21 protein-coding genes and 1 pseudogene (2 of these 22 only partly in view) are annotated in these 57,671 nt (G+C 56.4%); 6 read left to right on the top strand and 16 right to left on the bottom strand.

The genetic code is table 11. The features are described from left to right. The 3 genes in view from ET33_RS05655 to ET33_RS05645 are tightly spaced (at most 58 nt apart) and all read left to right on the top strand, a layout consistent with a single transcriptional unit that may run on beyond the window. Nucleotides 1-471: the 3' portion of an ABC transporter ATP-binding protein gene (locus tag ET33_RS05655; protein WP_036677598.1), read on the top strand. It extends 369 nt beyond the left edge of the window; only the last 471 of its 840 coding nucleotides appear in the window; the start codon falls outside the window, past its left edge; it ends in the stop codon at nucleotides 469-471. After that, a complete protein-coding gene (locus tag ET33_RS05650) occupies nucleotides 404-1,168 on the top strand; it encodes an ABC transporter permease (protein ID WP_036677595.1) in 765 nt (254 codons plus the stop codon). Before ET33_RS05655 ends, ET33_RS05650 begins: the two co-directional genes overlap by 68 nt. A 58-nt stretch (nucleotides 1,169-1,226) precedes the next feature. Continuing rightward, nucleotides 1,227-2,288 (top strand): ABC transporter substrate-binding protein, encoded by a 1,062-nt coding sequence (locus tag ET33_RS05645; protein WP_036677592.1) that lies wholly within the window; start codon nucleotides 1,227-1,229, stop codon nucleotides 2,286-2,288. A gap of 129 nt (nucleotides 2,289-2,417) precedes the next feature. Here the strand turns inward: ET33_RS05645 and ET33_RS05640 are convergent, their stop codons facing one another. From ET33_RS05640 to ET33_RS05555, 16 genes and pseudogenes are all read right to left on the bottom strand, one after another. Beyond that, entirely contained in the window at nucleotides 2,418-4,151 is a 1,734-nt protein-coding gene (locus ET33_RS05640; RefSeq protein ID WP_407668080.1) for an ABC transporter ATP-binding protein, read from the bottom strand. Continuing rightward, complete coding sequence (locus tag ET33_RS05635; RefSeq protein ID WP_063761619.1) at nucleotides 4,148-5,932, bottom strand: ABC transporter ATP-binding protein; 1,785 nt, start codon at nucleotides 5,930-5,932, stop codon at nucleotides 4,148-4,150. Before ET33_RS05635 ends, ET33_RS05640 begins: the two co-directional genes overlap by 4 nt. A gap of 41 nt (nucleotides 5,933-5,973) precedes the next feature. Beyond that, nucleotides 5,974-9,291, bottom strand: coding sequence for a non-ribosomal peptide synthetase (locus tag ET33_RS05630; RefSeq protein ID WP_036677589.1), 3,318 nt, complete (start codon nucleotides 9,289-9,291; stop codon nucleotides 5,974-5,976). A gap of 106 nt (nucleotides 9,292-9,397) precedes the next feature. Then, nucleotides 9,398-34,855: pseudogene (locus ET33_RS36240) on the bottom strand (non-ribosomal peptide synthase/polyketide synthase); the annotation flags it as partial. Between the two features lie 52 nt (nucleotides 34,856-34,907). Further along, a complete protein-coding gene (locus ET33_RS36235; protein ID WP_051775117.1) occupies nucleotides 34,908-39,434 on the bottom strand; it encodes a non-ribosomal peptide synthetase in 4,527 nt (1,508 codons plus the stop codon). A 170-nt stretch (nucleotides 39,435-39,604) separates the two neighbouring features. Further along, a complete protein-coding gene (locus ET33_RS05610) occupies nucleotides 39,605-40,339 on the bottom strand; it encodes a 4'-phosphopantetheinyl transferase family protein (protein WP_051775116.1) in 735 nt (244 codons plus the stop codon). A gap of 9 nt (nucleotides 40,340-40,348) precedes the next feature. Continuing rightward, the gene (locus tag ET33_RS05605) at nucleotides 40,349-41,911 is read right to left on the bottom strand and encodes an esterase/lipase family protein (protein WP_036677587.1); all 1,563 of its coding nucleotides are present in this window, start codon (nucleotides 41,909-41,911) and stop codon (nucleotides 40,349-40,351) included. Nucleotides 41,912-41,985: 74 nt separating this feature from the next. Then, nucleotides 41,986-43,266, bottom strand: coding sequence for a diaminobutyrate--2-oxoglutarate transaminase (gene ectB / locus ET33_RS05600; RefSeq protein WP_036677805.1), 1,281 nt, complete (start codon nucleotides 43,264-43,266; stop codon nucleotides 41,986-41,988). 892 nt (nucleotides 43,267-44,158) lie between these two features. Beyond that, complete coding sequence (locus ET33_RS05590; RefSeq protein ID WP_036677580.1) at nucleotides 44,159-46,468, bottom strand: DUF4962 domain-containing protein; 2,310 nt, start codon at nucleotides 46,466-46,468, stop codon at nucleotides 44,159-44,161. Beyond that, a complete protein-coding gene (locus ET33_RS05585) occupies nucleotides 46,461-48,590 on the bottom strand; it encodes a heparinase II/III domain-containing protein (RefSeq protein ID WP_036677577.1) in 2,130 nt (709 codons plus the stop codon). Before ET33_RS05585 ends, ET33_RS05590 begins: the two co-directional genes overlap by 8 nt. Further along, nucleotides 48,587-49,354 carry an SDR family NAD(P)-dependent oxidoreductase gene (locus ET33_RS05580; protein WP_036677574.1) on the bottom strand — a complete coding sequence of 256 codons (768 nt, stop codon included), beginning with the start codon at nucleotides 49,352-49,354 and terminating at the stop codon, nucleotides 48,587-48,589. The genes ET33_RS05585 and ET33_RS05580 overlap by 4 nt, the downstream gene beginning before the upstream one ends. A gap of 38 nt (nucleotides 49,355-49,392) precedes the next feature. After that, nucleotides 49,393-51,258 carry a sensor histidine kinase gene (locus tag ET33_RS05575; protein ID WP_036677571.1) on the bottom strand — a complete coding sequence of 622 codons (1,866 nt, stop codon included), beginning with the start codon at nucleotides 51,256-51,258 and terminating at the stop codon, nucleotides 49,393-49,395. Beyond that, complete coding sequence (locus tag ET33_RS05570; RefSeq protein ID WP_036677568.1) at nucleotides 51,258-52,295, bottom strand: response regulator; 1,038 nt, start codon at nucleotides 52,293-52,295, stop codon at nucleotides 51,258-51,260. Before ET33_RS05570 ends, ET33_RS05575 begins: the two co-directional genes overlap by 1 nt. A 305-nt stretch (nucleotides 52,296-52,600) precedes the next feature. After that, entirely contained in the window at nucleotides 52,601-54,166 is a 1,566-nt protein-coding gene (locus ET33_RS05565; protein WP_036677565.1) for an extracellular solute-binding protein, read from the bottom strand. A 159-nt stretch (nucleotides 54,167-54,325) separates the two neighbouring features. Further along, the gene (locus tag ET33_RS05560) at nucleotides 54,326-55,204 is read right to left on the bottom strand and encodes a carbohydrate ABC transporter permease (protein ID WP_036677562.1); all 879 of its coding nucleotides are present in this window, start codon (nucleotides 55,202-55,204) and stop codon (nucleotides 54,326-54,328) included. A gap of 30 nt (nucleotides 55,205-55,234) precedes the next feature. Next, nucleotides 55,235-56,191 carry an ABC transporter permease gene (locus ET33_RS05555; protein ID WP_036677803.1) on the bottom strand — a complete coding sequence of 319 codons (957 nt, stop codon included), beginning with the start codon at nucleotides 56,189-56,191 and terminating at the stop codon, nucleotides 55,235-55,237. Between the two features lie 198 nt (nucleotides 56,192-56,389). On the opposite strand from ET33_RS05555, the gene ET33_RS05550 reads away from it, so the two are divergent. The 3 genes from ET33_RS05550 to ET33_RS05540 all read left to right on the top strand — a co-directional run. Then, nucleotides 56,390-57,016 carry a DUF1054 domain-containing protein gene (locus ET33_RS05550; RefSeq protein ID WP_036677559.1) on the top strand — a complete coding sequence of 209 codons (627 nt, stop codon included), beginning with the start codon at nucleotides 56,390-56,392 and terminating at the stop codon, nucleotides 57,014-57,016. Nucleotides 57,017-57,207: 191 nt separating this feature from the next. Then, a complete protein-coding gene (locus tag ET33_RS05545) occupies nucleotides 57,208-57,534 on the top strand; it encodes an SPW repeat protein (protein ID WP_036677556.1) in 327 nt (108 codons plus the stop codon). Nucleotides 57,535-57,630: 96 nt separating this feature from the next. Continuing rightward, on the top strand, nucleotides 57,631-57,671 hold the start of the coding sequence (locus ET33_RS05540) for a universal stress protein (protein ID WP_036677552.1). 385 nt of this gene lie beyond the right edge of the window; 41 of the gene's 426 nt are visible here — the first part of the coding sequence; it begins with the start codon at nucleotides 57,631-57,633; its stop codon lies off the right edge, out of view.

Here is a 57,671-nt window from a genome sequence, read left to right as displayed (position 1 = left end):
AGCAAATTCGCAGACCGCTACCCGCACGAGCTGTCGGGCGGGATGAAGCAGCGGGCGGCCATTGCCCGGGCGCTGGCGATGGATCCGGAAATTTTGCTGATGGATGAGCCTTTTGCGGCACTGGACGAACAGACCCGGCTCATTTTGCACAAGGAGCTTGAAGAAATTTGGATGCGGACGCGCAAAACGATCCTCTTCATTACGCATAACATCCGTGAAGCCGTCATCTTGTCGGACCGCGTGCTGGTCATGTCGACCCGCCCCGGGAAGATCAAGAAGGAATTCGCCGTCCAGGCGGCGCGTCCGCGTGATTACGCCGACTCCGTCCTGCACCACGTGGAAGCCAGCATTATGGATGCGCTGGCTGACGAGCTGGAAAAAGTGGTAAAGGAGGAGATGGGCGATGAGTACAGCATTAAGAAGGGGCCTCTTCCTGGTTCTGCTCTTGATAGCGTGGGAAGCGGGATTTAGAATATTCGACTGGGGTTGGAAGTTCCCTTCCGTCACCCAGACGTTTCAAGCGTTCTACGACGGATTCGTCCACGGCCAACTGCTTGAAGCGACGTTTCAAAGCCTGAAGCGGCTTCTGCTCGCTTTTGCCATCTCGATTCTGGTCGGCACGGTACTCGGCTTCCTGTTCGCCCGGTATCGCTTAATCGACGACACGATCGGCTTTCTGGTCGTGGCGCTGCAGACGATTCCGAGTATCGCCTGGCTGCCTTTTGCCATCATCTGGTTCGGTATGAACGATTTCTCGGTTATATTCATCACGACGCTGGGCGCGACATGGACGATGGCGATGGCCAGCCGGACGGGGATCAAAAATATCCCTTCCATTTATATCAAGGCGGCGCAAACGATGGGAACCGGCGACGGCATGCGCATGTTTTACCAAATCATGGTCCCCGCCGCGTTCCCGCACATGATTACCGGCGTTCGCGTCGCCTGGGCTTTTGCCTGGCGGGCGCTTGTCGCGGGCGAGCTGATTGCCAAGGGCGTCGGCCTTGGACAGCTGCTGCAGGACGGCCGTAATCTGGCGGATACGGCGCTCATGCTCTGCATCGTGATCATCATCGCCGTGCTCGGCACGGTATCCGACCATTTTTGCTTCAAGCGGCTTGAGGATAAACTATTGCTGCGCTACGGCTTGATCAGCAGCAAAAAATAACCAATCGGGGGCAACACGGCCGAACGGCCGGTGTTAAACAAAGGAGAGAAACGGCACTATGAAAAAGTGGTCTGCACTATTGGCGGTCGTTCTGACCGCATCGCTTGCGCTTTCCGCCTGCGGAAGCAAAACGGAAGCGCCGAAGGACGGAGCCGGGAGCGCGGGAGCGAACAAACCGGCCGCTGCGAAAACGGTACGGCTCGGCATCTTTAAGAACGTTACCCATGCGCCGGGCTATGTCGCTCTGGAGCAGGGCTTATTCAAGAAATATTGGGGCGAGAACGTCAAGATCGAGGTCACGCCGTTCGACAACGGGTCCGACTTCTCCACCGCGCTGGCTACGGATCAGATCGATCTGGGCTTCGTCGGTCCCGGACCTTCGACGAACCAGTTCCTGAAAAGCAAAAACTTCCGCGTCATTTCCGGTTCGAATAACGGAGGCGCAGTACTTGTGGCCGGCAAAGATTCCGGCATCAACGGCGTCAAGGATTTGGTCGGCAAAACCGTCGCCATCCCGACGAAAGGCAGCACGAACGAAATTTCGCTCCGCCTGCTGCTGAAGCAGAACAATCTGAACGTGACGACCGACAAGAGCGGCGTGCAGTTGATCGCCCGGGCTCCGGCGGATACGCTCGTGGCGATGCGCCAGAAAGAAATCGACGCGACGCTGGTTCCGGAGCCTTGGGGCACGCAGATGGAACAAGAAGGCATCGGCAAAGTGATCGTGCCGTGGGATCAAATTCCGCCGAACAACGGCAATTATCCGCTCACGATTCTCGTTGCCAGCGACAAGTTCTTGAAAGACAACCGCGAGCTGGCGAAGGGAGCCATTCAAGCCAACACGGACGCGATCGACTTTATCAAGAAAAATCCGGACAAAGCGTATGAACTGATCAACAACCAATTGAAGGCGCTCAGCGGAAAAGGAATGGATGTCGCTTTGATTAAAGCGGCGATCTCCCACTTGAATCTGACGACGGACGTCAGCAAGGAAGCGATCGAGGAAATGGCCCGCGTCTCCATCGAGGCCGGCTACATCAAGGACGTGAAGAAAGAGGAGCTAGACCTGAGCAAATTCCTCGACCTCTCGCTCTTGAACGAAGTGAAGCAGAGTAAGTAAAACGCATCATCGCATACAAAAACAGGCAGAAGCGCGTTATCGGCTTCTGCCTGTTTTTTCGCTATGCGGCGGCTATCGGAATTGGCCCGCGGGGTTCACTTCGTCATGGGTTAGCGCCAATCCCGTCAGCTATCCGTAAAGCTTCGCGTAATAGCCTCCGCGGTCAAGCAAATGCTGATGAGTGCCCTGCTCTACCACCATGCCCTGGTTCATCACTGCAATGAAATCGGCTTTCTCCACCGTGCTTAAACGATGGGCGATCATAATCGTCGTGCGCCCTTTCATCAAGCGGTTCAACGCCTCCTGCACCCAATACTCCGATTCGGTATCGAGCGCGGAGGTGGCTTCATCCAGCAGCAAAATCGGCGCATTTTTCAGGATGGCTCTCGCAATCGCAATGCGCTGTCTTTGTCCGCCCGATAGCGACGCTCCCCGCTCCCCTACTTGCGTTTTGTACTGCTCAGGTAGCTCCTGAATAAAATGGTGGGCATAAGCGGCTTTGGCGGCCTCGATCACCTCGTCTGTCGTCGCCTGCGGATTACCGTAACGAATGTTGTCTTCGATCGTTCCGCTAAACAAAAAGGCGTCCTGCGGCACGTAAGCGATTTGCCCGCGAATTTCCTCCAAGGTATAGTGACCGAATGGCTTACCCTGCAGCATAATTTCTCCGCCATCGACCGGGTAGAAGCCTAACAGCAATTTGATCAGTGTGCTCTTGCCGCTGCCGCTTGCCCCGACGATCGCCGCGACTTGGCCCGGATACACCTGCATGGACATTCCGCGCAGCACCTTTTTATCCGCTTGATAGGAAAATTCGACGTCTCGGAATTCCACCATGGCGGGCGATACCTGGTCCTTCCCGCTGAGACCGATTCGCTCGGGCTCTTCCTGCTCCTCCAGAACCTCTTTAATGCGAAGGGCACCGGCTAGCGAATTTTGCGCTTGAGACAAAAACGTGCCGAAATTCAAAATCGCATGCGTCAGACTGATCTGAAGAACGGCCAACGCCACTACCGTTCCCATGGCGATAAGGCCATGGGCATACAGCAATCCGCCTACGACAATCATTCCGCAGAACGTTATGTAGCTGACGAAATGATTGACCGCAGCCAGCATGCCATTTTTGGTGGCGGTTTGCTCGGCTACCCCCGTTACCTGCTCGTTCAGATCGCGGTACTGGGCAAAGATCGGACGAATATGGAACAATTTTACAAGCTGAATCCCTCCGATAAAGTCGGAAAACTTCTCCGTCATTTTCCCCAGCAAGGCAAGCGACTGCTCGTACAGCGTTCGGATTTGCCGGACAAACCAGATGCTGATCGCAAAGGAAATGAGCAAAACCACAAACGAAGCGCTCGCCAATTGCCAATGCATGACGAACATCGTCACGACGGCTCCTACACTGAGCGTGAGCTGCAGCAGGATCGCGAAAAAAACGCCCGTGTACGTCATTTCCAGAGTGGATACATCGTTGGTCATTCTCGAAACTAGATCCCCGTTGTGCGTCTGCTCCAGATATCCGACGCGCAGCCGGCACAGCTTGCGGTATATACGCTCCCGGATATCGACCATCGTATATTCCACGCTGCGCTGATACATATAGGTGAACCCGGGAGCGACCAGGTTGACGATCAACAGCGAGCCTCCTAATATGTAAAAGGCTTGATACATCAGAGAGGAATCCTGGGTCTGAGCAAAATTGACCAAACGCTGAATCACCAGGCTGAAAGCTACGAAGAACAAGGTGTGGACGATCGTGCTGACGATGAGCCCCACGAAATATTGGACCCTGCGCCGCGGATTCATGAAGCTCATCATGTAGCCGAGCTCTTTCATATAAGTGAGCATGACGCCGCCATTCACGTATAAGCCACCTCCTTGCTCTTGCCGACATCTGTTGTGAAATCCTGGTGATACGATTGGGCGTACAGCCCTTTCTTGGCCAGCAGTTGAGCGTGACTCCCCGCTTCGGCAATCGTCCCGTGGTCCATAACCCAGATTTCGTCCGCATTCTCGATGGTAGACAGCCGATGGGCAACGACGATCGTCGTCCTTTCTTTCATCAGAACGCTCAGCGCTTCCTGGACGAACATTTCCGACTCCGTGTCCAAGGCGGAGGTCGGCTCGTCCAGCAGCAGGATGGGCGCATCCTTCAGAAAGGCGCGCGCAATGGCTATACGCTGGCGCTGGCCTCCGGATAGAAATCCGCCTCGCTCGCCCACCTCGGTTTGATAGCCTTCCGGAAGCTCCATAATAAAAGAGTGCGCGTTCGCCAGCTTGGCGGCCTCGATCACCTCATCCATCGAAGCTTTCGCCCGACCGTAGCCTATATTCTCGGCGACGGTGCCGCCGAACAAATACGAATCCTGCGTCATCACGGAAAAATGAGAACGCAGGTCGTTCAAATTGCTGTTCATGATCGGCTGACCGAATACTTTAATCGTCCCTTGGCCCTCTTGCAAAGAGTAGAAGCCGCATAAAAGCTTAAATACGGTGCTTTTTCCCCCGCCGCTCGCCCCCACCAAAGCGATCGTCTTCCCTTTCGGCACCGTGAAGCTCAAGTTCCGAAGGATCGGAGAATCCGGCTCGTAAGCGAAGCTGACGTTATCGAACTCAATCGGCGGCTGATCCGTTCTTGCAATGGTATGCCCCTCCTGGTTTTCGACAGGCTGATCCCCAATGTCAACCACTCTTTTTAACGCTCCGCTCATTTCAAACGTATTCGTAATGAGTGCCGGAATGTGGTCAAGCGGGTCCAGGCACAAATTCAGCAGGTATAGAAAAGCAACCAGCTCCCCTGTGCTGAACAAGCCTTTGGAAATCAAATAGCTTCCATAGATCACCGAGAAGACGATCGGACTGATCATCAGCGTAAACAGAACGGGAGTAATCCAGGCCTCCCTTTTTTTCAGGGCCAATTTTTTTTGCAGCGTCAGCTGGAGCAGGGATTGATACGAACGGAACATAATTCCGGACAGCAAATAGCTTTTAACGATCGGCATGCCGCCAAGCGTATCCTGCAGATTGGAATTCATCCGTCCCATATTTTCCTGGGCTTCTTCCGTAAGCTGGCGCAATTGGTTCCCTATCCACTGGGAAGCCAGCAGGGAAAAGGGAAGCAGCAGCAAGCTGAACACCACGAGCTGCCACTGAATCCAAATCAGGCATACAAAGCAGCCGATGAACAGCAGCGGGTGATAAAACCATTGGGCCAAGTCCCGGGTCAAAAATTGCTGGATTAGCCGCAAATCGCTGTTTAGCCTCGAAAGAACATCGCCGGAGTGCTGTTTCTCCAGATAGTGAACAGGTAATTTTCCTATATGGTTCATCAGATGGTTGCGGATATCTCTCACGATCAGGGCGCTGCTTTTTTCCACACCGTAGACCATAAAATATTTGGCAGGGACACCGATCAGGATAATCGTAAACACCGCATAAACGATTTGGATTACCGATTGCGCCGCCCCTTTCTCCGCACTGGTCGTCAGCTGCTGGGTCAAACTGCCCGTCCACACCTCGATGATGGCCGCCGCCATGGCCGCGATGATGCCAACGAGCATCCATCCCCTGTAAGGCTTCGTGAATTTCCACAGCCAGGAGACGGCCTTCCATAAGGTCAACCTGGATTTACGTTCTTGTGCCACCCACTTGTCCCCTTTCAAGGCGGGCAAAAGGCTGCTCCGTTTTAGAGCAACACCTTTTGGACTTCGCCCGTCGGTCCGGCAATTTGGCGGACGATCTGTTGAATTGTTTGTGCGTTCACGGCAATGGACTCGGGATGAAGCACTTTGGCATGAACCCCGGCAAGCCGGTACTCTGAATAGCTTTGGCGGGTAGCGGTGCTCCATGTCGGCACATGGTGGTCCCGGATAAGGGCTTCGGTTTCTTCCGTATACAGCCCGTGAATGTTCGCTTCCACCATGCCGGTATTAACCAACTGATCACCATAAGTCAAATAGGCTCTCACTTTTTGTTGAACCCGGTCGCGGATGAGCGGATTTCTCGTCGCTCCTTCTTTCATGCCTTCGACCAGATCGAGAATTTCGACAATATCGTCTTCCAATTCTTCGTCCGGCATGGCGTCGGTGACGAGTTGTCTGACCAAGGAATCGACCATGATCATATCCGAGACGCGGCATCCTCTTTTTTCCAGAGCTTTGGCTACTTCAAACATCAAATTGCCGCCTACGGAATAGCCGAGCAATACGTAAGGCGACTGACCCTGAATGCGGATTGCCTCGTCGGCATACCGCTCCACCATGTCGCCGTAATCTTCAATTTCGTCGATGAAGTCTATAGCGTACAACGCGCAGTGGCCTTCCAGCGCCTTCGCCAATTCCAGATAGCTGAAGCCGTAGCCGCTTCCCGGCGGGAAGCAGAATACGTTCACCGGTCCGTCGCTATTCAGCTTCACGAAATGACAGCTGTCCCCGTCGGACCCGGATTCCCAGATTTCGTACGCCATCGATTCCACGGAAGGATTTTGAAACACTTTATGAATGGGAAGCTCGGTCCCCGTGTCGGCATATACGCGCTGAACGAGCTGCATCAGGTTCAAGGAATGTCCGCCGAGGGCAAAGAAATTGTCCTTCACGCCAACCTTCTCCAACCCGAGCACCTCTTGCCAAATTTGGGCGAGCTGCGCCTCCTGCGCCGTCCGCGGCGCCACATATTCCAATCCGGTCTGCAGCTTTCCTTCCATGGCAATCAGCGTCTTGCGGTCGATCTTGCCGTTGGGAGTTAACGGCATCCGCTCGACCTGCGCAAAGTACGACGGAATCATATAAGCCGGCATGCCTTGCGCCAGCGTCCCCCGCAGCTCGCTGACCGTTAACGGCCGGTTCGCCACGAAGTAGGCATACAATTGCTTGCCTCCGCTTTCGCTGTCCCGCGCGATGACGATAGCTTCCTGAATCGCCTCCACTTTCAGAAGCCGCGCTTCCACTTCGCCAAGCTCAATACGGTAGCCGCGGATTTTTACTTGGTGATCCATACGGCCCAGGTACTCGATATTACCGTCCGGCAGCCAGCGGGCCAAGTCGCCTGTACGGTACATCCGCTCCTCCGCCGATGCTCCGAACGGGTTCCTTACAAATTTCTCCGCCGTCAGCTCCGGACGGTTCAAGTAGCCTCGGGCAACGCCAACGCCCGCGATGCACAGCTCTCCGGCCACGCCGATCGGCTGCAATTGACCCGTTCCTTCCTTGATGATGTACAGCTGCGTATTGTCTATTGGTTTGCCGATTGGAATTATCGGATATTCCTCGTTCGGCTCGCAATCGAAATACGACACGTCTACCGTCGCTTCCGTCGGCCCGTACAGGTTGATCAGCTTCGCCCCGTTCACGGCCGAGATTGCCTTCTGGAACCGGGCGACATGCTGCGGAGGCAGCGCTTCGCCGCTCGCAAACACCTGGCGCAGCGACCTCAGCTTGTCCAAGACCGCTGCGGTCGGCAGCGACTCGACGTATTCCAGGAAGACGTGCAGCATCGCCGGCACGAAATGCATCGTGGTAATGCCATAGCGCGCGATCGTCTCTACGATACGCTCCGGATTTTTTTCTCCGCCTACCGACAGCATGCACACCTTCGAGCCGACCATGGACCACCAGAACAGCTCCCACACCGAGACGTCAAAGGTGAAGGCGGTTTTTTGCAGGATCGTATCCGCCGCACCGATCGGATATCGCTTATGCATCCACAGAATCCGGTTGACGACCGAATGATGCTCGACCATAACCCCTTTCGGGTTGCCCGTCGAACCCGAAGTGTAGATCACATACGCCATATGGCGCGGGCCGGAAACCGGCTCCGGATTCGAGCCGTCCTCACGGTAAGCCGCAGCGTCTTCCAGCTCCAAAATGTCTCCGTCAAAGGCCGCTTTTTCCCGCAAATGACGCTGTAGCAGCAGGACCTGCGCTCCCGAATCCTCCAGCATGTAACGAATCCGCTCCTCGGGGTATTCCGGGTCAATCGGCACATAAGCTCCCCCGGCCTTCAAAATCGCCATAATGCCGACAATCATTTCAAGAGAACGCTCGGCCATGATCCCTACCAGCCGATCCGCTTGAACCCCTTTTGCCCGCAACGTGCGCGCCAGCCGGTTCGCCCGTTCGTTTAATTCCCCGTACGTCAACCGCTCATTTTCAAAAAGAACCGCCACGGCTTCCGGGTCCCTCTCCACCTGCTCTTCGAACAGCCCGTAAAGCGTCTTCTCCCGTGGATAATCCGCCGCCGTATCGTTGAATTCATGGAGAAGCTGCCGTTTCTCGGAGTCGGACAAAAGCTCCACCTTGCCAAGCTCAAGCTCCGGTTGAAACAAAATAACCGAAGACAAACGAAAGAGATGGTCGATCATTCGGTCCATCAAGGCTGGATCGTACCGGTGTGAGTCGTAGCCTAGGCTTAACGTGATTACGCCGTTATCGGCATGAAACCGGAACACGGTATCGGCCGATACGCTTTGCTCGTAAGCCGCGGTATGAATGTTACTCAACGAAACGACCGTATTGATCACGGGAACGCCATGGGCGGTGTATTGAAGATTCAATTGGCCGACCATTTTTCTAAACGGAAGATTCTGGTGCGCGACGGCTTCGCTGATCGACGTTTTGATCTGACCCAGCAGCGATTTCAATGTACTGTTGGCGCTCACGCAATTTTTAAGAATCAGCACTTCATGAACGGGCGGATTGTCTTTGTCAAGCGATGCGATAGCCGGCATCCCGACCAAAATATTTTCCCGGTTCACGTAAATATGCAGGATACTTTTGACCACGGCCAGCAAAATCATATACACAGCCATGTCCGACCCGTTGCCAAGGGCCAGAATTCTTGCCGAAAGCTCCGGCGGCAGCGGGCGTTCGATGACGCTCAGATTGGCTGCAAGATCCGATCGAACGACTTTATTGGAGGAAATGCTAAAGGGCAGGCAGCATAGGCTGTCTTCGGCATCAAATTTTTCGGTCCAATAAGCCTCTTCCTTCTCAAATACCGATTTCATTCGTAGACCTCCCCTAAAGTGATGTGACAAAACACCTTGAGTGTGTGTCTAAAAATACAGACACACACTCTGTCAGGTGCTAACGAATTTATGGTTTGGCCATCCGCTAGAATGCGAATTCGATGCTGCTTAACGAATCATTGCTGTCGTTTTCAGGCTCATTCAATTGGATCTGGCTTAACCGGATATCAGGATTCTCGCAGATTTGTTCCAGGACAGCCAACAAATCCTTCGACATTTTGCGAATCATGGTCGCTTTGAACAATTTGGCGGCATACTGGAAGCTTCCTCGAATTGCGCCATCGTCTTCGGCCACCGACAAGGTCAGGTCGAACTGTACGGCGACCGTCTGATCGAAGACAAACGGAGTCAGGCTGAATGCATCGGCTTCAATTCCGCGATCCTCGGTATTTTGCAAGACGAACATCGTATCGAACACCGGATTGCGGCTCGCATCCCGCTTCACATTCAATCGCTCGACAAGCTCTTCGAAAGGATAATCCTGATGCTCGAAGGCTCCCAGCGTCGACTCTTTGACCTCCTCCAGATAGGAGAGGAAGGTCTTCTCGCCCGCCGGATAATTGCGGATCGCCAGCGTGTTGACAAACATTCCGATGACCGGCTCGACGTCCGCATGCGTTCTCCCGGCAACCGGTGTTCCGACGATGATGTCTTCCTGCCCGCTGTATTTGGACAGCAGTACCGTGTACGCGGACAGCAGAACCATATACAGCGTGCTTTCGTGTCGGCCCGCCAGCTCGTTCAGCTGCTGCGTAAGAGCTTCGTCCGCTTCAAACTCGAGCTCCGCCCCTTCGAAGCTTCGGGTAGAAGTTCTTTCGTAGTCGGTCGGCAGCTCGATAACCGGCAGCTCTCCCGCCAGCGCTTGCAGCCAGTAGCCTTCCTGCTGCTTCACCCGTTTGGCATACGCTTCGGACCGCTGCCATGCCGCGTAATCCTTATATTGAATCCGCAGAGGCGACAATTCCTCGCCCGCATACAGCCTGGAGAACTCTTCCTGCAAAATCCCCACGGAAGCGCCGTCCGAAATGATGTGATGCATATCCAGCATCAGAATGTGGCGTTCCGGCTCCACTTCGATCAACCCTACGCGAAGCAGAGGCGGCTTCCTCAAATCAAACGGGCGGACGAAACGCTGCGCAATCTCCACCGCTTCTTCCCGGCCGGCTTTGCTGTACTCCACGGCAAACTCGACCTCGCTGTATACGCGTTGAACAGGTTCGCCGTTCGCCATCTCGAAACCGGTACGCAGCGTCTCATGACGCTCGATCAGTTGACGGAAAACCGCTTCGAAGCGGTCGCGGTCCAGCGGCCCTTCGATTGTAGCAAAGCCCGGAATGTTGTAGCTTTGCTGCGCTCCTTCCAGCTGATGCAGAATGAAGAGCCGCTTCTGTGCGGAAGAAACCGGATAGTACTCCCGCTCACCGATCACCGGAATGGCGCTGTGCTCCTGCCGCTCCAGCCCGTCGATGACTTGAGCCAGCGCTTCAACCGTCGGGAACCGGAAAATATCCCGCAGCGGCACATTGACGTTCAGCTCCTTATTCACCTTGCTTGACAGTACCGTTGCCCGCAAGGAGTGGCCTCCAAGCTCAAAGAAGTTGTCCTTTACGCTAATCGGCCCGATTCCGAGCACTTCCTGCCAGATGCGTGCCAACTCGGCTTCCACCGTAGTACGCGGCGCGACGAAATCGGCGCCTGTCTGCATGCTTCCTTCCGGGGCAGGCAGCGCATTGCGGTCGATCTTCCCGTTCGGCGTCAGCGGCATTTGCTCCATCTGCACGAAGTACGACGGAATCATGTAGCCCGGCAGCTCTTGCGACAACGCCCCTCTCAGCTCGCTCACCGTCAGCTCCCGTTCGGCCACGAAGTAGGCACAAAGCTGCTGCTGCCCGTTTGCGTCGCCGCGGGCAATGACAATCGTTTCTTGAACGGAAGCGATTTTCAAAAGCTGCTCTTCGATCTCGCCTAATTCGATCCGGTAACCGCGGATCTTCACCTGATGGTCGATCCGGCCCAAATACTCGATGTTGCCGTCCGGCAACCAACGGGCCAAATCTCCCGTACGGTACATCCGCTCACCCGCCAGGAACGGGTTGTCCACAAATTTCTCCGCCGTCAGCTCGGGACGGTTCAAATAACCCCGCGCCAGTCCTGCGCCCGAGATGCACAGCTCTCCGGCCACACCGACCGGCAGCATGTGATTTTGCGAATCCACAATAAAGATTTGGTGATTCGCAATCGGACGACCGATCGGAACCGATCTCAGATCGATGCCGTTCGGGGAAGCCACCCATACGGATGTCACAATCGAAGCTTCCGTCGGCCCGTAGGCGTTGAAATAGCGTACTTTATCTTTCCACTGCTGAACGAATTCGACCGAAGCGGCGGAGCCTCCCGTAATGAGCTTCTTCAAGCTCGGCAAGCGCTCCGGGCTCAAATAGATCGCATAGGTCGGCGGCAGGATCGCTGCTGTAATGCCGTTCTCGTTCATGTAGCTTTCGAACAGCGGATAATCCAGAATCGTATCCTTGGCCGGGATATACAAGGTTGCGCCAAAGAACAACGCTTTGAAAATTTCCCAGCACGAAGCATCGAACGACAAGCTTGCAAATTGGACGACCCGGTCCTCCTCGGTGATCCGCAGCGTTTCTGCAAACATCAGCTTCAAGCTGCACAGCCCGTGATGCTCGACCATAACCCCTTTCGGCTTGCCCGTCGTGCCCGACGTATAGATCACGTACGCCAGATGATTCGGCCCGACGACCGGCTCCAGATTCGAGCCGTCCGCATGATAGGCCTGCTCGTCATCCGCTGCGACCACTTTCCCGGCAAACGATACGAGTTCCCGCGAATGCTGCTGCGTCAACAACACTTGCGCACCCGAGTCTTCCAGCATGTACCGGATACGGTCTTCCGGATATTCCGGATCGATCGGCACATAGGCGCCTCCGGCTTTCATGATCGCAAACGCGCCGACGATCATTTCCAGCGACCGCTCGATCATCAATCCGACCGGCTGGTCCGCTTGCACGCCTTCCGCTCTCAGCGTTCGCGCAAGCCGGTTTGCCCGCTCGTTCAGCTCCCGGTAGGTAAGCTGCATATTTTCAAAGACGACCGCCGCTTTATCCGGCATCCGTTCCGCCTGCTCCTCGAACAGCCCGTGAATCGTCTGCTCCCGTGCATACTCCGCTGCGGTATCGTTGAACACGTGGATAATTTCCGCTTTCTCCGCTGCGGTAGCCAGCTCCAAGTCGCCTACGGAAGCTTGCGGGTCGGCCACGATTTGCTCAAGCACATGCAGCAGGTGCCCTTTCAACCGCTCCATATCGGCCTGTTCGAAGACTAGCGCGTTGTAATCGAAGCGCACGACGATTTCGTCTCCCGGGAAGACCGTTACCGTGAAGTTATAGTTCGTATGCTCCGCCACATCGACGCCCGTAATCGAGAGCGTACCGCTATCGTCGCCGCCGGCCTGCTCCACCTGTTCATCCATCGGGTAGTTTTCGAATACCAGCAGATGGTTGATCAGCTCTTGCTTTTGAGCGCTTTGGGCCTGAATTTCATACAGCGGATGGAAGTCGTAACGTCCGGATTCCAGCGCCGCCTCCTGCATCCTTCCCATCACGTCGGCAAAGCTCTCCTCCGTTTGGCAGGAGACACGGACCGGGATTGTGTTAATAAAGAGCCCGATCATTTCTTCGATGCCCGGAACTTCCGCCGGTCTGCCCGAAACGACGCTGCCGTATAGCACATCGTCGGTTGCGTTATACTTCTGCAGAATGACGCCCCATGCCGCTTGCATCAGCGTATTCACCGTCACTCGGCACTGCTTCGCGACCCGGTTCATCCGATCGCTTAACTCTTTGTCCAGCTCGCAAACGACATGCTCGGACTCGTAGCCTTCGCTTCGTTTTTGCGCCTTCTCCTGAGGCAGCGCCGTCTGACCTTCGTAGCCTGCCAAGTACTCCGACCAATAGGCGGATGCTGCTGCGCCGTCCTGATTCTCAAGCCATTCGATATATTGGCTGTACGCCGGCGCCGCCTTATGTTCGGGACGATCACCCTGAACGTAAGCCTCATACGTTTCAAACAATTCCTTGACGACCAGAGGCAAGCACCAGCCATCCATCAGGATGTGGTGGAAGCTCCAGAGCACCCGGTAGCTTGCTTCCTGCGTGCGGATGACCGCAACGCGCACCAGCGAATCCTGCTCCAGATCGAATCCGCGAGCAATGTCTTCTTGCTCCAGCCTTTCGACGGACGCTTGCCGCTCGTCTTCCGGCAAATGGCTCAGATCTTCATAGACGAATCCGATCCGTTTGTCGCGGTAGACGATTTGCAGAGGCTCCCCTCGTGGCCCGCTGAAGAAATTCGTGCGCAGAATCGCGTGACGGGCGACCAGATCGTTCCAGCTTCTAGCGAACAGCTCCGCATCCAGGCTTCCTTGCACGGTAAACCGCATCTGCTCGAAATACGCTCCATCTTCCTTGTCCAAGGTCGTGTGGAACCACATGCCCTTTTGCATCGGCGTAAGGATATAGATGTTCTCGATTTCCCCGACATTGCGCGTTTGTGCGGAAATCTGCTCCAGCTCCTCGACGGTGAGTCCTTTGAGCTGGACATCGCTCGGCGTCAGCTCCGCCCATTCTTTCGCCGCGCAATGCGCGATGACTTCCTGGAGGCTTTCCTGCAGCATACCGGCCAGCTCCTCCACCGTCTCGCGATGGTATTCCTTCCGGCTGTAGCTCAGCTCAAGCGCCAGCGAACCGTCCGTGATCATGCCGTTGATGTCCAGTACGAAGCTGCGGGCTTGCCGGTCGCTCATTTCCGAACCGCTGGAGTACGGCGATAATCCGATATCGTTATTGGACAGATCCTGATCGAATTGTCCCAGATAGTTAAAGCTGATCTCCGGCTCCGCTCCCCACACGGTACCGTCCGGCTGTGCGGACAAGTAGCGGCGGAGGCCGTAACCGATTCCCTTGTTCGGAATTCGGCGCAGATCCTCTTTCACTTTTTTAATTCGGGTGGACAAGCTCCTGCCCGGCTCCATCTGGAGCAGCACCGGATACTTGCTTGTAAACCAGCCCACGGTGCGCGTAATATCGATGTCCGTCATGATGGATTCCCGTCCGTGTCCTTCCAGGTTTACCAGCAGACGGTCGAGACCGCTCCATTTCTGCACCGCCATGCCCAGCGCCGTCAACAGAATGTCGTTCATTTCGGTGTTGTACGCGCGGTGGACTTTCTTCAACAGCTGCTCCGTCTCCATGCGGCTCCATTGAATCGTGATGGATTCGCTGTCCTGCTGCGAAGAAAGATCGGATTGCTTATCCTTAGGCAGCGGCGCCACGGCGGTTTGGGCAATTTGCTCCCAGTATGCCCGCTCGTTCTCCATCGCCGGACTTTGCGCATACGCCGCAAGCTGCTCGGACCATGTACGGAACGCATCGGTTTTCGCCGGAAGACGAACCTCTTCTCCCTTGGCCGCCTGCTCGTAGCCGAGGGCGATATCCTCCAGCAGTATCCGCCAGGATACGCCGTCGACGACGCCGTGGTGAATGACGAGAAGCAGATGATCGCCGTCCGCGCATTGGAACAGCCCCGCTTTAAACAGCGGTCCCGCTTCGAGGTCGATGCTGCTCTGGATCTCGTTTGCCTTGGCTTCGACCGCTTGCTCAGCAGACTTGACGTCTCTGAAATCGGCCACTTCCAGGCTGTAAAGCTCGCCTTCTCCGATGGCCCGGTTCCATGCGGCATAGCCGTTCTCCGATTTACGGAATACGGTACGCAGCGCATCGTGATGCTCTGCAAGCTTCTGCAGCACTTGGCGAAGCGCCGCCTCGTCGAAGCGATCCTTCCGATGCAGCATGAAGGCTTGATTGAAATGATGCGGATCGGCCAACGGCTGCTCGAAGAACCAGCGTAGAATCGGCGTCAGCCCGACCTCTCCGGTCACTTCGCCCTGATCGATCATTCGGGCCACCGGCTGAATATGCTGACTGAGCTGCGCCAAAGTCGGATATTTGAACAAGTCGCGGATTTCCAGCTTGTACCCGGCTTGGTGCAGACGGGACGATACCTGAATCGATTTGATCGAGTCTCCGCCAAGCTCGAAGAAGTGATCCGTTACCCCGACGCGCTCGGCCCCCAGCACCGCCTGCCATACGGCAGCCAGAGCCTTCTCCTGCTCGGTCCGCGGCGCGACATACTCCGCTCCCACAGGCGCGTTTCCTTGCGGGGCAGGCAGCGCTCTGCGGTCGATCTTCCCGTTCGGCGTCAGCGGCATCCGCTCCAACGGCACGAAGTGCGACGGGATCATATAGTTCGGCAGCTCCTGCGATAATGCTGCTCTCAGCTCGCTGACCGTCAGCTCCCGCTCCGCTACGAAGTAGGCGCACAACTGTTTCTGTCCGCTTTGGTCTTCGCGCGCGATGACCGTCGCTTCTTTCACGCTCGCGACTTTCAACAGCTGCTCTTCGATCTCGCCAAGCTCGATCCGGTAGCCTCGGATTTTCACCTGCTCGTCGATCCGGCCTTTGTATTCCAGCGTTCCGTCCGGCAGCCATCTTGCCAGGTCTCCCGTCCGGTAGCAACGCTCGCCGGCGCGAATGGAAATTTCCACAAACTTCTCCGCCGTCAGCTCCGGTCGGTTCAAGTAACCGCGTGCGACACCGTCACCACCGACGATCAGCTCGCCCCATACCCCGACAGGCAGCAGGTTCAGCTTGCTGTCCACGATGTACGCCGTAGAGTTGCTGATCGGTTTGCCGATCGGCACCGCTTCCTTCTGCTCGCCGATAATCGTATGTGTCGTGGAGAACGTCGTATTTTCCGTCGGCCCGTATCCGTTGACGATGCTTAATCCCGCATGCTCGCGCAGCACCCGGTTGATATGCGGTACGGAGAGCACGTCGCCACCGACGATCAAGGTTTTCAGTCCCGCGAACATTCCGCTGTCCTGTTGCGAAAGCTGGTTATACAGCGGTGCCGTCAGCCACATCGTGTTGATGCCGTACAACTGAATCGCGTTTTTCAAGCTCGCAGCGTCCAAAATCGTTTCGTTGCGCACCACATACAGTCTTCCGCCGTTCAGCAGCGCGCCCCAGATTTCGAAGGTCGAAGCGTCGAATACAACCGCTCCCGTCTGCAAAATATGCGTCTGTTCGTTCAGCTCGACATAATTCGTATTTTTCACCAGACGCACGACGTTCCGATGCTCGACCATAACACCTTTTGGTTTGCCCGTCGTTCCCGACGTGTAGATCACGTAGGCCAAATGCTCCGGACCGTTGACAGGCTCCAGATTGGAACCGTCCTCGTGGTAAGCTCCCTCGTCGTTCAAATTCACGAGCTTGTCCGCAAACGGCGCACGGTCCAACAAATGCCCTTGGGCGAGCAGCAGCTTCGCGCCCGAATCCTCCAGCATATAACGGATGCGATCCTCCGGATAATCCGGATCGATCGGCACATAGGCGCCTCCCGCTTTCAAGATCCCGATCATCCCAACGACCATTTCGAGCGAACGTTCGACCATCAAGCCTACCAGTTGATCCGGTTGCACGCCTGCATTCCGCAGCGTTCTTGCCAACCGGTTCGCCCGCTCGTTCAGCTCGCGGTACGTCAACTGCTTGCCCTCGAACGCAACGGCAAGGTGATCCGGGGTGCGCTCCGCTTGTTCCTCGAACAATTGATGAATCGTTTGGTCCGAAGGATATTCGGCTGCCGTAGCGTTGAATACGCACTGAATGTGCTCCTTCTCCTCCGCCGTGATCATCTCCAGCGAAGCAAGCGGCGCTTCCGGAGCCTGCACAATGGCGGCAAGCAATTGCTCGAAATGCTTCGCCATCCGTTCGATCGTTTCCCTTGTGTACAAGGCCGTCGAATATTCCATGCTTAGCTCCAGGCCTTCGCTGCCTTCCGTAACGTCCACACTCAGGTCGAATTTCGCCACGGTATGCTCGGCCGGATACGGGGTCAGCCGCAGTCCATCGAGCTGAAGCTCTCCGGTTTCTTTGTTTTGCAGCGCAAACAGCGTATCGAACAGCGGGTTACGGCTTAAGTCGCGAGCAGGCTGCGCTTTCTCCACCAGCTCTTCAAACGGATAGCTCTGGTACTCGTAGGCTCCCAGCATCGTTTCCTTCACTTCGTTCAGGAACGAACGGAACGTCTTCTCCCCGTCCGGGTAGCTGCGGATGGCCAGCGTATTGACAAACATCCCGATGATCGGCTGCAAATCGCCATGCGTTCTTCCCGCGATCGGCGTGCCGACGACGATGTCTTCCTGACCCGTATATTTTTGCAGCAGTACCTTGTAGGCAGCCAACAGCACCATATACAGCGTCGCGCCGCTTTCCGCCGCGATCCGCTGCAAGCCTTCGCCAAGCTTCGGCTCCAGTTGACGCTGAAGCAGGCTTCCTTCGAACTTCCGCACCGCAGGGCGAGGATAATCCGTCGGCAGTTCGAGTACCGGCAGCTCGCCACGGAATACATCCAGCCAGTAGGCTTCCTGCCGTTTCATCTGCTCTTGCTGCGCTTCGGATTGCTGCCATGCCGCATAATCCTTGTACTGAATGCGCAGCGGCATCAAGCTTTCTCCGTTGTACAACCGGCCGAACTCTTCGGTCAACACATCCGTCGATACGCCGTCGGAGATGATGTGGTGCATATCCAGCAGCAAAATGTGCCGGTCCTCCGCCAGCTCGACCAAGCCTACGCGCAGCAGCGGCGGCTTCGCCAAGTCAAACGTGCGCACGAATCCGCGTACGATGTCCCCGGCTTCTGCCTCGCTCGCCCGATAATGTTCGACGGCGAAGTTCACTTCCTTGTACACCCGCTGCACCGGCTCGCCGTTCACCAGCTCGAAGCCCGTGCGCAGCGTCTCGTGCCGCGCGATCAGCTGACGGAACGCTTCCTCCAGCCGACCGCGGTCCAGCGCTCCTTCGAGCACCAGCCTTTCCGGCATGTTGTAGGTTTGCTCCGCTCCCTCCAGTTGCTGCAGGATGTAGAGACGCTTCTGCGCGGAGGATACCGGATAGTACTCCCTCTCCTCGACTGTCGGGATCGAGACGTATGCCTGCTCTTCCATTCGGGCAATCGCTTGGGCCATCTCTTCCACCGTCGAGCAGCGGAACACGTCCCGCAGCGGAAGCTCCACGTTCATCTCCTTATGCACCTTGCCGACCAGCATCGTCGCGCGCAGGGAATGGCCGCCTAGCTCGAAGAAGTTGTCCTTCACGCCAACCTTCTCCAGCCCGAGCACCTCTTGCCAGATGCTGGCCAGCTTTGCTTCCTGCGATGTCCGCGGCGCAACGTATTCCATCCCCGTCTGCATGCTCGCATCCGGTGCCGGCAGCGCTTTGCGGTCGATCTTCCCGTTCGCCGTCAGCGGCAGCTGCTCCAGCTGCACGAAGTACGACGGGATCATATAGCCCGGCAGCTCCTGCGACAGGCTGGTCCGCAATTCGCTCAGCTTCAGTTCGCTCTCCGCCGTGAAGTACGCGCACAGCACCTTCTGGCCTTTCGCGTCCTCCCGCACGACGACAACCGCTTCCCGCACGCCTTCTGCTTTCAGCAGCTGTGTCTCGATCTCGCCCGTCTCGATCCGGTATCCCCGGATTTTCGCCTGGTTGTCGATCCGGCCGATAAAGTCCACGTTGCCGTCCGGCATCCACCGCGCCAAGTCACCTGTCCGGTACAAACGCTCGCCTTCCACAAACGGGCTGTCTACGAATTTCTCTTCCGTCAGCTCCGGACGGTTCAGGTAGCCTCGCGCTACGCCGATGCCGCCGATGCACAGCTCGCCCAGCACGCCCACAGGCACCGGATTCAAGTGTGCGTCAACGATGTAGAACTTGGCGTTCAGCGCCGCTTTCCCGATCGGCACATTCCCCGCCTCCGGCAGCTTGGCCAGCGGCTCGTCGTACAAGCTCGAATCGATCGCCGCTTCCGTTACCCCGTATGCGTTGATGATTCTAAACTGCCTGCCGAAGCGCTCTTGCAGCACCCGGTAGTCCGTCACGCTGCAGCTATCCGAGCTTGTGATCAGCAACTCCATCGAGCTCATATCGAGTCCATGCTCCGCCACATAGTCCATGAACGGGATGATAAGTGCCGGCGTCGATTCGAAGATCGTGATCTTCTCTTCGCTGATCCAGTAGTGCAGACGCGCCGGATCGATCCGGTCGTCTTTCGGGCAGATGACCATCGTGCCGCCGTTGTACAGCGTCCGTGCGATGTCTCCGACGAACACGTCGAACGAGAAGCTTGCCAGCTGCAGCAGTCGGACCGGGAATTGATCCATACGATACTCCCGGCGGTATCCTGCCGCCGTATTGACCAGGCTGCGGTGCTCGATCATAACGCCTTTCGGACGTCCTGTCGTACCCGACGTATAGATTACGTAAGCCAGATCGTGCGGCTCGTTCACATTCCCCAAGTTCGACGCGTCTTCGGCATACGCCGCCTCGTCGTCCAGGCAAAGCACCGCTTGCAGCGTCTGCCCCCATTGCTGCGCGCGCTCCTGCAGGTGCGTTTGCGTCAGCAGCACTGAGGCTGCGCTGTCCTCCAGCATGAACTGGATGCGGTCGGACGGATAATCCGGGTCCAGCGGCACATAGGCGCCGCCCGCTTTCCATACCGCCAGCGCGCCGACGAGCAGCTCCGCCGAACGGTCGGCCAAAATGCCTACCAGTTGGTTCGGCTGCACGCCTTGAGCCCGCAGCGTGCGTGCCAGACGGTTCGCCCGTTGGTTCGGCTGCACGCCTTGAGCCCGCAGCGTGCGTGCCAGACGGTTCGCCCGTTCGTTCAGCTCCCGGTATGTCAGCCGGTCGTTTTCGTAAACGACCGCGGCGGCTTCCGGCGTACGCTCCGCCTGCTTCTCGAACAGCGCGTGGAACGCTTCGTTCTCCGGCGCATCCGGTGCGGCCGGGTTGAACATGTACACGATCTGCGCCTTCTCTTCCGCCGTCAGAATGCCCAGCGACGCGACTTTTGCCGCAGGATCGTTTACGATGGCCGTCAGCAATTGCTCGAAATGCTTCGCCATCCGTTCAATCGTTTCCCGTTTGTACAACGCCGTTGCGTATTCGAGACTGCACTCCAGACCTTCGCTGTCCTCCATCACGTCGAGGCTCAGGTCGAATTTCGACATGCCGTACTCGGTCGGGTACGGTGTCAGGTGAAGTCCCGGAAGATGCATCTCTTTGTTTTCCGTATTTTGCAAGGAAAACATCGTGTCAAAGAGCGGGTTGCGGCTCAAATCCCGAGCCATTTGCAGCTTGTTCACCAGCTCTTCGAACGGATAAGTCTGGTGTTCAAACGCGCCAAGCGTCGTTTCCTTCACGTCCTCCAAATACGAGAGGAACGTTTTGTCCGCTGTCGGATAGTTGCGGATCGCCAGCGTGTTGACGAACATCCCGATGAGCGGCTGCAGATCCGCATGGGTTCTGCCCGCAATCGGCGTACCGACAACGATATCCTCCTGAGCGGTGTACTTTTGCAGCAGAACCGTGTAGGCGGCCAGCAGCACCATGTACAGCGTTGCGCCGCTTTCTGCAGCGATTCGCTTCAGCCCTTCGCTTATTTCCGAGTTCATGCGGAAATCAAGCGTATCGCCGGCATAGCTCTGCACGGCAGGGCGGGCATAGTCGGTCGGCATTTCGAGCACGGGCAGCTCTCCGCGGAACGCTTCGAGCCAGTACGCTTCCTGGCGCTTCAATTGCTCTTTTTGCGCCTCGGACTGCTGCCATACGGCATAATCCTTGTACTGGATGCGCAGCGCCGGCAGCTCCTCCCCGCTGTACAGCCGGGCGAACTCTTCCACCAGAACATCCGCTGAGACGCCGTCGGAAACAATGTGATGCATGTCCAGCATCAGGATGTACCGCTCGGGAGCCAGCTCGATCAAGCCTACCCGCAGAAGAGGCGGCTTCGCCAGATCAAACGGACGGATAAAGTCGCGCACGATCGTTTTGGCTTCTTCCTCGCCGGCTTGTACCGTTTCGACGGCAAAATCCACTTCCGGATAGATCCGCTGCACCGGCTCGCCGTCAACCAGCTCGAAGCCCGTGCGCAGCGTCTCATGACGCGCAATCAGCTTGCGGAACGTCTCTTCGAACCGCTCGCGGTCCAGTGCCCCTTCCAACCCCATCACGCCCGGCATGTTGTAGCTTTGAGCCGCGCCTTCCAACTGATGCAGAATATAGAGCCGTTTCTGAGCCGAGGAAACCGGGTAGTATTCCCGCTCTTCGACGACAGGGATCGCATCGAACTCCTGCTGCTCTAGCTGTCCGATCGCCTCGGCCAATTGCTCGACCGTCGGGAATTGGAAAATGTGCCGCAGCGGAAGCTCCATATTCAGTTCCTTGCGCACCTTGCTTGCCAATGCCGTCGCACGGAGCGAATGTCCGCCAAGCTCGAAGAAGTTGTCCTTCACGCCAACTTTCTCCAGCCCGAGCACGTCCTGCCAAATGTGCGCCAGCTTGGCTTCCGTCGGCGTCCGCGGCGCAACGTATTCGCCGCCCGCATGCATGCTTCCTTCCGGAGCAGGCAGCGCCTTACGGTCAATCTTCCCGTTCGGCGTAAGCGGCATTTGCGACAGTTGTACGAAATACGACGGGATCATATAGTTCGGCAGCTCTTGCGACATCGCCGCTCTCAGTTCGGCCGCTGCAAGTTCGCTTTGCGCTACAAAGTAGGCGACGAGCTGCTGCTGTCCGCTTGCGTCCTCGCGCGCGAGGACAATCGCTTCCTGAACGGCGTCGACCTTCGCCAGCTGCGTTTCCACTTCGCCAAGCTCGATCCGGTAGCCGCGGATTTTCACCTGATGGTCGATCCGGCCCAAGTATTCGATATTTCCGTCCGGCAGCCAGCGAACCAAGTCACCCGTCCGGTACATCCGCTCGCCCGGCTCAAACGGATTGTCGACGAATTTTTCCGCCGTCAGCTCGGGACGGTTCAAGTACCCCCGCGCCAGCCCGACACCCGAGATGCACAGCTCCCCGGCCACGCCGACAGGCAGCATCCGGTTGTGCGAATCCACGACGTAGATGCGGTGATTCGCAAGCGGCCGGCCGATCGGCACCGACTTCCGGTCTCCGAAACCGTCTGACACCGCGTTCCAAATAGACGTTACGATCGAGGCTTCCGTCGGCCCGTAGGCGTTGAAGTACAGAACCTTGTCTTTCCACTGCTGAACGAATTCGACGGAAGCCGCCGAACCGCCCGTGATCAGCTTCTTCAAGCTTGGCATCCGGTCCGGATTCAGATAAGCCGCGTAAGTCGGCGGCAGGATCGTTGCCGTTATGCCGTTCTCGTTCATATAGCTCTCGAACAGCGGATAATCGAGAATGGTCGTAGAAGTCGGAATATACAACGTTGCGCCGAAGAACAACGCTTTGAAAATCTCCCAGCACGACGCGTCAAACGACAGGCTGGCAAACTGCACGACGCGATCCTGCTCCGTCATTTGCAGCGTGTTTGCAAACATCAGCTTCAGGCTGCACAGCCCGTGATGCTCGACCATAACCCCTTTCGGCTTGCCCGTCGTTCCCGACGTATAGATCACGTATGCCAGATGATTCGGTCCGACGACCGGCTCCAGATTCGAGCCGTCCGCATGATAGGCCTGCTCGTCGTCCACCGCCACAAACGTCCCGGCAAACGATACGCGTTCCCGCAAATGACGCTGTGTCAGTAGCACTTGCGCACCTGAATCTTCCAGCATGTACCGGATACGGTCCTCCGGATATTCCGGATCGATCGGGATATAGGCCCCGCCGGCTTTCATAATCGCCATCATGCCGACGACCATCTCCAGCGAGCGCTCGACCATAAGGCCGACCAGTTGATCCGGGCGGACTCCGGCATCGCGCAGCGTTCGCGCCAGACGGTTCGCCCGCTCGTTCAGCTCCCCGTACGTAAGCTGCGCCTTCTCGAATACAACCGCCACCGCATCGGGATGGCGCAGGGCCTGCTCTTCGAACAGCCCGTGAATCGTCTGTTCCCGTTCATATTCCGCCGCCGTATTGTTGAATACGTGGATAATTTCCGCTTTTTCCGCCTCGGTCGCCAGTTCCAGAGCGCTTACAGGAGCTTGTGGGTTCACTGTGACCTGCTCGAGCACGTGGACGAGATGTCCCATCAGCCGCTCCATGGCAGACTGTTCATACACAGACGCATTATAATCGAAGCGGACGACGAGCTCTTCTCCCGGCATGATAACGAGAGTAAAGTCGTAGTTCGTTTGTTCCGCGATGTCGACATCCGTAATCGTAAGCTTTCCGTCCTCATCGCCGCCCGCCTGCTCGATCTGCTCATCCATCGGGAAGTTCTCGAAAGCCATAATATGGCTGATCAGATCCTGCTTTTGGGTGCTCTGCGCCTGAATTTCGTACAGCGGATAGTAATCGTAGCGTCCCGACTCCAAAGCCGATTCCTGCACGCTCTTCATCACGTCGGCAAAGCTCTGCTCCGCCTCACAAGAGACGCGGACCGGAATCGTGTTAATGAACAGCCCGATCATCTCTTCGATCCCCGGAATTTCCGCCGATCTTCCCGAAACGACGCTGCCGAATACCGCATCGTCGGTTCCGTTATACTTCTTCAAAATAATACCCCAAGCCGCCTGCATCACGGTATTTACGGTCACCTGATGCTGCTTGGCGATCTGACTCATCCGTTCGGTCAAGCTCTTGCCCAGCGGTCGGAAAACATTGGCTCCTGCGTACTCTCCGTCCTTTTTGTGCAATTTGCCCTGAGGCAGCGTCGTCTGGCTGTCGTACCCTGCCAAGTACCCGGACCAATAGCGGGCCGCCGCTTCCACGTCCTGCTTCTCCAGCCATTCGATATAGTGGCTGTAAGACGGGGCAGCCGGCCGTTCGGACAGATCATTGCGCAGATAAGCCTCGTACGTGTCGAACAGCTCTTTGGCAATTAAAGGCAAGCACCAGCCGTCCATCAGGATATGATGGAAGCTCCAGAGCACATGGAAGCTTTCTTCCTGCGTGCGGACGACTTTAACCCGCATCAGCGCATCCTGCTCCAGATCGAAGCCCCGGGTCTTGTCCTCGTTCACCAGTTGATCGAGATATGCGCTCCATTCGGCTTCCGGCAGATGGCGCAAGTCTTCGTAAGCAAATTCAACCGGCTTGTAGCGGTAAACAATCTGCAGCGGTTCCCCTCTCCAGCCGCTGTAGAAGTTGGTGCGCAGCACGGCATGCCGTGCCGCCAGTTCGTTCCAGCTTTGGGTGAACAGCTCGATATTCAGCGCGCCTTGAACGTTAAACAGCGTTTGCTCGATATACGCGCCGCCATGCTGGTTCAAGGTATTGTGGAACCACATCCCTTTTTGCATCGGCGTGAGCGCATAGACGTTCTCGATGTCCCCGAGCTGCCGCGTTTGACCGGAAAGCTGCTCAAGCTCCTCCACGCTCAGGCCTTTGAACTGAACGTCGCTCGGCGTCAATTCCACCCGCTCTTTCGAAACGCAGTGTGCGATGATGTCGCGCAGGCTTTCCAGAAGCGAAGCAGCCAGACGCTCTATCGTCTCTTGGCGATATTCCTTGCCGTTGTAGCTCAGCTCGAGCGACAGCGTTCCGTCTGCAATCATGCCGTTGATGTCCAGCGCGAAGAGTCGTTTTTGCCGGTCGCTTGACTGCTTGCCGCCCGTATGCGCCGAAACTCCAATGTCGCTGTTTTGCAAATCCTGATCGAATTGTCCGAGATAGTTGAAGCTGACTTCCGGCTCCCCGCCCCACGCGATGTCGTCTTTAGCTGCGGACAAGTACCGGCATACGCCGTAACCGATCCCTTTATTCGGGATTTGACGCAGGTCTTCTTTCGTTTTCTTGAGCAAGTAGGACAAGTCTTTGCCTTGCTCCAGCTCAAGCACAACTGGATATTTGCTCGTGAACCAGCCAACGGTGCGTGTAATGTCGATATCCGTCATGATGGATTCCCGGCCGTGGCCTTCCAGATTCACCAGCACACGGTCGAGGCCGCTCCACTTCTGTACGGCCATCCCCAGCGCCGCCAGCAAAATATCGTTCATTTCGGTGTTGTACGCGCGATGGACGCCCTTCAACAGCTGCTCCGTTTCCTCGCGGGTCCACTGTACCGAGATGGATTCGCTATCCTGCTGCAAGGAAACGTCCACTTGCTCGTCCTTAGGCAGCGGATGCACCTCCGTTTGCGCGATGCGCTGCCAATAGGCCAACTCGCGCTCTATAACCGGACTTTGCGCATACGTCTCAAGCTGCTCGGACCAGGTGCGGTACGCATCCGTTTTCGCCGGAAAACGAAGCTCTTCTCCTTTGACAGCCTGCTCGTAGCCAATCGCGAGATCCTCCAGCAAAATGCGCCACGATACGCCGTCGACCACGCCATGGTGAATGACGATCAGCAGATGGTCGCCATCTGCGCATTGGAACAGCCCCGCTTTGACAAGCGGTCCTGCTTCCAGATCGATGCTGCTCTGAATTTCGTTCGCTTTGGCTTCGATCGCTTGCGTGGACTCCTCGATTCCTTTGAGGTTCACCACTTCCAGACCGTAAAGCTCGCCTTCCCCGACAGCCCGGTTCCATGCGGTGTAGCCGTTCCCGGACATGCGGAATACGATGCGCAGCGCATCATGATGCTCCACAAGCTTCTGCAGCACCTTGCGAATCGCCGCTTCGTCGAAGCCGTCCTTGCGGTGCAGCATGACCGATTGGTTAAAATGATGCGGCTCGGCAAACTGCTGCTCGAAGAACCAGTGCTGGATCGGCGTCAGCGCGACGTCGCCGCTTACCTCGCCTTGGTCGGCCATCCGCGCCACCGGACGGATATGCTTGCTCAGCTGCGCGACGGTCGGATATTTGAACAAGTCGCGGATTTCCAGCTTGTACCCGGCCTGATGCAGGCGGGACGAAACTTGAATCGATTTGATCGAATCTCCGCCTAGCTCGAAGAAATGATCCGTCGCTCCGACGCGTTCCGCGCCCAGCACGGCCTGCCATACGGAGGCGAGAACTTTCTCCTCCTCGCTCCGGGGCGCAACGTAGTCGGCTCCCGCCGAAGCGTTACCTTGCGGAGCGGGCAGCGCCTTGCGGTCGATCTTCCCGTTCGGTGTCAGCGGCATCCGCTCCAGCTGCACGAAGTGTGACGGGATCATGTACCCCGGCAGCTCGCCGGACAGCTCCCCTCTCAGCTCGCCCACCGTCATCGTCCGGTCGGCCACGAAGTAGGCGCAAAGCTGCTTTTGTCCGCTTGCGTCGTCGTGTGCGATGACAATCGCCTCCTGAACGGACGCAAGCTTCAGCAGCTGCTCTTCGATCTCGCCGAGCTCAATCCGGTAGCCGCGGATTTTAACCTGATGGTCGATCCGGCCCAGATACTCGATCGTTCCGTCCGGCAGCCACTTGGCCAAATCGCCCGTCCGGTACATCCGCTCGCCCCGCTCGAACGGATTGTCCACGAATTTCTCCGCTGTCAGGTCGGGACGGTTCAAATAGCCCCGCGCCAGGCCTACGCCTGCGATGCACAACTCGCCAGCCACGCCGACGGGTACCGGTTGATGATGTGCATCGACAATATAAATCCGATGATTGACGACGGGACCTCCGATTGGCACCGACTTCAATTGGCTGATGTCTTCGGTCGAAGGCGTCCAAATGGTCGTGCAGATCGAATCTTCCGTCGGACCGTAAGCGTTGAAATATTTCACTTTGTCTTTCCATTGCTGAAGGAGCTCCAAGGATGAAGCGGAGCCTGCCGAGATCAGCTTTTTGAAGCCCGGCATATGGTCCGGGTTCAAGTAGACCGCATAGGTCGGCGGCAGCGTAGCGGTCGTAATGGCGTTATCGCTCATATACCGCTCGAACCATTGGTAATCCAGAATCGTTTCCTTCGTCGGGATGTACAAGGTCGCACCGAAGAATAGAGTTTGGAATACTTCCCAGCACGATGCGTCAAACGACAGGCTGGCGAATTGAACGACCCGGTCCTGTCCGGTCATTTGCAAGGTGTTCGCGAACATTTGCTTCAGGCTGCACAGCCCGTGATGCTCGAGCATTACCCCTTTCGGCTTGCCGGTTGTCCCCGACGTATAAATGATATACGCCAAATCGTTCGGACCCGCAGCGGACTCTAGGTTCGAGCCGTCCTCGGCGTATGCTTGCTCGTCATCTACCGTGACGACGGTCCCGGCAAACGAAACGCGCTCCTGCAAACGACGCTGGACCAACAACACTTGCGCGCCCGAATCTTCCAGCATGTAGCTTATGCGGTCTTCCGGATATTCCGGATCGATCGGCACGTAGGCACCCCCGGCTTTCAGGACGGCAAACATGCCGACGACCATTTCCAAAGAGCGCTCAAGCATAAGTCCGACAGGCTGGTCCGTCTGCACACCGAGCGCCTGCAAGGTGCGTGCCAACCGGTTCGCCCGTTCGTTCAATTCCCGATACGTCAGCTGTTGGCCTTCGAAGACGACGGCCGGATGATCCGGAGTGCGTTCCGCCTGTTCCTCGAACAATTGGTGGATCGTTTTGTCCGCTTCATAATCTGCCGACGTAGCGTTGAACACGTGATGAAGCTGTGTCTGCTCCGCCACCGTCAACATCTCCAACCCGGCAAGCGGCGCTTCCGCAGCCTCCGCGATCGCAGTGAGCAATTGCTCCAAATGCTTCGCCATGCGTTCGATCGTTTCCCGTGCATACAAGGAGGTCGCGTATTCGAGGTTGCATTCCAGCCCGCTGCCGGTTTCCGTCACATCCAGCGTCAGATCGAATCTCGCGATCGTATTGCCGCTCGGATACGGAGCCAACTTAAGCCCGTCAAGCTGGAGCTCCTCGTTTTCCGTATTTTGCAGCACGAACATCGCGTCAAAAATCGGGTTGCGGCTCAAGTCGCGAGGCACCTGCAGCTTCTCCACCAGCTCCTCAAACGGGTAGCTCTGGTGCTCGTAGGCTCCCAGGGTCGTTTCCTTCACTTCCTCCAGGAACGAACGGAACGTCTTCCCGCCAGCCGGATAATTGCGGATCGCCAGCGTGTTGACAAACATCCCGATGAGCGGCTGCAAATCGCCATGCGTTCTTCCCGCAATCGGCGTACCGATAACGATGTCTTCCTGACCCGTATATTTTTGCAGCATAACGTTGTACGCAGCCAGCAATACCATGTACAGCGTCGCTCCGCTTTCTGCCGCAACCCGCTTCAAGGCTTCGTTCAGCCCGGCGTCCAGGCGGAAAGACAGCGTGCTTCCTTCGAACTTCCGCACCGCAGGGCGAGGATAATCCGTCGGCATCTCAAGCACCGGCAATTCGCCCCGGAACATGTCCAGCCAATAGGCCTCCTGCCGTTTCACCTGCTCCAACTGCTCCTCGGATTGCTGCCATACCGCATAATCCTTGTACTGAATACGCAGCGGCGGCAAGCTTTCTCCGTTGTACAAGCGGCCGAACTCTTCCGTCAGCACATCCGTCGACATGCCGTCGGAGACGATATGGTGCATATCCAGCAGCAAAATGTGCCGGTCCTCCGCCAGCTCGACCAAGCCTACGCGCAGCAGCGGCGGCTTCGCCAAGTCAAACGTGCGCACGAATCCGCGTACGATGTCCCCAGCTTCTTCCTCGCTCGCCCGATAATGCTCGACGGCGAAGTTCACTTCCTTGTACACCCGCTGCACCGGCTCGCCGTTCACCAGCTCGAAGCCTGTGCGCAGCGTCTCGTGCCGCGCAATCAGCTGACGGAACGCTTCCTCCAGCCGACCGCGGTCCAGCGTCCCTTCGAGCACCAGCTCGCCGGTCATATTGTAGCTTTGCTCCGCTCCTTCCAATTGGTGCAGGATGTAGAGACGCTTCTGCGCAGAAGATACCGGATAGTACTCCCTCTCCTCGACTGTCGGGATCGAGACGTATGCCTGCTCTTCCATCCGGGCAATCGCTTGGGCCATCTCTTCCACCGTCGAGCAGCGGAACACGTCCCGCAGCGGAAGCTCCACGTTCATCTCCTTATGCACCTTGCCGACCAGCATCGTCGCGCGCAGCGAATGGCCGCCAAGCTCGAAGAAGTTGTCCTTCACGCCCACCTTTTCCAGCCCGAGCACCTCTTGCCAGATGCTTGCCAGCTTCGCTTCCTGCGGCGTCCGCGGCGCGACGTATTCCATCCCCGTCTGCATGCTCGCATCCGGTGCCGGCAGCGCTTTGCGGTCGATCTTCCCGTTCGCCGTCAGCGGCAGCTGCTCCAACTGCATGAAGTACGACGGGATCATGTAGCCCGGCAGCTCTTGCGACAGGCTGGTTCGCAATTCGCTCAGCTTCAGTTCGCTCTCCGCCGTGAAGTATGCGCACAGCACCTTCTGGCCTTTCGCGTCCTCCCGCACGACGACAACCGCTTCCCGTACGCCTTCCGCTTTCAGCAGCTGTGTCTCGATCTCGCCCGTCTCGATCCGGTATCCCCGGATTTTCGCCTGGTTGTCGATCCGGCCGATAAAGTCTACGTTGCCGTCCGGCATCCACCGCGCCAAATCGCCCGTCCGGTACAAACGCTCGCCTTCCACAAACGGGCTGTCTACGAATTTCTCTTCCGTCAGCTCCGGACGGTTCAAGTAACCTCGCGCCACCCCGATACCGCCGATGCACAGCTCGCCCAGCACCCCAACCGGCACTGGATTCAAGTGTGCGTCAACGATGTAGAACTTGGCGTTCAGCGCCGCTTTCCCGATCGGCACGTTCCCTGACTCCGGCAGCTTGACTAGCGGCTCGTCGTACAAGCTCGAATCGATCGCCGCTTCCGTTACCCCGTATGCGTTGATGATTCTAAACTGCCCGCCGAAGCGCTCTTGCAGCACCCGGTAGTCCGTCACGCTGCAGCTATCCGAGCTTGTGATCAACAGCTCCATCGAGCTCATATCGAGTCCATGCTCCGCCACATAGTCCATGAACGGGATGATAAGTGCCGGCGTCGATTCGAAGATCGTAATCTTCTCTTCGCTGATCCAGTAGTGCAGACGGGCCGGATCGATCCGGTCGTCTTTCGGGCAGATGACCATCGTGCCGCCGTTGTACAGCGTCCGCGCGATGTCTCCGACGAACACGTCAAACGAGAAGCTCGCCAACTGCAGCAGTCGGACTGGGAATTGATCCAGACGATACTCCCGGCGGTATCCTGCCGCCGTATTGACCAGGCTGCGGTGCTCGATCATGACGCCTTTCGGACGTCCCGTCGTACCCGACGTATAGATCACATAAGCCAGATCGTGCGGCTCGTTCACGTTTGCCACGTTCGACGCGTCTTCAGCATACGCCGCCTCGTCGTCCAGGCAAAGCACCGCTTGCAGCGTCTGCCCCCATTGCTGCGCGCGCTCCTGCAGGTGCGTTTGCGTCAGCAGCACCGAGGCTGCGCTGTCCTCCAGCATGAACTGGATGCGGTCGGACGGATAATCCGGGTCCAGCGGCACATAGGCGCCGCCCGCTTTCCATACCGCCAGCGCCCCGACGAGCAGATCCGCCGAACGGTCGGCCAAAATGCCTACCAGTTGGTTCGGCTGCACGCTTTGAGCCCGCAACGTGCGCGCCAGACGGTTCGCCCGTTCGTTCAGCTCCCGGTATGTCAGCCGGTCGTTTTCGTAAACAACCGCGGTGGCTTCCGGCGTGCGCTCCGCCTGCTTCTCGAACAGGGCGTGGAACGCTTCGTTCTCCGGCGCATCCGGCGCGGCTGGGTTGAACACGTGCACGATCTGCGCCTTCTCTTCCGCCGTCAGCATGCCTAGCGACGCAACTTTTGCCGCAGGATCGTTTACGATGGCCGTCAGCAATTGCTCGAAATGCTTCGCCATCCGCTCGATCGTTTCTCGCTTGTACAACGCCGTTGCGTATTCGATCCCGCATAAGAAGCCGTCGCCGCTTTCCATGATGTCCAAGCTCAGGTCGAATTTCGACGTATGTTCTTCAACCGGGTACGGCGTCAGCTGCAAGCCCGGCAAGTGGAATTCTTTGTTTTCCGTATTTTGCAGAGTAAACATCGTGTCAAAGATCGGGTTCCGGCTCAAGTCGCGAGCCAGCTTCAGCTTGTCCACCAGCTCTTCGAACGGATAATCCTGGCGCTCGAACGCACCAAGGGTCGTTTCCTTCACTTCCTCCAAATACGAGAGGAACGTTTTGTCCGCCGCCGGATAATTGCGGATCGCCAGCGTATTGACGAACATCCCGATCAGCGGCTGCAAATCGCCGTGTGTTCTTCCCGCAATCGGCGTACCGACGACGACGTCCTCCTGGCCGGTATACTTTTGCAGCAGGATCGTGTAAGCCGCAAGCAGCACCATGTACAGCGTCGCGCCGTTGTCTGCAGCGATCCGCTGCAAGCCTTCCCGTTTCTGCGCGTCGATCTCGAAGCGGAGGGCATTCCCCGCGTAGCTCTGCACGGCAGGGCGGGCATAGTCCGTCGGCATTTCGAGCACCGGCAGCTCCCCGCGGAACACCTCGAGCCAGTAGGCTTCCTGGCGCTTCAATTGCTCTTTTTGCGCCTCGGACTGCTGCCATACGGCATAATCCTTGTACTGGATGCGCAGCGCCGGCAGATCCTCTCCGCCGTACAGACGGGCAAACTCCTCCACCAGAACGTCCATGGAAATCCCGTCTGAGACGATATGGTGCGTATCGAACATCAAGAGATGCCGTTCAAGCGCAAGCTCGATCAAACCAACCCGCAAGAGCGGCGGCTTCGTCAAATCGAAGGCGCGGATAAATTGCTTCACCGCTGCGTCGGCCTCTTCCTCGTTCGCCTGGATGTGCTCTACCGCAAACTCCACTTCGGGGTAGATCCGCTGCATCGGCTCCCCGCCTACCATCTCAAAGCCGGTGCGCAGCGTCTCATGACGTGCGATCAGCGCCCGGAACGCTTCTTCGATCCGGTTGCGGTCGAGCGCTCCTTCTAGCAGCGTCACGCCCGGCAAGTTGTAGCTTTGCTCGGCCCCTTCCAGTTGATGCAAAATGTAGAGCCGCTTTTGCGCGGACGATAGCGGATAATACTCCCGCTCTTCCGCAGCAGGAATCGAGCTGTACACCTGCTCGCCCATTCCACTGATGGCTTCGGCCAGCTTTTCCACCGTAGGATACCGGAATACGTCTCGCAGCGGCAGGCTGATGTTCAACTCTTTGTGAAGCCGGCTGACCATGGTTGTCGCGCGCAGCGAATGGCCGCCAAGCTCAAAAAAGCTGTCTTTGACACTTATTTTTTCTATTTTAAGAATTTCTTTCCATATTTTAACGATTCCGGCTTCCAGCTCTGTCCGTGGCTCCACGAACTCCACGCCGGTTTCCATGCTTTCCTCTGGAGCAGGCAGCGCTCTGCGGTCGATCTTCCCGTTCGGCGTCAGCGGCATCCGCTCCAACGGCACGAAGTGCGACGGGATCATATAGTTCGGCAGCTCCTGCGATAATGCCGCTCTCAGCTCGCTGACCGTCAGCTCCCGCTCTGCTACGAAGTAGGCGCACAGCTGTTTCTGTCCGCTTTCGTCTTCACGCGCGATGACCGTCGCTTCTTTCACGCTCGCGACTTTCAACAGCTGCTCTTCGATCTCGCCAAGCTCGATCCGGTAGCCCCGGATTTTCACCTGCTCGTCGATCCGGCCTTTGTATTCCAGCGTTCCGTCCGGCAGCCATCTTGCCAGGTCTCCCGTCCGGTAGCAACGCTCGCCGGTGCGGATGGAAATTTCCACAAACTTCTCCGCCGTCAGCTCCGGTCGGTTCAAGTAACCGCGTGCGACACCGTCACCACCGACGATCAGCTCGCCCCATACCCCGACAGGCAGCAGGTTCAGCTTGCTGTCCACGATGTACGCCGTAGAGTTGCTGATCGGTTTGCCGATCGGCACCGCTTCCTTCTGCTCGCCGATAATCGTATGCGTCGTGGAGAACGTCGTATTTTCCGTCGGCCCGTATCCGTTGACGATGCTGAGTCCCACATGCTCGCGCAGCACCCGGTTGATATGCGGTACGGAGAGCACGTCGCCACCGACGATCAAGGTTTTCAGTCCCGCGAACATTCCGCTGTCCTGCTGCGAAAGCTGGTTATACAGCGGTGCCGTCAGCCACATCGTGTTGATGCCGTACTGCTGAATCGCGTTTTTCAAGCTCGCAGCGTCCAGAATCGTTTCGTTGCGTACCACGTACAGTCTTCCGCCGTTCAGCAGCGCGCCCCAGATTTCGAAGGTCGAAGCGTCGAATACAACCGCGCCCGTCTGCAAAATATGCGTCTGTTCGTTCAGCTCGACGTAATTCGTATTTTTAACCAGACGCACGACGTTCCGGTGCTCGACCATAACGCCTTTCGGCTTGCCCGTCGTTCCCGACGTGTAGATCACGTAGGTCAAATGCTCCGGACCGTTGACAGGCTCCAGATTGGAACCGTCCTCGTGGTAAGCTCCCTCGTCGTTCAAATTCACGAGCTTGTCCGCAAACGGCGCACGGTCCAACAAATGCCCCTGGGCGAGCAGCAGCTTCACGCCCGAATCCTCCAGCATGTACCGGATGCGATCCTCCGGATAATCCGGATCGATCGGCACATAGGCACCTCCCGCTTTCAGGATCGCGATCATCCCAACGACCATTTCGAGCGAACGTTCCACCATCAAGCCTACCAGTTGATCCGCCTGCACGCCTGCGTTCCGCAGCGTTCTTGCCAGGCGGTTGGCCCGCTCGTTCAGCTCGCCGTATGTCAGCTGCCGGTCTTCAAAGGCAACCGCCACCGCGTCCGGGCGGCGCTCCGCCTGCTCCTCGAACAACCGGTGGATCGTTGTGTCCCGGGGATAGCCCGTGCCGGTTTGGTTGAATGTGTCCAGCAGTTGATGCTTCTCGGCCTCCGACAACAAATCCGCCTGCCCCAGAGCAAGATCCGGCTGGAACAAAACGACAGAAAACAACCGGTTTAAGTGATCGACCATCTGCGCGATGAACGATTCGGTATATAGATTCCCGTTATATGTTAAATGGAGGCGGACCGCATCCTTGTCCAATTCGAATTCGAATAAAACATCCGAGATCGCGCTTTGCCGATAATCGGTAATATGAAGCTGCTTCAACGCAACCAGCGTGTTAACGACAGGCACGCCGTCCGCATATTGCAACTCCAGACGTTCCGTCATCAAGCGGAACGGAACGTTCTGATGGTTGATGGCTGCCGTAACCGAGGTTTTCGCTTCGCCAAGCAAAGCTTTAAAGGTGCTGTCATCGCGAACCTCTTCCCTGAGAATAACCAATTGGTTGACGGGACGCCGGGTCTCATTCGGCTTAGTGACAACAGGCATGCCCACCAAAATCGAGCTGCTATTCGTATATTTGTATAGTAAGCTTTGGACTCCCGAGAGCAAAATCATATAGGCTGGCAAAGGCGCACCTTTGCTCATTTGAACAATCCGCTCGGAGACCCCGTCCGACAATGCGACGGACATCGTCCGGGCTTGGGCAGGAGCTTGATTCGGAGCCTTGTTGTAAGGAAGTGCCGTAGGCGTGTTCTCTTCACCTTCGAATATCTTGTTCCAAAACGCGGTTTCCCTCTCGAATGCCACCTTCATCGCTTCTCTATATCTCCTTCCATAATGAACAGTCTAGGTTTGTTTAGAATACAAAATCGATCGCTTCGGCCGAAATCTCCTCCTGCTCCGAGTTTCCGCTCAAGGCTATATCCTTGATTAGGATATAAGGGTGTTCGCAAATCTGGGAAAGAACCCCATTGAAATCTTGAGCGAAATTGTCGATCATATTTTCGCTAAACAATTTTGTGCAATATTCAAAAAGACCGTTCAACGCGCCGTTTTCCAGCGTAATTTCCAAGGTCAGGTCGAATTTGGCGATCGTATGCTTAAACGCATAAGCTTCTGCGGGCAGCTCGCCGAAATGCGTGATGTGGTCGTCCGCATTTTGCAGCACAAACATCGTATCGAACAACGGATTTCGTCCCTGATCCCATGCGACTTGAACTTTTTCGAGCAGCTCTTCCAGCGGGTAATCCTGATTTTCGAAGGCCTGAAGCGTCGTTTCCTTAATCTCCTCGATGTAGGAGAGGAACGGCTTGTCACCCGCCGGATAACTGCGAATCGCGAGCGAGTTGACGAACATTCCGACGATCGGCTCCACATCGGCATGCGTCCTGCCCGCTATCGGCGTTCCGACGATCACGTCCTCCTGCCCCGAATATTTATGCAGCAAAATCGTATAAGCAGCCAGCAGCAGCATGTATAACGTAGCGCCGGTGTCTTCGGCGATTTGCTGCAGTGCTTCGGCTTTCGCCTTGTCCATGACAAAACGAAGCTCGTCTCCCTCATAGCTGCGCTCGGACGGTCTTGCAAAATCCGTCGGCAGCTCCAGCATGGGAAGCTCGCCGTCCAATGCGCTCGTCCAATAAGCCTCTTGCCGTTTCATCCGTTCGCGCTGCGCATCGGATTGCTGCCATACCGCATAATCCTTGTACTGTACCCGCAAAGGTGCTAGCTCTTCCCCATGGTACAGCCGGATCAGTTCGTCCAATAAAATGTTCAAGGAAATCCCGTCGGAAACGATGTGATGCACGTCGAACAGCAAAATTTGCCGTTCCCGGCCGAGCGAAATCAGACCTGCCCGAAGCAAGGGCGGCCGCTCCAAATCGAACGGACGGACATATTGCTGAATGATTTCCCCGGCTTCCTCTTCACCCGCTTGCCCGCTCTCCAGCACAAACTCCACTTCGCGGTATACGCGCTGCACCGGGTCCCCGTTCACCAGCTCGAAGCCGGTACGCAAAGCCTCGTGGCGCGCAATCAATCCGCGAAAAGCTTGCTCCACGCGCTCGCGGTCCAACTGTCCGTCAATGATCAGCGCAACGGGCATATTGTAAATGTGCTCCGCTCCGTCCAATTGACGCAAAATGTAAAGCCGTTTCTGGGCGGAAGATACCGGGTAGTACTCCCTTTCCTCCACCGCCGGGATAGATTCGTACAGGCTCTCTTCCATCTTGGCGATCGCCTGGGCCATTTCCCCCATCGTAGAGAAGCGGAACACGTCCCTCATCGGAAATTCCACATTCATTTCCTTCTGTATTTTGCTCGCCAGAATAGTTGCGCGCAGCGAATGGCCGCCAAGATCAAAGAAATTATCGTTTAAGCCGATCTTCTCCAGGCCGAGCACATCTTGCCAGATCCCGGCCAGCTTGATTTCCTGCGGCTTGCTTGGCGCTTCGTACTCCGCTCCGGTCTGCACGATCCCGTCCGGAACCGGCAGCGCCTTCCGATCGATCTTGCCGTTTGGCGTCAGCGGTAACCGCTCCAGCCTCATCAATCGCGAAGGAACCATGTGCGAAGGCAAGGTTTGTTTCAAATAAGTCTGCAGTTCGTCCAGCTTGAACGTTTCTTCGGCTGCGGCATAGCCCGCCAAATATTTTTGCCCCCGCTCGTCTGTCCGGTCGACCACAATCGCCTGCTTGACGCCTTCGAAACGCAGCATCGCGCTTTCGATCTCGCCGAGCTCGATGCGGAAACCGCGAATTTTCACCTGGTAGTCGATCCGGCCGATAAAGTCTACGTTGCCGTCTTCCATCCAGCGTGCCAAGTCTCCTGTACGGTACAAACGCTCACCCGACGCAAACGGGCTATCCACAAATTTCTCTGCCGTCAGCTCGGGACGGTTCAAATATCCACGCGCCACCCCGATGCCGCCGATACATAATTCTCCGAGAAATCCTACAGGCACGGGATTCATCTGCGAGTCGACGATATAGAACTTCGCGTTCAGCCACGCTTTGCCGATCGGCACGTTGCCCGTATCCGGCAGCTTCGACAACGGCTCGTCATAGAAGCTGGAATCGATGGCGGCTTCGGTGACACCGTAAGCGTTAATAATGCGGAATTGCGAGCCATAGCGCTCCTGCAGCACCTGGTAATCCGTCACGCTGCAGCTGTCCGAGCTCGTGATGAGCAGCTTCATCGAGCTCATATCCAGGCCGTTCTCGGCAACATATTCCATGAACGGAACGATCAGCGCCGGCGTCGATTCGAAGACGGTAATTCCGTAATCACGAATCCACCTGTACATGCGGGCGGGATCGATCCGGTCCTCCTTCGGGCAAATGACCATCGTCCCGCCGTTATACAGCGTCCGCGCCACGTCCCCGACAAAGACGTCGAAGGAGAAGCTGGCGAGCTGCAGCAGCCGCACCGGGGACTCGTCAAGCCGGTATTCCCGTCGGTAGGCGGCCGCCGTATTCGTCAGGCTGCGGTGCTCGATCATGACACCCTTCGGGCGCCCCGTCGTGCCCGACGTATAGATCACGTAGGCCAGATCGTGCGGCTCGTTCACGTTCGGCACATTCGCCGGATCGCCGGCGTACAACGCTTCGTCATCGAGGCAGAGCACGGTCTGCAGCGCAGCATCCTGTGCCAGCCAAGCCTGTACGCGGTCTTTGAGCCCCGTCTGCGTCAGCAGCACGGTCGATGCGCTGTCCTCCAGCATGAACTGGATCCGGTCCTGCGGATAATCGGGATCGAGCGGTACATAGGCCCCTCCCGCTTTCCATACCGCCATCACGCCGACGAGTGTTTCCGTCGAGCGGTCGGCCAATATACCGACGATCGATTCCCGGCCAATTCCGCGGTCTCTCAGCACACCGGCGAGCCGGTTCGCCCGCTCGTTCAGCTCTCCGTAGGTCAACGGCTTGTCCTTATCGACGACGGCGATGTGCTCCGGCGTCTTCGCCGCCTGCTCTTCAAAACGCACATGCAGCATTTGCTCCTGCGAATCGTCTACGGCAGAAGGATTGAAGCGGGTCAAAATGTTTTCTCTCTCTTTGTCGCTCAGCAGGGATAGCTCGCGAAGCGTCTGATCAGGCCGATCCAACATTTGGTTGACAATGGCAAGCAGCTGGTCGACCAGCCGGGATGCTTCGCCGTCATCGTACAATTGGGCCCGGTAGCTGACGTGCAGGTCGATCAGACGATCATCGATAGAATCGTACACGTCCACGAGAAAATCTCCCGCTTCATGGCCGCCAAAATTAGGGCAATGCCGGACGCTCAGGTTATCGTAATGCTCATACCGGAGCGGCAAGTACTCCATCGACACGCGGTATAAATCCTGAACCTCCTGCTTGTTCGGATAAGTCTCCCTCAAATCCTGAATGAGCTGGTTGTAAGGGTACTTTTGGTGGCGCAGATCCGATTTCTGTTCCTTGGAGACGTGATGCAGCAAGGAAAGCAGCGATTGGTCCGGATCGACCGATATTCTGCCGGCAATCGTACTGGCAAACATCCCGAGCGTCTCTTTTTCTTTCTTCGAGGTACGATTGGCCAAAATCGTCCCGACCGAAATGTCCTCATTCCCGGTCGCTTTATACAGATAGACGTACAATACGGTCAAAAACAAAGTAAACAAACTCACGTTGCTCTGCTCGCTAAAGGCCCTTAATTTCTCGTAAAAATCACCGCTAATGACGACGCTTTTTCGTTTTGCCTCGGTGCTTACGGCATGGGCAGAATACGATTTTACCCCCATGACCTCAGGCAAGGTGCGAAACTTGTCCAGCCAATACTCCTTATCTTTCTGGTAACGGTCCGACTTCCCGTATTCCTGGTCGGCATTAATGTAATCCAGGTAAGTGCTCTGCGCACGATGCGCCGGAACGTTGCCTTTTGCAATCTCTATATAATACTCCATGACCAGATGGAGCATCGTATCCGAAGATATGCCATCCAAAATAATATGATTGAATTTGCAAACGACCCAATGCTCGTTTTCGTTAACTTTTAGAATCACAATATGATACAATCGGGGCTCGAACATGCCGATGGGAATCAGGTTGAAACGATCCGTCCACGCTTCCGCTTCCGCATAGCCGTCAACCTCCGCATAGTCGCATTCGGGAACAATATTCGCGGGCTGCTCGAACCATTGCATCGGCTCGTTATTTTCAAACGCAATCCGGATCCGAAACGCGTCATTTTGCCGGATAATATGATAAATCGCCTGCTTTAAAACATCTACGTCAAGGGGTCCTCCCTGTATTTTTAAAGATTCAGAGAGCATGTTTAAGGTGGTATCCGGGTTCATCATTTCCGTGTACCAAATTCTTAGCTGCGCTTGCGTTAATGGAAATCGCTGATTCGTATTCTCGCTCACATGGACACTCCCCTAGTCTAGAAATTCGTTAGTCAGACCACGCAACCCAAGGACGCAGCCGGTGCGCTCTTATGTGCCAGAAGGTGCGAACGCCCGCCGGCTGCTGAGCTTTCTACGCCGAATCGTTACTTTTTGTGGAATGATACGAACAGATGCGCCTTAAAAAATGATTAATACTCGCCGGATTGCGCCACCTGCGGGACAAGCTGCAAGGAGCCGAGCGAGCTCATAAACGTGTCGAACGGCAGGATGACCAGTTCTTCGGCAAAATCACTTTCCTGCCCACACACAGCCAGCTTGTACGGACCGTCCACAGGATACTGCTTGAACCAGTAATCTTTCAAATCCGGGCTATGCAGCAGGATAGGCTTGCCTTCCGACGTTACCCGTACCGCGAAACGGTCCAAAGGAAGAGAAAGTCCGACCCCTCTTTGCTTAATAAAGCTTTCCTTCAAAGTCCACAGATCGTAAAAATAAGACAATCTCTCCGCAAACGGACGCTGCTGCAAATCGTATGCCTCTTCGGGGGCGAAATAATGATAAGACCATGAAAAATCGATGTGCTGCTGCCGTTCGATATCGACGCCAACCGGCTGCTCCGAGATGGCGCACACGACCCATTCGCCGGAATGGGATACGTTAAAATGAACATTCGGAAAACCGTCCAAAGACGGCTTTCCGTAAGCATTATGAATATACCGGATATCCGGGGGGCGAAGTCCCCATTTTTGTCCGATGAGCCACCGTGCCAGCGCTTCCCCGACCAACGTTCTGCACTGGTCCGCAGGCTGCTTCAATCTTGCGGCCTTCGCCTGCTTTTCTTCCGATACGCAATCGTGCAACTGCTGCATGATGCCGGCCTCGGGCTCCCCGGATAACCGGACTGCGTAAACTTCGATCGTCATAGGCGTCGGTTAGTGCCTTCCCCCCTGTTTATCGACATAGACCGAGCGGAGCAGGGATCTTTCGAACGGAACGCCTTGCGCCGTCACACCCTGAACCTCGACGGACGTTTGGTAGACGCCCGGTTCTTGAGCTGCCGTCAAATCCAATTCGTTGTTCGCGCCTGTCGCCGCTTGTTTTTTCAACGATTGAATTTGCTTTTTGCCCGGATTGCCTTGCTCAGGGATAAAGCTCACATTGTAACGAACGTTGAGCTTGTTGGAGGACAACCCGCTGCCGTCGGTTTCTACACGGAATTTTTGCTTGTCTTGTGTCGTCAGCTTGAGCGAGTCGGAAAGTGCCGAATCGTATTGAACCGTCAGCAGATGCGCGCCGGGCTTTTTGGATTGCGCCTGCAGCGTCCACTCGCCCTGTTCCGGCTTGGCGACGACCGCAGTATGGTGCCAGCCGTTTTTGAACAGCTCCTGATCCTGCTCTACCTTGACGTCGACCGTTCTTTTCTCGCCGTTCGGCGCAATCAATTCCAGGCGGTCCGCCGGTTGATCGGCAATCCAGTCGAACGTGATGCTCCGTACGTCATTCTCAACGGGAAAACGCTCGACGGCGGTGCTTTCATGCTTGCCTCCACGGATCAGCGTGCTGCCGGGTTGAACCAGCTCAACCGGTTTCGTTTCCCGCGCCGCACTTTGCCCGCTGCTTACCGGCTCTGCTGCTAATCCGGCTGCAGCCGTCAAATAAGGCTTGATCAGCGGGAATATCGGCGTGCCGTTATGAACTACTTTGTGGTCCCACGGTCCGATCTTCACCATGGTGCCCTTGGGATTGTGGGCGCTGTTGACCGTTACGACACCGTCGTTCGAACCGTATTTCGATAAATACAGCCCTCCAGCGAGGTAAATCAGACTCGAATCGTGCCAGCCGTCGCCGGCGAACGTGTAAATTTTGTTCTTCGAAACGTTGGCATGCGAATCGGTAATCGAACGGAAATAGTTCATATAAGACGTTTGCATGGAGTAGGTGCCCTCGGACTTATATCCGATCAGCTCCGCCAGCCATCCTGCCCAATCGGAGTAGGCCAAATCGGCGAGCTGCGATCCGTGGTGAGGGCTTCCTAAAGTGATAACGTTGGAAACGTACGGATATGCACCGTAATGCACGAGAGCTGTTTGCGAATCGACCCCGCCTTTGCTGTGGGCGACGATCACGAGCTTTTTGCCCGGGAACGCCTTGGAAATTTCCGCGATTTTATCGGCAAGCAGCTTGCCGTTATCCCACATGTTTTTCGACGGGCCTCCCGAATCGTACAGCTCGACGAAAGCGGTTTGATATCCGTTATTGTAAGCCGTTTGGTACATATCGTTCGTTTTGTACCAAGTTCCGGCGTTTGCTGTTAAGCCTTGTACGAACAAAATGACGGGGTAGTTCGGATTCAGGTTGCTCGGTGTGGCGCCGGGCGCCCAAGTTCCGGGAACGCCAGATAAGTTCGGGTCGGGTGCGGCAGCGGAAGCAGGCGCTGCAACGACAGTCCAAAGCAGCAGGCATGACAACAGCAACGTCAGAACTCTTTTATTCATCAATAACATTCACTCCTCTAATAAAATGGTGAACCGAATAAAATTTCGCTACTCCATCATCCACCGGCCAGACTTCAGACCAATTCCGGTTGAAGCAAGTTCGATGCGCAGCATTCCGTTACGGCCTGCTTCAAAATCTCGCAGCCCTTGGCAAGCTCTTCCATCGGAATCGTGAGCGCAGGCATCAGCTTGACGACCGCATCGTTACGTCCCGCCCGCTCGATGATCAACCCGAGCTCATAGCAGCGCGAGGCAATCGCTTTGGAGAGCGTTTCATCCTCGCTGCCCGACGTGTCGATTCCCCAGATGAGCCCTCTGCCCCTTACCGTGAGACGCGAGTCGATCGGCAAAATTTGCTCCTTCAAAAATTGCTCGATGAATTTCGCCTTGCGTTCCGTTTCCGCCTCCAAGCCGGTCTGTTCGCGGAATTCGAGAGCAGCTGTAGCACCGACGAAAGCAAGCTGGTTCCCCCGGAATGTGCCATTGTGCTCCGCCGGCTTCCAGACGTCGAGCTCCGGCTTCAGCAGCAGTATGGACATCGGCAGCCCGTAACCGCTGATCGATTTGGAAAGCACAGCCATATCGGGAACGATGCCTGCGCGCTCGAAGGAGAAGAACGGGCCCGTCCGTCCGCATCCGACTTGGATTTCGTCGCAAATGAGCAAAATGTCGTGACGGTCGCACAAATCGCGAAGCTGGCGGAGCCATTCGATCGGAGCTTCGTTCAGACCGCCTTCCGCCTGGATCGTTTCGAGAATGATCGCTGCCGGTTTAGCGATACCCGAATGGTCGTCCGTCAAAATCGCCTCCATGTATCCGATCGTGTCCAATCCGTCGATAAAGCCTACCGGGAAAGGCATGAAGGTCACGTCGTGCAGCGGAACTCCGCCCGCTTCGCGGTGATACAGGCTGCTGGTGGCGGCCAAGCTGCCGAGCGACATGCCGTGAAACGCGCCGATGAAGGCAAATATGCCGGTCCGGCCCTTTACTTTTCTCGCCAGCTTGAACGCCGCCTCTACCGCGTTGGTTCCCGTCGGACCGCAAAATTGTACTTTGTGGTTCAGACCGCGTGGCTTAAGAATTTTGTCCGAGAATGTCTGCAGAAACGTTTCCTTGGCCGAAGTGTACATGTCCAGCCCGTGGCTGATGCCGTCCGATTGCAAATAATGGATGAGCCGCTCTTTGATAAAGTCGTTATTATGTCCGTAATTCAAAGCGCCCGCGCCGGCGAAAAAATCGATATACGACTTGCCGGACTGTGCATATAGGACGGAGCCTTTGGCACGTACGAAAACGTCCGGAAACGAACGGCAATAAGATCTAACATTGGATTCCAAGGCTTCGAATGTGTTCACTGTCATATCATAATCTCTCCTCAGGTATGATTTATTCTGTTATAAAGTTAGTTAAGGGCTTACCTCCGCGGTGTGGTTCTTAATGTTCGTACCCTCTTTTTGAAGCGCCTGGCATACGGCAATATCGCCTGCAACAAGGGCGGAACCTGGATCACTTATCGATTCGTCATGCTGCAAACTTCCTTCAGGTGTTCCTGTAGGATTCGATGCTTGTTCCGAAAACGGGTCATGCGGTAGACTAAGGAGTAAGGTTTTGTGTGTAGGAATGATGCGGGTGCGGTTTCCTGCTGCGATGAACTGAACGTGGGTTGAACATGATGTTTGAGATGGAGCAGGCTGACTTTAAGCAACCGGCCTCCCATTTTATGGAGCTTTTTTTGCCCGGAGTTTACGAAGGGCAAATGTTTTGCGGCGTCTTCCGTTGTGTGCGAGAGCTTGCATCGGCATTCAAAATCCAAGAAGGCCTTCGTGAGAACATCCGGTCGTCACCCCCTTCTATGTGATTACAAAATAACCAACACTTGCTAATTATATACAATTATTAGGCAAAGATAACATGGTAGTAAAGTCCTATTTTGTAATCAATTATAAACTTTTGTTCAAAAATTAGACATTTTTACAAACGGTTAACAAAGCCTATTCAGAAGATTCGACTTTCATATTCTGATATTTTGTCGACTGATGACAAAAGATGTAGATTATCTGGTTCTCTGCAGCCAAAAAAGAAAAGGCGGTCAATTGACCATCTGTTTTTTTTCGTATATAGCTGACAGACTCGGAGAGCATTTTTTCAAATACTTAATATTTTTTTGCGCAAAAAAAGCTGCCGAAAGGATAATTCGTTATCCTTTTGGCAGCTTTTCGAATTGTTGCCCGGTTATCATCCGAAGGTTTAATATGCCTTCGGCACCTCGACCTTCCGGGTTACCCCGTCCTCCGTAAAATACAAATGGACGCCGTGGTCCTGATCGTCCAGAAAATGCGAGACGTACTTCGGTTCGCCGTGCTTGACGGGCACCAGCAGAGTAACGAGCCGATGGCTGCGCGCTTCCTTCGTCGCCGCTTTCAAGTGCCAGTGGACCGGCAGCCCTTCGTACTCGGACGGATCGACGTCCGTAAATTCGTTGTGCTGCGTCAGCTCCAGCTCGCCGGACGAACAGTAGACGAAACGTCCGTCCATATCCGCCTTGCGGCCCTGCACCTGAAACGATTGTCGGGACAGCTTCATCTCGTACAGCGTATGGAACAGCCACTCAACGCGGCCGGGCCGCTCCAGATCGATCAGATCCGCGACGACGACGAACGACTTCCCGAAAAAGTACAGCTCGCGGACATAACGCTTCAAGCAAGGAACGTAATGCCGATAGGCCGCCGTCGCATTGCAGCGGGAATAGCCGTAACCGTCCCGCTGTTCCGCTGCCTCGACGGTGCCAGAGGCCGCCATCGCCAGCACTTTATCCGTTCCGGCGTATTGGCCGAGCCCATCCACGAGAATATTGTTGGTGGAACGCGTCTGCCTCCGCCAGTTCCGGTGCATCGTGCTGCCGAAAGCGACATAATGGCCGCTCTCGATGGCAAGCGGCTCGCCGTAGGCATGCAGCAGGAAGCCGTTCTGATCGCCGTGGCTGTGGCTGACGGAACCGTACTTGCTGCTTTTCGTCAGCAGCATGATATAGCGCTCCGGATCGGCCATATTCCCATGGAAGGCGACCCAACCGACATCCCGGAACCATTTGACCGGCTCGATCGACGCTTCCGTCGGCGGAGTCGGCTCGATTACCGGGTAATCGTGGCGGTACACCATTTCGTCAAACCGGAAATCCCACCAGCCGTAATTGTAAAATTTCATTTCCGAGTCTGTATCGATCTCCTTGACCCGCTCGAAATACCACTGATACAGACCGCTCCCGGTCACTCCGGCAAACTGGCGGATGTTGAAGGCGGTCTTCAAGCTGACGGGATCGCCGAGCGTGGACTGGTCGCCGAAGCTGGCGCGCAGCGTATCCGGACTGAAGCAGTACAACGGAAAATCGCCGGTTTTGGTGAAAAACGGACGGCGGTAAAAATCGATGCCGGTGTAGTTTTTGAGCAGATTGAACGCTTCCGTCACAAACGCCATGCCGGTCGTCCAGTACATCGGACCTTCCGCCCAGCCTCCGTCTACGCCTCCCCACGGTGTGTACAGGTTCGCGTAATACTCAAGCGTATAATCGAGCCACTCCTGCGCCTGCGGCTCCTCCCCCAGCAAGGCGATGCTGCAGGGCACCATCACGCTGGACAACGAGCGTACCGCGTGACTGTCGAACGGGACGTGGTGGATTTTGGAGCGCTCCATCACGTGATACGCCACGAGCCCCGTTCGCGTAAGCAGCGAGCCGCGGACAAGCTCGCGCTCCGCTTCGCTTAACGTGTCGTACAGCCAGTCATAACCCCAGGCGAGCGCCCCGGCTACCCGAAACGACGCTTCGTCGTTGTAATCGCGCGAGGTCGTTCCTTCGGGATTCCAGCCGGCCACGTGCAGCAGCCACAGCTTCGCGCGTCTGATGAGCGCCTCATCCTCCAGCACGACGCCGGCTACGGCCAAATGCCGGATGGCGTACAGCGCTTCCTGACAATCCAGGTACATGTTCCGCCACAGGCTCGCGACCCTTTTGTGGTCCGGATACGGCTGCGGCTCCGCAATAAGCTCGCGCCCGATCCATGGCTGGACGGAGCGCTCGTAGAACGTCTCCCAGCCGCAATAGGATGGATCTTCCTTCACCCTGCGGCGGAAGTCCGGCAGCTCGGAAGCCTGAAGCCACAGCCGCGGATGTGCCGCCGAGGCTTGCGCATAGCGGCGGTCCGGCGACAGCAGCGGCGTCTCGGGCAGCCCTTCGGGCACGGCAAAGCGCCGTACCCGGCTCCAGGCCGTGCGGCCCGCTTCATTGTCCGTCAGCAGTGCATACCGCCAGTAATACGTGCCCGGCTCCAGCGGACGGTCCGGCGTATACAAATTATACGAAACAGGCCCGACCGTCTCCGTCTCCTCCTCCACAAATGCTGCGCTGGGGGAAATTTGCAGCACGTACCGGTCGTGCTCCAATTGCGCCGGAATCCAGGTAAATCGGGGCGGATTTTCGGTAAGGACAGTCTGTTCGTCCGGTGCGTACTGCACGGTCAACACCCCGCTCTGCGGCTCGTATAACGGTACCAGGCTACTCATGGCGCTCCCCTCCTATGACAGTTAGTCCCTGCTCCGTAAGCTCGCAGGTTCGAACTTCCCCTGCCGATTCCACTTGAACCGCGCCAAGGCCAAGGGATGTCTCCTTCAAGGCCGTCCGTTCTCCGGCGCTGTACACGTGAACAAAGCGCGCGCTTCGGTCATACCGACGATGAAGCAAAGCGATTAGCGGCCGGCTCGGGTCGACGCTGGTGCCCGGAGTCCGTACGGCATAGGCTTCGTCTCCCGGCCGAAGCAGCGCCGTATGATAAATCCGCCCGCCGCCCGGCACCTTGTACGACAGCCTCAGCTCCCCCCCTGAGCCGACGGAGGCCGCAGCCTCGTAACGCTTAACGACCGGCAGGCGCTGCCATTCTCCCTCGATCGCCAGCGGGTAGACGCCGCCTTCGTCCGGCACTTGCTCCGGTCTGGTCTCGATGCCGGTACGAGCCGCTTCTTCCTCAGCCGGCACGACCGGGTGCATCCACCATTCGATCGATGCCTCTCCCCCTGCCGTTACCTCAAACCAGTCCAACAGCCATCGATCGGTCAGCAGCAGGTGCCGGTCCATCCGGCAGCCTGGGTACGCTCCTTCCGACCGCAGCCATACGTAAGTATAGGCCGCTGTCTCCTCGAACCGGAGGCAGCTTCCGGTGTGGGCCGCCTGCGATGCTCCGCCGAGCGATACGGTGTTATGGCTTGCCGTTTCGGCGAACCACTGCTTGCGGAGGTCCGACCCGTAAGGCACCATGCCGAAGTCCGGCGTAAACACCGTCTCCCGGTGCATGAGCGTCAGATGAAGCTTGTCGTAGTGGCCGTGAGAGCCTCCGTGCGGTCCGAAATCGGCCAGAAACGACAATGCGTTTGACGGCCTTCGGCCTAGGATAAATCCGGAGTCAGGGAGCAATCTGGAGCACCGCTGCAGCCTCGTTTTTTCATCGTCCGCCCCATTCGTTTCCGCTTCTATCCTTCCGAAGAACCGGTGTGCGGCAGGCTCTTCGCCTTCGCCGTACAGCAGCGCCTCAAGCTGGCAGCGTGCGCCGTCCGGACCGCCCATCTGCCGGTACGCTTCGCGCAGGATCGGCACGATCCCCGGCTGACAGTATCGGCTCAGGCCGATCTCCATGATCTCGGCGATTTCCCTGGCATAGGGCAGCCGTTCCATCGGGCCGTCATGCAAGGCGGGCAGCACGCCACGGTCGTCGGCGAGTGCGGCCAGCACGTCGAACATGCCCGCCATCGATTGACCCGCCGTGCCTTCGGCGTGGTACAGATCGACGCCGAAACGCTCCGCCATTTCCGCCGAGATCAAGTACGCCCGCAGAACAAACACGTGATAGTACGTGCTGCCTTCGAACTCCATCTGGTCCGGCTTGACGCCCATGGACAAATGATGCTTCCAGCCCCCTTCGCCCGCGATCAGGGCAAGCAATCCGCCACGATCGCTCTTCACCGCGTAGATGCACGAAAGCGAAGCGTTAAGCCAAGCCGTGTAATTGTTCTCCGCATTGCCCCGTTCGTGAATCAAAATGCGGCGGTATTCCGTCATACTTGCCTCCAGCAACCGCAAGCAGCCGTCGATCGCCTCACGCTCGGGCACCGTCCAAGTCACGCCTTCGTCGCTTAGCAGCAAGCAGGCGCGAAGCAGCGTCGTCGACCAGATCGCTTCCGTCAGCGCCTGATGAAACGCCCGGCCCTTCAGCATCCACGGCTGAGCGTCCGGATGCACCGGGTAATCGGGAAACTGGCGCGCATACCCGGCAATGATCCGCTTCGCCAGCAGCGCATAGGCAGCTTCGCGCGAAGCCGCATAGACCACCGCCGCTTGAAGCGCGACGCGGGCCAAGGACTGGTGCTTGAACGCCAGCCAAGCCCCGCGGTACGCTTCGCCCTCGACCAAGCAGCCGTGCGGGCAGCGGAACGCGTGCGCATCCCGTTCGGCGGGATCGAAAAGCAGCTCCGTATGGTGACGCGGGCACACGTATTGGTGCCACCAGCCTCCCGGCTCCACGGGAATATGCAAGCTGTCCGCCGCTTCCAGCCGATCCAGCTCCCCCTTGAGCTCGGCCAGTACCCGCCTCCCCCAGGCGCGCGTTTCGGTTTTATTCCGGATTCCCGTACTCATCGCATCATCATCCCGCCGTTGATCTCAATCGTTTCGCCGGTCAAATAAGAGGCTAGATCGGAGGCCAGGTACAGGACGGCGCCCGCCACATCCTCCGGCGTCCCTTCCCGCTGCAGCGGGATTCCGGTCACCGTCGCTTTGCGCGCTTCGTCCGTCGTAAAGGTCGCATGGAACATCGTGTTGCCGATAAAGCCGGGAGACACGAGATTGACCGTAATGCCGCTGGACGCCGCTTCCTTGGCGAGTCCTTTGGAATAGGCGGATACGGCCGCCTTGCTTGCGGCATAAATGCTCGAACCCGGCCCGCCTCCGTTATGGGCTGCAACGGACGACATGTTAATGATGCGACCCGCCCCTTTCGCCTTCATCCCCGGGAGGACGCGCTTGCACATGAATACCGTGCTTTTCAGATTGACATCCATGATCTGCTGATACAATGGTTCGGTCATGTCGATGTTCGGCTGGCGCTTCACCAGATGGCCGGCGTTGTTGACCAAAATATCGACCGTTCCGCCGAACGCCCGCTCGACCTCCGATACGAGACGGTCGATCTCCGTCGCGTCCGTCACATCGGCCTGGACGAGCACCGCTTCGCCTCCGGCCGCCCGGATGGCGGCAACCGTCTCTTCCCCCTGCGCCATATTGCGCAAGCAGTTGACGCCTACCTTGGCGCCGCTCGCAGCTAGCGCGATCGCAATCGCGCGACCGATCCCTGCGTTAGAGCCCGTAACCAGAGCCACTTTTCCCGTCAAATCGATTTTCATCTGAATCTCCTCCGCATCCGTGAAATGAAAGGTTAAAGTTAGGCAGAATCTTTAATGGAGCGCAGCGCCGGTGCCGACGTTTCCGGCATCGTCATCATAATGCGGCTGCCACGGCCCCATTCGCTTTCAATCGACAGGCCGTATTGCTCCCCGAACACCATCTGGATGCGCCGGTGAACGTTCATCAGTCCGATCCCCCCGCGCTGCCGCCCGCCCTCGTGCTCATCGGCAAGCCGGTTTTGCTTCAGTCGTCTGCGCAGCTCTTCCAGCCGGTCGGTCTCGATGCCCGCTCCATTGTCTTCTACGGACACTTGGAACAGCCCGCCCTGCTTGCGCGCATCAATGCGGATGTAATGGTGCGGCTCGAAGCCGCCGGGAAACGCATGCTGAAAAATATTTTCGATAAGTGGCTGCAGCGTCAAGCGCACCATGTTTTCCAGCAGCAGCGATGGCGGAATGACGACGTCGATCTCGAATTCCCGGCCGATCCGGTGCCGCAGCACGATCATGTAATTGCGCACGTGGTTCAGTTCGTTGGCTACCGTGATTTCTTCCAGATTGGTTTGGATCGAATAGCGCAGCATGAAGGCCATCGCTTCCACCATCTCGGTAATTTCGTACGAATCCTGCACGATGGCGTAGCAGTTGATCGTTTCCAGCGTGTTGTACAGAAAATGCGGATTGATCTGAAGCTGAAGCGATTGAAATTCCGCACGCTGCCGTTCCAGCTCCGCCTGGCCGAGCTCAAGTGCATTTTTTTGCTGCTGCAGCTCGGCTTCGTATACCTTCTCGATCATCTCCGAAAGCCGCGTCACCATCAGGTTGTAGCTGTGAATCAACCCGCCGATTTCGTCCGTCCGGCCGATCTCGTCGATATGCTGCCAGTTCCCCTTCTCCGTCTGCCGCATGCTTTCTTTCAGCTCGCGAATCGGCGCGACGATGGAACGGCCGAAGCGGTAGGCGAGCCACAGAGCGGCAATCAGCGTGAGCAGTCCGACGCTGAGCGTCGTGGTGCGGATCGTGGACGCCGGACGCCGGAGCTCGTGAACCGGAATCGAGGCGACAAGCCTCCAGTCCGAGTAGCTCGAACCTCTGGAGACAAACAGCCGATCCTGCCCCTCATAGCGGTCGATGACCGATTTTCCCGCGCTCTGCTCCATATGCCGGAATAGTTCCGGCTCCAGCTTCGCATCTTTCAGCGACAAAGTCGGATGGTAAATAAATTCTCCTTTACCATTTATGATGAAGAAATATCCGTCCTTCCCTACGTTCGCGCGCTGCCATATTTTCGCCAGCTCAGCGAGCTTAAACTCGATGGCGACGACCCCGCGGTTCGCATCGTTATAAGCGGAATCGCGCACTTTTCGCGCCATCGTGACGACGGTCCCCCGGTCTTCCAACCGCAGGCTCACATTCAGCATTACCATCTGCCCGTCGTCGGGGGTATTGGCCATAATGTATTCGAACTTGGTCTTATATTCCGCAGGGTCCAGAAAAATTAAGTTCTGGTTGTCGTAGATGACGGAACGCCGGTGCTGCCCGACGATATAAATCATGTTCAGCTGCTTGTACAGCGCTGCGATCGATTGCACGGAATTCGACGCAAACTTCTTGATCTGTGTGGAGTAGTAGTAATACTCGTATCCATCGTCGGGTGCAATCTCCATGAACGACCGAACGTCGGAGTTCGAAGTAAACGAATTGCTCAGCAGCTCGTATGTCTGCAAATAAATATCCGTCTGGTACGCCGCACTGTCGACGATCTGCTCCATATACTGTTCGGCCTGGCGGTCCAGCTCTTTGGAAGACTGCACGTAAGAAACGACGCCGACGGTAATCAACGAAACGGCAATCACAATGAGAAAGTAGACGTAAATTTGGCCGGACAGCGTTTTGCGCTTCATTATTCGATGCCCATCTTTTGCCGATACTCGGATGGAAGGCACCCGGCGTATTTCTTGAATGTCTTCGTAAAATGCGGGTGGTCGGCGTATCCGACCTCGCCCGAGATGTCCGTGATCCGGTAATGCGGCTGCTGAAGCAGCTTCTTCGCTTTTTCCATCCGTCTGCGGGTCCGGTATTGGACGAACGTTTCCTGCGTCGATTGCTTGAACAGCTGGCTGAAATACGAGGCGTTCAAGCCGATATATTCCGCCACTTCCTCTAGCGAAACCTCCTCGGCCAGATGATCCTCGATGTACTGCTTCGCCTCCTCGACCGGGTCCTTGCGCCGGCCTCTGCGCTTATGCCTGAGCTCCTCGCACAAGCTGCGGACACTGCCGTCAAACCGCCGCCACGCCTCCTCCTTCTCCGAAACGTCCGCCAGCGCCAAGCCGGCGCGCAGCGTGAATACGTCCCGTTGGTTGATCCGGCTCACCAACAAAACATTCAGCTCGTCAAACACATCGCACAACCGGCTCGGCTTCAGGCCGAAGCCGTCCAGCTCGCTGCGCATCTCCGCCAATACGGCCCGCAGCTCCTGCTCTTGCAGCAGCCACACGGCCTCATCCAGCTTGGCCGCCCACGCTTCCAGCCGGGTCACGGGAACGAACGTCTCGGATCGCTGCTTCGCGCTGAAGCGCACGAGCTTCTCCAGCACCTCCTGAAACCCTTTGATGGTGACCGGCTTCAGCAAGTATTCCTTCACGCCGTAAGATACGCTCTTCTGCGCGTATTCAAAATCGTTATAGCCGGAAACGACGACAATCTGGATGTCCACGTCCATCTCGGCCACGTGCCGGCACAGCTCCAGCCCGTCCAGCTTCGGCATCCGGATGTCCGTAAACAAAAAATCGGGGCGTTCTTCGCGAATCCGCTGCAGCGCATCCGTGCCGTTCTCGGCCGTGCGAATGCTCGTGATAGGCAGACCGGATTGCTCCACCAGCTTTTGCAAGCCTTTGCGAATCATCGGCTCGTCATCTGCGATCAAGATTCGGTACATGGCGAACGCTCCTTTCAAAGGGGAGAGGGTGCGGGGAGAAAAGGCTGGTGGGAATGACGGACTGGGCGTAACTTCGCAGCCGGGCATGTATCGTTTCGCTTCAGCTCAGACACGTTTTGTTCCGATCCCCGGATTGGATAAAAGATTTCAGCTGAAGGGATCGGAACAAAAAACTCGCCGCGAAACGATACATGCCCTCCGGCAGGACACCGCACCTCGCCCACTCACGAACCGCCTTTTCTCTCCGTGAAAAGGGATTAAAAAAACGCTTACATTTCAACCGTACTATTATAGAAGAGACGCAATTAACGGCGCGGCATCGAGATCGTCACGTTTGGATCTTTGCTTTTGAACTTCTCGGTCGCTTCCTTGACGACGTCGTTGCCGCCCTTCGATTTCCACTCCTCGATGACCTTCGGCCAATCGGAGATCGGCTCCTTGCCGTATACCATTTTGACCATATGCTGGAGCAGCACCGGAGCGGCATAATCGGATTCCGGCGCAATGTCCGGATTTTTGATATACGCTTCCAGACGAGGCTCGAATTGGATGCCGTCGCGTCCTTCGTTTGCCAACATTGTATCATAGATGCTCATCAATTTCTGCCCTTCCGGCGTCAGGCTAAGCGTGCCTTTGTTGTACTTCGTATCCTGCACCATCCACAGGAAAGCTTGGCGGTAGCGCTCTTCGTCCACCCCTTGCGGGTCCGTCGGCGATTTGTACTCGATCTTGCCGTCCACCGTCTTGTAGGTCTCCCCTTCAATGCCGAACGTAAAAAACTTCTCCGCCTCGTCCGACAGCATCCAATCGAAAAATTTGATGATCGCCTCCGGATTTTTCGCCTTTTTATTGATGAACCAGGCGCGGGTGACGGAGTTGTACAAGTAATAGCCGCCCTTGCCGTCCGGGCCGACCGGCGACGGAATCAGCTCAACCTTGGCGGTAGGGACGTTCGCCTGCAGCTGCTTCTCCCACTGCAGCGCTTCGTTGGCGTTCATCGACCACATGCCCGCCTTCCCGGCCAATATATTGTTTTTGTAAACGGTCGGGTTAATTGTTGCAAACTCCTTCGAGATCAGCCCTTCGTCGAACATCGTTTTATACGTTTGCAGCGCCTTCGTCATATTGTCGACGTTGAAAAACTTCGGCACGATTTGATCGCCCTGCTGCATGTGCATGGAGAGGTAAGGAAACGCGTCGAAGGGGCCGAAGAACGTGTCGGCATATTTGAAATTTTCGCGGCCCTGATACGGCTGTTCGACTCCCAGCTCCTTGAACTTCCGCAGCACGTTCAAGTATTCGTCGACCGTCTTCGGCACCGACAGCCCCGCTTTGTCGAGCAGATCCTTGCGGATCGCGGTCGCACGGCGCGAAGGGTTGGAGAGGAACTCGGGGATCGCGTAAATTTTGCCCTGATACGTCTCTTTCTGCCAGGCATCCTTCGGAATTTTCTTCAGCAGGTTTTGCCCGTGCTTTTGCAGCAGATCGTCCAAAGGCAGGAAGACGCCGGCCTGAACGGAGCCGGCCATCTCCTTGCCCGCCACGCCGCCGCTCCCCTGCACGACATCGGGAATGTCGTTGGTGGCAAACATCTGGATCATCTTCTGCTCGAATTCCTTGTGTGGGACAAGCACGATGTTCAGGTCCGTGTTGGTTAGTTCCTCCAGCTTTTTCACCCATTTGTCTTCGTTGATATTGGGCGATTTCTCCACGTGATTGAAGGCGAGCGTTCTCATCGAGATGGAAAATTTCGCTTTTTCGTTCGGGTTACCGGTTCCTTCCGCCGCCGGCGGCTCCGACGTCTTGGCGCAAGCGGCCAGCATGCTCGCAGCTGCAGCCGAGGCAAGCCCGACCTTCATCCATTTCTTCATACATACCCCTCTTTTCTGAGAAATGATATGGAGCAATTGCATTTAGTGTAAAAGGACGCCTCCTTCCGGGCATCGGCTATTGTCCACCCGGGTTGCGCTTTTTTTGGAGCAGCGCCCTGTTTTACCGGTATAGCAGCTCCCGATACCGGAGGCCAGAAGCTAAGATTTCACGGAGCCGACCATCATGCCTTTGACAAAATGCTTTTGCAGGAACGGATAGATGAGTACGATCGGCAGCGTCGCAATGATGATCGTCGCCATCTTGATGCCTTCCGGGTCCATATGTGCGAGCGAGCTGAACTGGGAGGCCGACGGGTCGATGTTGATTTCGTTCGCATCAATTAGTTGGCGAAGCTTCACTTGGAGCGGCCTCAAAGCCGGGTTGTTGATATAGTACAGCGCATTCATGTACGTATTCCAGTGGCCTACGGCGTAAAAGATGCCTAGGGACGCCATCACGGGCTTGGAGAGCGGCAGCACGATGCTCCAGATCATCCGCAGCTCGGTGCAGCCGTCGATCCGACCAGAGTCGATAATCTCCGAAGGAATCTGCATAAAGAACGAGCGCATGATGAAAAAGTTAAATGCGCTAATCGCGCCGGGAAGCAGCAGCGCCCACAGTGTATTCGTCAGGCCGAGGCTTTTCATCAAGATGAAGTTCGGCACGAGTGGGGCGCTGAATACCATCGTGATGAGCACCATGATGACGACGAGCTTCCGCCCCACATATTCTTGCCTCGATACCGGATAGGCGAGCGAGGCGGTGGCAATCAGATTGATGAGCGTGCCGACCACCGTAATGTACACCGTAATCCCGAAGGAACGCCAGATCGAAGCGTCGCTGAACACGTACTGATAGTTGATCCAGGTGAAATCGACGGGCCAGAATAATACTTTTCCGGCAATGACGGCTTCGGAGCTGCTGAACGATTGCGCCAGCACGCCGAGGAACGGCAGAAACATCGCCAGCCCGAGCAAGGTCAGAAAAATAAAATTTGCCGCATTAAACACTTGCCGGCTTGCGCTTGCTTTTTTCATAAGTCTCGCACCTCCCGCTTCCTGCTGCCGTTAATACAAGCTTTCCCCCGTCGCTTTCTTGCTGAGCGTGTTGCCGATGACGATCAGCACCAGACCGACGACCGATTTGAACAAGCCGATCGCCGTCGTATAGCTGAACTGCTGCCCGAGCAATCCGACCTGATAAATGTACGTGTCCAAAATTTCGCCGTTGCTTTTGTTGAGCGGGTTCAGGAACACGTAGACGCGCTCGAAGCCGAAATCCAGAAACCTGCCGATATGAAGCAGGAACATGATCATAATCGTCGGCAGCAGCGCCGGAATTGTAATGGATAGCGTCTGGCGCCAGCGGCTCGCGCCGTCCACCTCGGCCGCCTCGTATAAGTCTGGATTGACGCCCGCAAGCGCCGCGAGGAAAATGATCGTCCCGTACCCCGAATCGCGCCAGATGCCGGAGCCGATAAGCACGGTGCGAATCCACGATTCTTCACCGAGGAAGTAGACTGGCTCGAAGCCGAGCCAGCTGATGAACTGGTTCACCGCTCCGGTCGATGGCGACAAGATACCGATGGCGATGCCGCTGACGATGACCCAGGACAAGAAGTGCGGCATATAGACGACCGTCTGCAGCACCCGCTTGTACAGCACCAGACGCAGCTCGTTGAGCAGCAGCGCCAAGACGATCGGCGCCGGGAACGCGATGAGCAGATCGTACAATCCGATCAGCAGCGTATTGTTGAGGATGTTCAAAAAATCGTAATGGGCGAACATCCGTTTAAAATGCGCGAGGCCGACCCATTTGCTGCCCGGAATGCCTTGAAAAATATTGTAGTCCTGAAAGGCGATCACCGAACCGAACAGCGGAACGTACTTGAAAATGAAAAAATAGACGATCCCCGGAACCGAGATCAAATAAAGCGTTTTGTATTTCCACATGAACCGGAGTACGTTTTTACGGGTCCCGGCTTTGTAGCCGATCGTCTTCACCGCCTGCATTTTCACCGCCATGCCTGCCTCCTCCTTTTCCGTCTTCATGTAGCTTCATCCTACTCTGTAAAAACGCTTTCAACAATGGAATGCCTTTTCTCGCACTTGTGTTTTTTTTGGCTCCGGACTAAAAAAATGTCGTCAGTCGTCGAACGCGTGCCCGGACGTCCCATTTTATGCTATATTGTTGTCATCGATAAAAAAAAGGAGTCTTCAGTCATGCAGTTTGCCGGCTTTACCGCAACAGATTTTGAAACCTTTACAATAGAAGGCCTGGAGGGCCGGATGGAAGCGATCCGCTCGCGCATTCAACCCAAATTCGGCGTCATCAGCAGCGAGCTGCTGGATGAGATCGCCGTGCAAGCGGGAGAAGAGCTGTATTTGCACATCGCCAAGCATGCGCGCCGCAAGGTGAACCCGCCCGTCGACACGTGGATGTCGTTCTCGAGCAGCAAGCGCGGCTACAAGCAGCTTCCCCATTTTCAGATCGGCTTGTTCGACGACAGGGTGTTTATTTGGCTCGCCCTGATCTACGAGCTGCCGAATAAGCAGACCATTGCCCAGACGTACTTGGACCGCCTGCCGGAGATCCGCTCCGCGCTGCCCGAAGATTTCGTGCTTTCGTTCGATCATATGCAAAAAGACGCGGTACCGGTGCGGGATTTGGATGACAGCCAGTTCGAGCAAGCGCTCCGGCGTTTTCGCGACGTGAAGAAGGCCGAGCTGCTGGTCGGCCGCAACATTCCTGCCGATGATCCGGTGCTGGCGGATGGACAAGCCTTCCTCCGGCTGGCTAAAGAAACAATGATCTCCGCCCTGCCTTTATACAAGATGGCCAAGCTGTAAGCAAGGACAAGGCCTCCCTCCGGCTTAAGCCGATGACGGGGGCCTTTTTCTATGTTTTGCGGTGCCGTAGGTTCCACAGCGACACCCACTCTGCTCACATTTTTTACAATAATTAGCGGAATTGTGCACCTTTTGAAATCGGTTGCATATAGTAAATATAAAACGGGCGTCCATTTCAGGGAGGGGTAGGCATGAAGAAAACTGCGGTTCGCAACCTGCTGGCTGCGCTAATTGGTCTTTGGTTCATAGGCGCTCCGTGGATTCTCGGTTTTTCCGGCCATTCCGGAGCTGTATGGAGCAGCATGGCCGCCGGCTTTATTGAACTCGTCTTCTCAATGCTGGCATTGGGTAAAACGGGCTGGGGCTCGTGGCAGCATTGGATAGCGTTTTTGACGGGCGTTTGGTTCATGATGCTGCCCTTCGTATTCTCATTCGGTCTGGGGATGACCCTCTTCATTCTGGCGCTCGGCGTAGTGACAGTCCTCTTGAACTTTTATAATATGAATGAGGAGTCTTAAATATTGTTTTCAATTTTCTGAATTTTCCGTCATGTAAGCGGTCGTTTGTGGTATAATGAAATCGTAATCCACTAAACCGCAAATGAGGTGAGGATGATGTTATTTTCTAAAATCCTTGTTGCCTATGACGGTTCGAA

It is taken from the genome of Paenibacillus tyrphae (genome assembly GCF_000722545.1).
GTDB lineage: Bacteria > Bacillota > Bacilli > Paenibacillales > NBRC-103111 > Paenibacillus_G > Paenibacillus_G tyrfis.
The sequence above is the reverse complement of the archived record's forward strand: the minus strand, read 5'-3'. Positions and strand labels throughout refer to the sequence as shown.

Excerpts from the sequence above, each read along its gene's own strand:
- ET33_RS05650 (WP_036677595.1), top strand. The coding sequence starts at position 404 with ATGAGTACAGCATTAAGAAGGGGCCTCTTCCTGGTTCTGCTCTTGATA.
- ET33_RS05645 (WP_036677592.1), top strand. The coding sequence starts at position 1,227 with ATGAAAAAGTGGTCTGCACTATTGGCGGTCGTTCTGACCGCATCGCTT.
- ET33_RS05630 (WP_036677589.1), bottom strand. The coding sequence starts at position 9,291 with ATGAAATCGGTATTTGAGAAGGAAGAGGCTTATTGGACCGAAAAATTT.
- ET33_RS05610 (WP_051775116.1), bottom strand. The coding sequence starts at position 40,339 with ATGACGATCGAAGTTTACGCAGTCCGGTTATCCGGGGAGCCCGAGGCC.
- ET33_RS05605 (WP_036677587.1), bottom strand. The coding sequence starts at position 41,911 with ATGAATAAAAGAGTTCTGACGTTGCTGTTGTCATGCCTGCTGCTTTGG.
- ET33_RS05590 (WP_036677580.1), bottom strand. The coding sequence starts at position 46,468 with ATGAGTAGCCTGGTACCGTTATACGAGCCGCAGAGCGGGGTGTTGACC.
- ET33_RS05585 (WP_036677577.1), bottom strand. The coding sequence starts at position 48,590 with ATGAGTACGGGAATCCGGAATAAAACCGAAACGCGCGCCTGGGGGAGG.
- ET33_RS05580 (WP_036677574.1), bottom strand. The coding sequence starts at position 49,354 with ATGAAAATCGATTTGACGGGAAAAGTGGCTCTGGTTACGGGCTCTAAC.
- ET33_RS05575 (WP_036677571.1), bottom strand. The coding sequence starts at position 51,258 with ATGAAGCGCAAAACGCTGTCCGGCCAAATTTACGTCTACTTTCTCATT.
- ET33_RS05570 (WP_036677568.1), bottom strand. The coding sequence starts at position 52,295 with ATGTACCGAATCTTGATCGCAGATGACGAGCCGATGATTCGCAAAGGC.
- ET33_RS05565 (WP_036677565.1), bottom strand. The coding sequence starts at position 54,166 with ATGAAGAAATGGATGAAGGTCGGGCTTGCCTCGGCTGCAGCTGCGAGC.
- ET33_RS05560 (WP_036677562.1), bottom strand. The coding sequence starts at position 55,204 with ATGAAAAAAGCAAGCGCAAGCCGGCAAGTGTTTAATGCGGCAAATTTT.
- ET33_RS05555 (WP_036677803.1), bottom strand. The coding sequence starts at position 56,191 with ATGGCGGTGAAAATGCAGGCGGTGAAGACGATCGGCTACAAAGCCGGG.
- ET33_RS05550 (WP_036677559.1), top strand. The coding sequence starts at position 56,390 with ATGCAGTTTGCCGGCTTTACCGCAACAGATTTTGAAACCTTTACAATA.
- ET33_RS05545 (WP_036677556.1), top strand. The coding sequence starts at position 57,208 with ATGAAGAAAACTGCGGTTCGCAACCTGCTGGCTGCGCTAATTGGTCTT.